The organism is Streptomyces sp. NPDC048192 (assembly GCF_043202415.1).
GTDB lineage: Bacteria > Actinomycetota > Actinomycetes > Streptomycetales > Streptomycetaceae > Streptomyces.
In genome coordinates this window covers 1-54,261 of the sequence record NZ_JBIDAL010000003.1, presented here as the reverse complement: position 1 = coordinate 54,261, position 54,261 = coordinate 1, and the positions used below count along the sequence as shown (strand labels likewise).

Genomic DNA, 54,261 nt, shown 5'->3' with positions numbered 1-54,261 from the left:
ACGCCCGCGCGGTCGTCCACACCCACGCCGTGCACGCGACGGCGGTCTCCACGCTCGTGCCCGAGCTGCCCCTGGTCCACTACATGGCCGCGGCCCTCGGCGGCCCCGTCCGCGTCGCCCCCTACGCCACGTACGGCACCGACGAACTGGCCGAGAACGTGCTGCACGCGCTGGCCGGCCGCTCCGGCTGCCTGCTGCAGAACCACGGCACGCTCACCTACGGCGACACTCTCGACCAGGCCTACGACCGCACCGCCCAGCTGGAGTGGATGTGCCGCCTGTGGCTGACGGCGTCCTCGGTGCCCGGACTGACCCCGTCCCTGCTGACGGAGGCACAACTCGCCGAGACCGGGGAACGGTTGAGGGGGTACGGCCAACGGAGGTGACACCTTGCCGCACAGCACCCCGCTCCGACGCCTCGTCGACCGCCTCACCCGTCGCCGGCGCTCCTCACCCGCCCCCGCCCTTCCACTGGCCGGTGACGGCAACCGCCGGGACACTGGACGCGTGCGCCCCGTCAAAGCGACCGCCCTCACCACGGCCGTGGCCGCCGGCATGGCCGTGGCGTCCGTCGCCGCCGGCCGCCTCGCCAGCGGCGCCGCCCTGAAGGCGCCCGCCGGGCGCCCGCTGCCCACCGAGCCCCGCCTCACCGTGCACGGCACCGCCGCCGGCCAGATCACCCTCACCCGGGACCTGGCCTCGCTGCGCCCCGGCACCTACGGCCTCGCCGGCGACGGCTCCCACGCGGTCGTCGGACCCGTCCTGGACAGCGCCCGGCACACCGCCGACACCGTCGTGCGCCGCCTGGAGCGCGTCACGCACGGCACCCTCTCCTCCGGCGACGCGGTGTGGCTCACCCCGAACCTGTACGTCGGCGATCCGTCCGCCGCCCTCGGCCTCGACCACGCCGACGTCGGGGTCCCCGGCGAAGTCGGCGAGCTGCCCGCCTGGTTCGTGCCCGGCGCCCGGGACACCTGGGTGATCGCCGTGCACGGCCTCGGCACCACCCGGGAACAGGCCATGAACCTGATGCCCGCCCTGCACGCCCGCCGGATGCCGGTCCTCGCGCTCGCCTACCGCGGCGACCCCGGCGCCCCGCGCTCGCCGGACGGCCTGAACCACCTCGGCGAGACCGAGTGGCGCGACCTGGACGCGGCGATCCGCCACGCCGTGCGCAGCGGCGCCCGCCGGGTCGTCCTGCTCGGCTGGTCCACCGGCGCCACGATGGCCCTGCGCGCCGCCGAGCACTCCGCGCTGCGCGAGCACATCTCCGGACTGGTCCTCGACTCGCCGGTGCTCAGCTGGGAGGCCACGCTGCGCGCCCTGGCCCGCGCCCGCCACACCCCGCCGCCGCTGCTGCCGCTCGCCGTGCGCGCCGCCCAGGGCCGCACCGGCCTGTACGCCGACCGGGTCCCCGAGATCACCGACCCCGGCCGGCTCACCGTGCCGACCCTGGTCTTCCACGGCCCCGACGACCGGGTGGCGCCCTGGGAGTTCTCCCGCAGGCTCGCCCGCCGCCGCCCCGACCTGGTCGCCCTGCACACCGTGCGGGAGGCCCCGCACGCGGCGATGTGGAACGCCGACCCGGAGGAGTACCAGGAACGGCTGCGCCGCTTCCTCACCCCGCTGGTGTGACGGCGCCGGGCCCCGGCCCCGGCCGCCCGGCGGCGAGGATTCCGTTTACGGCCGTACGACTGGCCTGATCCCCCCTCCTCGCCGCATCCCGGACCCCGTGCTCTGGCCCGCCCCGTCGCCCGCCGTGACATTCCGTTTGGGTTTTCGGACCGTCAACCGGAAGACTGCACCCGTGACGTCCCGTATCCCGCGCGACTCCAGGCTCCGACTCGTCCGACCGCGACCCCTGGCCGCCGCCCCCAGAGCTGTGAACCAGCGGCGCCCACGCCGCCCCGCACCCCGGCCGCCGGAGGGCACCCCGGCCCCCGCGGAACTGGCCGGAATGGCCCGCGCCCAACTCGCCGGCCCGGTCCGCGTGGCCCGCTGGGCCGACGCCGCGCTCGGCCCCGGCAGCGACGGCGCCACCGCCGACGGCAAGGCCACCCTCTCCGACGCCACCGCCCGGCGCGCCGCCGCCGACCTCGCTCTGAGCGTCGCCCAGGTGCGGGCCGACTGGGACACCGCGCGCCTCGCCGGACTCGTCGAGGTGCACGGCGACCGCGCGCGCCCCGGCTGGCGGCTGCGCGCCTGGAACCGCGATGACAGCGCCGTGCTGCGCGGCTGGGTCGCCCTCTTCGACGCCTGGTCGCTCGCCTCCCCGGAACCCGAGGAGTTCGAGCCGGCAGCCGTCGCCGAGGTCGTCTCGGCCATGCCCCAGGTGCTCTCCTTCCTCCAGCTGTCCGCCGGGCCCGTCCCGGTCGAGCAGCTGCTCGACCTGCTCCAGCAGCGGGTCACCGAACTGCGCACCGAGCGCTGCGAGGTCCCCCTCGACCCCGGCACCGGCCGGCCCGCCGGCCCCGGCACCGGCCGGCCCGCGGTGCCGGGAGCCCGGCAGCCCGCCGGCTCCGCGGCCGCCCGCCCGGCCGTCGCGGCGGCCGGCGACCTCGCCGTGGCCGCACCGGAAGCCCCCGCCTCCACCGGCGACGCCGCGCTCGCGCCGCTGCTCGACTGGGCGCTGCGGGCCCTCGCCGCCGTCGGCGCGCTCACCTACGGCGACGGCCAGGCCACCCTCACCCCGCTGGGCAGCTGGGCGGTGTGGGTCAAGCTGGAGCAGATCTGCGTGGCCGCGCAGAGCCCGGCCGGCAACATCGAGCAGTCCGCCGAGGACATGCTCCGCGGCTGCGCCCAGCTCCGCCCCAACGCCGCCCGCGCCGAGTACCGCGCCTGGCTCGCCGCCCGCACCGTCGGCGACGCCGTCACCGAACTGATCGACGCCGCACGCGGCGAGGACGCCCTGCTGCGCGGGCTGGCCTTCGAGGCGCTGCGCGTCGTGGGCGCCCCCGCCGAGCCCGACGTACGCGCCGTCGTGGAGGAGCCGGCCCTCAGGCCCTACGCCCTGCTGTGGCTCGCCGAGCACGACGGGATCGACCCGGAGGACGCCCACGAGGTCCTCACCCGTCAGGAGGCGACCTGGCTGTGGGTGGACACCGCCGCGGCCGTCGCCGACCACGGGGAGGCCTCGATGCTGGTCCGGCATCTGGAGGCCGCGGTGCAGCCCACCGTCCCGCAGCTGCTCGACGAGGTCCGCGCCGTCGGGCACCCGCGCACCGTGCAGGTCCTGGTGGCGCTCGCCGCCGCGCATCCCGACCCGGCCCTGGCCAAGGCCGTGCGCCGGGCCGCCTTCCAGGTGCACACCGGAGGCTGAACCGGCCGGGAGGTCAGCCGGTGATCTCCGGGGCGTACGTCCCGAAGCTCCACACGTTGCCCTCGACGTCGCGGGCCATGTAGTCCCGCGAGCCGTAGTCCTGGTCGGTCGGGGGCATCAGGATCTCCACGCCGTGCTCCACGGCCCGCTGGTGGTGGGCGTCCACGTCGTCCACGACGACGTACACCCCCGCGGGCCCCGCGTCCTTCATCACCGTGTCGAACAGGCCGCCGCGGCCCTTGGAGCCGATCATCACCGCGCCGTTGCCCTGGACCAGCTCGGCGTGCATCACCGTGCCGTCCTCCGTCTCGTACAGCGACAGCTCGGTGAAGCCGAGCGCCTCCGTCAGCTGCCTGATCGCCGCTTTCGCGTCCGCGTACAGCAGCGTGGGGCACAGGCCCGGCCGTCCGCCGCTCGTGCCTGCCATGCCGATCACTCCTTCGTGCCTCGGATGTGGGGCGTCGCGTTCAGTGTCGCAGCGGCCACCGACAACGCCCGGTGCGCGGCGCCCGCCTCGCCGCACGCCGCACGGACGGCCGCGCGCGCCCGCGACGATCTCCCCGGCCCGCACCGAACGCGCGGACGTAGAAAAACCGCTTGCACGGCCCCGTTAGACTTCATCCCATGGCCATTCTCCTCGCGCATTAGACGGCGGAACGTCCTCAGCCGCCCACCCGCCAATCCCTGTACGCCCTGGAGTCTGTCCGTGATCTCCGCCTCCGGTATCGAGCTGCGCGCCGGTGCGCGCGTCCTCATCGAGAACGCCACCTTCCGTGTCGCCAAGGGCGACCGCATCGGCCTCGTCGGCCGCAACGGCGCCGGGAAGACCACCCTCACCAAGTGCCTGGCCGGCGAGGGCATCCCCGCCGCCGGCACCATCACCCGCTCCGGCGAGGTCGGCTACCTCCCGCAGGACCCGCGCACCGGCGACCTGGACGTGCTCGCCCGGGACCGGATCCTGTCCGCGCGCGGCCTCGACGTCCTGATCCGCAAGATGCGCGAGAACGAACAGCGCATCGCCAACGGCCAGGGCGCCACCCGCGAGAAGGCCCTCAGGCAGTACGAGCGCCAGGAGACGGAGTTCCTCACCAAGGGCGGGTACGCCGCCGAGGCCGAGGCCGCCACCATCGCCGCCGCGCTCAACCTGCCCGACCGCGTGCTCGGCCAGCCGCTGCACACCCTCTCCGGCGGTCAGCGGCGCCGTATCGAGCTGGCCCGGATCCTGTTCTCCGACGCGGACACCCTCCTGCTGGACGAGCCGACCAACCACCTCGACGCGGACTCGATCATCTGGCTGCGGGACTACCTGAAGACCTACCGCGGTGGCTTCATCGTCATCTCCCACGACGTCGACCTGGTCGAGACGGTCGTCAACAAGGTGTTCTACCTGGACGCCAACCGGTCCGTGATCGACATCTACAACATGGGCTGGAAGCTCTACCAGCAGCAGCGCGAGGCCGACGAGAAGCGCCGCAAGCGGGAGCGCGCCAACGCCGAGAAGAAGGCCGCCGCGCTCAACGCCCAGGCCGACAAGATGCGCGCCAAGGCCACCAAGACGGTCGCCGCGCAGAACATGGCCCGCCGGGCCGAGAAGCTGCTCGCCGGCCTCGAAGAGGTCCGCATGTCCGACAAGGTGGCCAAGCTCCGCTTCCCGGAGCCCTCGCCCTGCGGCAAGACCCCGCTGATGGCCGAGGGCCTGTCGAAGTCGTACGGCTCGCTGGAGATCTTCACCGACGTCGACCTGGCCATCGACAAGGGCTCGCGGGTCGTCATCCTCGGCCTCAACGGCGCGGGCAAGACCACCCTGCTGCGGCTCCTCGCGGGCGTCGAGCAGCCGGACACCGGCGCGGTCGTCCCCGGCCACGGCCTCAAGCTCGGCTACTACGCCCAGGAGCACGAGACCCTGGACCCCGACCGCACGGTCCTGGAGAACATGCGCTCCGCCGCCCCCGACATGGACCTGGTCGAGGTGCGCAAGGTGCTCGGCTCGTTCCTGTTCTCCGGCGACGACGTCGACAAGCCCGCCGGGGTGCTCTCGGGCGGCGAGAAGACCCGCCTCGCGCTCGCCACCCTGGTCGTCTCCTCGGCGAACGTGCTCCTGCTCGACGAGCCGACCAACAACCTCGACCCGGCCAGCCGCGAGGAGATCCTCGGCGCCCTGCGCACCTACAAGGGCGCGGTCGTCCTCGTCACCCACGACGAGGGCGCCGTCGAGGCGCTGCAGCCGGAGCGGATCATTCTGCTGCCGGACGGCGTCGAGGACCTGTGGGGCTCCGACTACGCGGACCTCGTCGCCCTGGCGTGATCCACTGCGTATGGATCATTCGGCTCATCCGTGATCCATCATCTGTGTGAGATCTCCTCGTATCGGGGTGTGTCCTACACGGATTTTCCGGCCGATCCCTTGCGCGCCAAGGGGTCGGCCGTTTCGCGTCCCTGACCTGGCACTTCGCGAATCCACCCGTTCGGCCCCAACGACACCACCCTTTGGAATCCTTGATTCCGCTTGTGGGGATCCACTCCTGTCGTCACAACGATGTCTCACGGACCTTGCCGAATGGGTGGCCATCAGGCCCGGGAGGGGTGATCATGAGGAGACCAGAGCGCACTTCCCATGAGGAGGCACGGGTGGCCGAGACTCTGAAGAAGGGCAGCCGGGTGACCGGCGCCGCGCGCGACAAGCTCGCGGCAGACCTGAAGAAGAAGTACGACTCCGGTGCGAGCATCCGAGCACTGGCCGAGGAGACCGGCCGCTCGTATGGCTTCGTACACCGGATGCTCAGTGAGTCGGGCGTCACGCTTCGTGGGCGTGGCGGAGCGACCCGGGGCAAGAAGGCCGCATCGTCCTGACCCCCGGGCGGCCCATCGGCTTCGATGGTGGCCATCCGGCCGGCCTCGCCCCGGACCTGTGAGGGGCCCGGGGACACGCCGGACCGGCCGGGTGGTTACTGTGCAGTCACTTAGCATGCCGTCACGGCACTGCGTGATGACCGCACCCATCGGAGGCGCCCCATGGCTTCGCTCGACAAGGACCTCGCTCCTGTACTCGACAAGGACGGCGTACGGCTCACCGTCGACGACGCGCTCGCCACGGTGACGCTGACCAACCCGGCCAAGCGCAACGCGCAGAGCCCCGCTCTGTGGCGGGCGCTGACCGAGGCCGGCCGGCTGCTGCCGGGCTCCGTCCGCGTCGTCGTGCTGCGCGGCGAGGGCACGTCCTTCTCCGCCGGGCTGGACCGGCAGATGTTCACCCCGGAGGGGATCCCGGGCGAGCCGACCTTCATGGAGCTCGCGCGCCGCGACGACGCCGGGCTCGACGCGACCATCGCCGAATACCAGGAGGCGTTCACCTGGTGGCGGCGCAGCGACATCGTGTCCATCGCCGCCGTCCAGGGGCACGCCATCGGGGCCGGCTTCCAGCTCGCGCTCGCCTGCGATCTTCGCGTCGTCGCGGACGACGTGCAGTTCGCCATGCGCGAGACCAGCCTCGGCCTCGTGCCCGACCTGACCGGCACGCACCCGCTGGTCGGTCTCGTCGGGTATGCCCGCGCGCTGGAGATCTGCGCGACCGGACGGTTCGTCGGCGCCGAGGAGTCCGTGGCGTCCGGACTGGCCAACGTCGCCGTGCCCGCGGACCAACTCGACGACGCCGTACGCGACTTGGCGGCCGCGCTGCTGGCCGCGCCGCGCGACGCCGTGGTGGAGACCAAGGCCCTCCTGCGCGGCGCCCAGGACCGCGACTTCGAGACCCAGCGCGCCGCCGAGCGCGCCGCCCAGTCCCGCCGCCTCAGGGACCTGGCAGGCCTCGGCGACTGAGCCCCGCCCCCACGAACGACCTGATCTCACCGCTGGGCCTGGCTCACCGCCGTCACCAGTACCGTCACCGTCGGTCTGTCCTCCAGCGCGTCCCGTACGGCTGAGCGGACCTGCCGGGTCACGTCGAGGGTCCGGTGGTGCGCGCTCGTGGTCAGTTCCACGCGTGCGTGGCGGTGCGGCAGTCCGGGCGGTGCGGTGCCGGTCGTGCGCTGCTCCAGGTGCACCGCCCGGCCGAGTCCGCCGAGGGAGCCCGTCAGAGCGGTCACCCCGGGCACGGACAGCGCGGCGGCGGCCACCCGGGCCTCGTCGGGGTGCGCGGGCTCCCGCGCGGGCGCCGGCTGCGGTGGGCGCACGTCCGCCGCCGGCGCCCCCGCCTCCAGGAGGTCGGTGACCCGCAGGTCCACCTCCGTCACCGCGAGCCCGAGCCGCTCCACCGCGGCCGTCGCCAGCGCCCGCCGCAGCCGGGACGCCACCGCGGGCAGCGGCTCGGCGGCCGTCGCGGCGAAGTCCGCCGTCAGCCGCAGCGCACCCGGCGGCAGCGCGCTCGGGGGCGCCGGTACGACGGACTCCGGCGCCTCCTCCGGATCGGCCGGGCCCAGCCGCAGCCCGCCCAGCCGCACCCCGGGCATCCCCCGCACCGCCCGCCGCAGCACCGCCGCGGCCGCGGCCTCCGCGATCCACGCCCCGTCACGCGGCCCGCCGAGCGGCAGCAGCCTGCCCAGCCCCACCTGGTGCCGCACCGCCTGTACCCACTCCTGCGCCGTCATTCCTCCAGCCTGCCGTATCGCGGGCGCGCCGCCGGGGAAGCCTGCATACGGTGGACGGAGGACCTCGAAGGGGACGACCACCGAAGGGACGTGCGGCGATGACCGACCTGACGACCACCCCCGAGGGCGAGCCCGGGACACAGGTGACGACCTCGACCCGCAAGACCACCCGGCGCGGCGGCGGCGATCCGGCCACCCGCGGCCGGACCACCATCGCCGACGGCGTCGTGGAGAAGATCGCCGGTCTCGCGGCCCGGGACGTCGTCGGCGTGCACGCCATGGGCGGCGGCCTGGCCCGCACCTTCGGCGCCGTGCGCGACCGGGTGCCGGGCGGCTCCAAGTCGGTGGCCCGGGGCGTGAAGGCCGAGGTCGGCGAGGTGCAGACCGCGCTCGACCTGGAGATCGTCGTCGACTACGGCGTCGCGATCGCCGACGTCGCCCGCGCCGTACGGGAGAACGTGATCGCGGCGGTGGAACGCATGACCGGACTCGAGGTCGTCGAGGTCAACATCGCCGTCAGCGACGTCAAACTGCCCGAGGAGGAGGAAGAGGAGCCCGAACCCCGGATCCAGTGACCCCCGCCCGCACACCACCCGATGAGCTGAGGAGCGCTGCATGAGCATGGCCGTGACCGGCATGATCGCCGGAATGGCGCTGGGCTTCGCCGGGTACTTCGGCGGTTTCGGCGCGTTTTTGCTGGTGGCGGCGCTCGGCGCGGTCGGTTTCGTCGTAGGCCGGTTCGCGGACGGCGACCTGGAACCGGGTGACTTCTTCCGCACCCGCGACACCCGGCGCGACCGGGGGCGGTGAGACGACGATGACCGCCGAGACCGGCGCGGTGAGCCCGCCGGCGGACCTCGTGCCGCCCGGTGAGCGCGGCGCCCTGCGGATCGCCGACCGGGTGGTGGCGAAGATCGCCGCGCAGGCCGCCCGCGAGGCCCTGCCCCCGCCGCCCGCCGGCGCGGCCGCCCCGCACGCCACGGTCGTCGTCCACCGCGACACGGCCCGCGTCCGCGTCCGCCTCGAACTCGGCTACCCCTGCGACGTCGGTGCCCGCTGCGCCGCCGTGCGTCATCAAGTCGCCGAGCGGGTAAGCGCGTTGACGGAGATGGAGGTGCCCGAGGTCGCCGTCCGGGTCGAACGGCTCCACCTGGCACCGCACGGGAGGGCGTGATGAGCGAGCCACAGCCGACCGCACCGACCCTCGAGAAGGACCCCGGCAGCGCCCCGCCCGCCCCCGCCGAGGGCAGCGGCCGCTTCTGGTCGCCGCGCCGCGTCCCGGCCGCCGTCGTCGCGGTGCTGCTGCTGGGCGGCGCCGGCCTGCTGCTGTACGACATCGCCGCCGTGCGCGCCCACCGCCCCGCCATGCGCTGGCGCCGCGCACTGGCCCGGCAGCTGGCCGAACGGCCGCTGGACGACGTCTGGGTGCTGACCGGCGCCGCCGTCGCCGCCGCGCTCGGCCTGTGGCTGATCGTCCTCGCCGTCACGCCCGGTCTGCGCGGCCTGCTGCCCATGCGGCGCCCGCACCCCGACGTCCGGGCCGCGCTGACACGGGACGCGGCGGCGCTCGTGCTGCGCGACCGCGCCATGGACGTGTCCGGCGTCCGGTCGGTCCGGGTGCGGATGCGCCGCGGCAAGGCCGACGTGCGCGCCCTCGCGCACTTCCGCGACCTGGACGAGGTGGGCGCCGACCTCTACACCGTGCTCACGGAAGCCCTCCAGGGGCTCGGCCTGCCCCGGCCGCCCACGCTGTCCGTGCAGGTGGCCCGGCCCGGACGCAAGGGGTGACGGCGATGCGCAGTGGCGTGGCGAACCGCGTGCTGCTGGCCCTCGCCGGCCTGGTCCTGCTCGCGGCCGGCGGTGGGGTCCTGGCCGTCGGCCTGGGCGCGCTGCCGCCGACCTGGTGGATCCACACCGGCCCGCACGACGTGCTGCTGACCAGGTCCGAGCGCACCCACTGGCGGGGCGCCGGCTGGTGGTGGCCGGCCGTCATCGCCGTACTGGCCCTGGTGCTCCTGTGCGCCCTGTGGTGGCTCACGACGGCCGTGCGCCGGCGCCGGCTGACCGAGGTCGTGGTGGACACCGGTGACGGCGCGTCCGCCCTGCTGCGCGGCCGGGCCGTGGAGTCGGCGCTGGCCGAGGAGGCCGTACGGCAGGACGGGGTGGCGCACGCCGAGATCCTGCTGCACGGCAGCCGTACGGCGCCCAGGGCGCGGGTGTGGCTCCAGCTGGAGCCGCATGTCGACCCGGCGAAGGCGCTGCACGAGTTCACCGCCCAGGCCCTGGCGCACGCACGCGAGTCGGCGGGCCTGGCCGCGCTTCCGGCCCAGGTGCGCCTGCGCACGGTCCGGCACCGCGCGGAGCGGGTCGTGTGACGCGCTGCCGCACGGGCCGTTGGATGGGGTGCGGCTCATGGGTCGGTGCCGCGGTGCCGCTCGGCGCGGTGCGGCCGTGGCTCGCGGCGGCCGGCCGGCCTGCCCGAAGGGGCGCGTCGGGCGTCGGCCGGCCCGCCCGTGAGGGGCGCCGCTCAGAACCCGTGCCGCATGCCCCCGTCCACCGGGAGCATGATCCCGCTCAGATAGGAGGCGGCCGGTGACAGCAGGAACGCCGCGACGCGGCCGAACTCCTGCGGTGTGCCGTACCTGCGCAGCGGGATGCGTGACTCGTTGGCGGCGCGGGTGGCCTCGGGGTCGGCGGACAGCCCGTCCAGCTCGCGCACGCGGTCGGTGTCGATCCGCGTCGGCAGCAGGCCCACCACCCGGATGCCGCGCGGCCCGAGTTCGTCGGCGAGCGACTTGGCGAAGCCGGCGAGCCCCGGCCGCAGCCCGTTGGAGATGGTCAGCCCCGGGATCGGCTCGTGCACCGACCCGGAGAGCACGAAGCCGATGACCCCGCCCTCCGCCAGCTCGGCCGCCGCCGCACGGGCGAGCCGCACCGCCCCGAGGAACACCGACTCGAACGCGTTCCGCCACTGCTCGTCGGTGTTGTCGGCCACGAACCCCGGCGCCGGCCCGCCCACGCTCACCAGCACGCCGTGGAACGCGCCGAACGCGTCCCGGGCGGCCGCGATCAGCCGCTCCGGCGCCCCGGGGTCGGCGTTGTCCGCGGCCACGCCGACCGCGTTCGGCCCCAGCTCCGCGGCGGCCTCGGCCACCCGCTTCTCGTCCCGGCCGCTGATCACGACCTTCGCCCCGTCGGCGACGAGTTCCCGCGCGGCGGCGTTGCCCAGCCCGCGGGTCGCCCCGGTGACGACGTACACCCGGTCCTTCAGTCCAAGATCCATGGCCCCTATCCTGCCTGCTCGTCCCCGTAGAGCGTGAGGGCGGTGTTCACCAGGCCGATGTGGCTGAAGGCCTGCGGGAAGTTGCCCAGCTGGCAGCTGTCGACCGGGTCGTACTCCTCGGCCAACAGGCCCACGTCGTTGCACAGGCCCACCAGCCGGTCGAACAGGTCCCTCGCCTCCTTGGTCCGGCCGGTCATGTGCAGCGCGTCGGCCAGCCAGAACGAGCAGGCCAGGAAGGCGCCCTCGCCGCCCGGCAGCCCGTCGATCACCGAGTCCTCGGTGTCGTAGCGGCGCAGGAAGCCGCCGTGCCCGAGGTCCTCGCGGATCGCGTCGACCGTGCCGACGACCCGCGGGTCGTCGGGCGGCAGGAAACCGACGCGCGGAATGAGCAGCAGCGCCGCGTCGAGTTCCCGGGAGCCGTAGTACTGGGTGAAGGTGTTGCGCTCGGGATCGAACCCCTTCTCGCACACCTCCCGGTGGACCTCCTCGCGCAGCCTGCGCCAGCCCTCCAGGTCGCCGTCGAGGTCCCGGTACCGCTCCAGCGTCCGCACGGCCCGGTCGGCGGCCACCCACACCATCACCTTGGAGTGCACGAACTGCTGCCGGCCGCCGCGCACTTCCCACAGCCCCTCGTCCGGCTGCCGCCACGCCGTCTCGAGGAACCCCATCAGGGAGCGCTGCATGGCCCACATGTGCGGGCGCGGGGACAGCCCCGCGCTGCGGGCCAGCGCGAGCGAGTCCATCACCTCGCCGTACACGTCGAGCTGGAGCTGGTCCACGGCGCCGTTGCCGATGCGCACCGGGGCCGAGCCGGCGAAGCCGGGCAGCCAGTCCACTTCGGTCTCCGGCAGCCGCCGTTCGCCGGCGACGCCGTACATGATCTGCAGGTCGGCCGGGTCGCCCGCGACCGCGCGCAGCAGCCAGTCGCGCCAGGCGGACGCCTCCTCGTGGTAGCCGGCGCTGAGCAGCGCGCCGAGGGTGAGGGTGGAGTCGCGCAGCCAGCAGTACCGGTAGTCCCAGTTGCGCACGCCGCCCGGCTTCTCCGGCAGGGAGGTGGTCGCGGCGGCGACGATCCCGCCGGTCGGGGCGTAGGTGAGGGCCTTGAGGGTGATCAGGGAGCGGACGACCGCGTCCCGGTGCGGGCCGTCGTAGCGGCACCGCCGGGCCCAGCGCCGCCAGTCGGTGACGCTGCTCTCCAGGGCCTCGTAGGGGTCGATGAGCGGCGGGCGGCGCTCGTGCGAGGGGTGCCAGGTGAGCACGAACGCCACCCGCTCGCCCTCGGCGAGGGTGAACTCGGAGTGGGTGCCGAAGCCCTCGCCCCAGGTGTGCACGGCCGGCTCGGAGCGCAGCCACGCCGAGTCGGGTCCCGCGACCGCCACCCGGTGCCCGTCCGAGCGGCGCACCCAGGGCGTGATGGAGCCGTAGTCGAAGCGCAGCCGCAGGGTGCTGCGGACGGTGACCCGGCCGCCGGTCCCCTCGACGATGCGTACGACGTCGGGGGCCCGGTCGCGCTGCGGCATCAGGTCGGTGACGCGGACGGAGCCGTCGGGGGTCTCCCACTCGGTGTCGAGGACGAGGGTGTCGGGCCGGTAGGCGCGCCGGGTGCAGGTGCCGGCCCCCTTCGGGGCGATCCGCCAGTGGCCGTGGTCCTCGTCGCCCAGCAGCCGGGCGAAGCAGGCGCCGGAGTCGAAGCGGGGCAGGCAGAGCCAGTCGATCGAGCCGTCCCTGCCGACCAGCGCGGCCGTCTGCTCGTCACCGATGAGGGCGTAGTCCTCGATGCGCGCGTTCACGGGATGCGGTTTCCCGGCGGACCGGAGGGCCAATCAAGGGTGCGCCGGGGGAGTGAGGGGCGTCCGGCGGCGCCGGGTCATACGGCGGCCGGTGCGCTCTCCTCCGGCTTCGCCTCCGCTTCGGCCTCCTCGCGCTCGCGGATCTCCCGGCGGACCAGGAACCACCAGCCGACCGGGACGCCCGCGGCGAACAGCCACCACTGGATCATGTACGCGTAGTTCAGCGGGGCGTCCTCGGTGCCGGGATCGGAGATCTGCTCCGGGCCGCCCTTGGGCGTGGGCGCGGTCTGCTCGACATAGCCGCCGAGCACCTGCGCGCCGAGCCGGTGCGCCTCCTGCTCGCTGTTGATCAGCATGATCTGCCGGTCGGGCAGGCCCTTGACGTTCTTGATGCCGCTCGCCGCGGTCGTCTCGTCGGCCATCAGCCGCCCGGTGATGGTGGTCCGGCCGGACGGCGGGGCGGGGATCTTCGGGAACGCGGTCTGCGCGCCGTCCGCGGGGATCCAGCCCCGGTTGACGAGCAGCACCCTGCCGTCGGTGAGGACGAACGGGGTGAGCACGTGGAAGCCGACCTCGCCGTCGGAGTTGGTCCGGCGCCGGACCACTTCCTGCCGGGCGGTGTCGAAGGTGCCGGTCGCGGTGACCGTGCGGTACCGCTCGGTGCGGGTCACGGCGTGCCCGGGGGAGGACAGCCGCTCCACCGGGACCGGCTTGGCGTGCAGCGCGGCGGAGACCAGGTCGTTGCGGGCGGTGCGTTCCTCGTACCGGTGCTTCTGCCAGAAACCCAGCCTGATCATCGTCGGGATCAGCGCGATCGCGACGAGCGTGAGGATCACCCACTGGCGGGACAACAGGAAGCGGTAGCGGTGCACCCCACGACGGTACCTCCGGGCCGTGGGGTGCATTCAGGCGGGTACCGGGTCACACCCGGTCGACGATCCCCACCTTGCCCTCGGCGCGGGCGCAGTGCGCCCCGCAGTAGAACTTGCCGTCGGCCTCCACGCCCTGCCCGATGATCTGCACCCGGCAGTGCTCGCAGATCGGGGCCATCCGGTGGATCGCGCAGGAGAAGCAGTCGAAGACGTGCACCGCGCCCTGTGCGTGGACCTCGAAGGCCATGCCGTAGTCATTGCCGCAAACTTCACATTTCGCCATGCGCCACAGGGTGAGCCGTCCCCGGCGCACGGGCGAGCGGGCGCCGGGTGAGTCGTCCGGCAACCACCCGTTCGTACGATGACCGTCCTTCGGCGCCGGGCGGTGCCGTCATCCGTCGGCCGGCTCGACGTCCCGCAGCAGCTGCCCGAAGGCCGCCTCGTCCACGATCGGGGTGCCGAACTGCCGGGCCTTGACCACCTTGGACGTGCCCGACTCGGGGTCGTTGGTCACCAGCAGGCTGGTCAGCCGGGAGATGCTGGACGCCACGTGCAGGCCCGCCTCGGTGGCCCGGTCCTCCAGCAGCTCGCGGTCGACGGAGGTGTCCCCGGAGAACGCCACCCGCATGCCCTGTTTGAGGGGTTTGCCGTCTTCGTAGCGGCCCGGGTTGGGGTAAGGGCACGCCGGCCGTTTGCGGGCCGGGCGCCAACCGCCCGTCCGGTAGCCGCCGTAGCCGGCGGAGGCCTGCCGGGGCACCGGACGGTCCGACCACTCCGTCAGCGGCCGGCACTCCAGCAGCGGCAGCCGTACGTTGCCCGCCGCCGCGGCCCGCAGACTGGGCCGGAACGCCTCCGCGAGCACGCGCGCGTCGTCCAGTGCGTGGTGCGCCCGCTGCTGGACGACGCCGTAGTGCGCCGCCAGGGACTCCAGTTTGAAGTTGGGCAGCGGCAGCCCCAGCTCCTTCGACAGCGCGATGGTGCACAGCCGCTGACGCACCGGCGCCTCGCGCTCCGCGCGCGCGTACTCCCGGGCGATCATCTGCCAGTCGAAGACCGCGTTGTGCGCGACCAGCACCCGGCCGTCCAGCCGCGCCGCGAACTCCTCGGCGATGTCCGCGAAGAGCGGGGCCCCTTCGAGCACCTCGCTCGTCAGACCGTGTATCCACACCGGTCCCGGATCGCGCTCCGGGTTGACCAGCGTGTACCAGTGGTCCTCCACCTCGCCGCGCTCGTCCAGCCGGTACACGGCCGCCGAGATGATGCGGTCGTCCCGGGCCAGGCCGGTGGTCTCCACGTCAACGACCGCGTATCCCTTGGGATACGCGGCCGGCCACCGGGTGGGGGAGGACACTGCGGTCGCACGGTCTTCGAGCATGGTCACTGAGGATACGGGCCACGACTGACAGCGCGGTCCCTGAGGTGCCGATGGGGCCGCCGGCACCGCACGCGCGTTCGCGCGCCGGAACAGTGACGCAGCTTCACCGCCGCTCCGGCGCCCGCGGATACGACCGCCCGCTCCGGCGGAGCCCCGCGGCGGACCCCGGCGAAGGGCGTCGGTGCGGTGCGGGCGGCCCCGACGTGGGATCCTCGCCGGTGTGACCGAACCCACCCACGAAGAAGCCCACGGCGGCGCGCTCGGCTCGCGGCTGAACTGGCTGCGGGCCGCCGTCCTGGGCGCGAACGACGGCATCGTCTCCACCGCGGGCATCGTCGTCGGCGTGGCCGGCGCCACGCAGAGCCGGTCCGCGCTGCTCACCGCCGGACTGGCCGGCCTGCTCGCCGGCTCGATGTCCATGGCGGCCGGCGAGTACGTCTCCGTCTCCACCCAGCGCGACTCCGAGATGGCCGCGCTGGCCGTGGAGAGACGTGAGCTGCGCGAGCAGCCGGAGGCCGAGCTGCGGGAGCTGACGACGCTGCTGGAACAGCGGGGACTGTCCCACGAGGTGGCCCGGGAGGCCGCCGTACAGCTCACCGAGCGGGACCCGCTGCGGGCGCACGCGCGCGTGGAGCTGGGCATCGACCCGGAGGAGCTGACCAACCCCTGGCACGCGGCCTGGGCGAGCTTCCTCGCCTTCACGGTGGGCGCGCTGCTGCCGCTGCTGGCCATCGTCCTGCCCCCGGCCGGCTGGCGGCTGGGCGTCACGGTCGGCTCCGTGCTGGCCGCGCTCGTCCTCACCGGCTGGGCCAGCGCCCGGCTCGGCGCGGCGCACCCGAGACGGGCGGTGCTGCGCAACGTCGTCGGCGGCGCCCTGGCGATGGGGGTCACCTACGCGGCGGGCCGCCTGCTGGGCGCGGCCGGCGTCTGACCCGCCGCTCCCGGTGTCGCCGCCCTGAGGGCACCGGTCACCGGCGGCCGGTCCAGGTCCAGCGGATCGGCAGCGGCAGCACTGGTCCAGGACCGTGCCCGGCGGCATACGGCGCAGCGAACTGCACACGCCCGTCGCGGTGATGGCCATCAGCAGGACGGCCGCCGCGCGCGTAGCGGCCGAGCAGCACCGCGCCTGCCGGACTCCCGCGCCACTCCAGCAGAGCCGGCCTGCCGTCCCGTGAGCCGTACAGGCCGCGATGCCGATGTCGCAGCGCGGCGACGAAACCGCAGGAAGCGGCCAACGGCGCCCAGCTGCGCGGCCGTTCGGGCGGGGCGCCGGGCAGCCGCCGGGCGAGCAGGTGCACGAACAGCTCGCCGAGAGGCAGCCTCAGGGCGGCGAGTTTCCGGCCGGCTGCCCGCTCACCACCAGCGGGCGCCGTCCGAGCCCCACGGCACCGGGGGCCGGGCCCAGTTCGCGGGGCCGCCGGCGAAGGACACCGGTGGCAGGGCGTGCCGCAGCCGGCCCAGCGGGCCGTCCGTCTCGGTCAGCCAGGGGTCCGGCCCGTCGTACGGCACGCCCGTGGCCGTGTCCGGCCGGATCCCGTCCGTCAGCCAGTGCGCGGTCCGGGCCAGCGCCAGCCGCACGAACCGGCCGCCTCCGTCGTACGACTGCTCGGTCAGCGCCCGCAGGACGGCCGCCGCCAGCAGATAGCCGGTGCCGTGGTCCAGCGCCTGCGCGGGCAGCGCGCCGGGCTCCGCAGCCGAGCCCTCGGTGACGGCGATGCCGGTCGCGGCCTGCACCAGGCTGTCGAAGCCGCGCCGGCCGCCCCACGGGCCGTACGCGCCCCACGCCGAGATCTGCGCCACCACCAGGCCGGGGCGGCGCGCGGCCAGCGCCCGCGGCGAGAGCCCGAACCGGTCAAGGGCGCCCGGGCGGTAGCCGGTGACGACGACGTCGGCCGAGGCCAGCAGCGCCTCGAAGGCGTCGCGGTCGGCGGCGAGGCCGACGGCCGCCGAGCGCTTCCCGAACCCCGTGTCGGCGTGCAGGTCGGGGAGTTCGGGCAGCCACGGCGCGTCCACGCGCAGCACCTCCGCGCCGAGCAGGGCGAGGGTGCGGGTGGCGACGGGGCCGGCGAGGACCCGGGTCAGGTCCAGCACACGCAGCCCGGCGGCGGGCAGCAGGGGGGAGGTGGCCGGATCGAGGGGGGTGAGCGCGCGCGGCGGCGCGGAGCCCAGGCGCTCGCGCTCGACGAGCGGCCGTGCGGCCAGTTCGGCGGCCTGCCCGGCGGCCGCCCACTCCCCGGACGTGCGCAGGGCCACGGCGAGGCCGCCGGCGTCGAGGACCGCCTCCTCGACGCCCAGGGCCGGCCGTTCGGCGAGGCGGGCGGCCACCGACTCCACGGAGGCGTCCGCCGGCAGCCCCAGACCGGTGAGCAACCGGGCGCGGTGGTGCGGGTAGTTGGCGTGGGTGCGCACCCAGCCGTCGGCCGTCCGCCAGAACCGTGACAGCGGTGCGAAGACGGCCGGGACGCGCCCGTCGACGCGCAGCAGCCGCTCGCTGTGGAAGGCGGCGGCCACGGCCCCGTCGTCCACCCGCACCTCGGGCACCTCGCCGAGCCCCGCGCGCCGCGCCGCCAGTTCGGCGGCGGCCAGCGCGCAGGCGCCGACACACGCGCGTGCCAGCTCGCGCACCGGCAGCCGCGCGGGAAGAGCAGCCGGTCGAGCGACCGTGGTCACCCGGGAGACGAGGGCGGGGTCGCCGCCCAGTGAAGCCCATGCCACCTCGATGTCAGCAGTCATGGATTCACTATGCATTATTGACTGATCAATATTGATTGAATCAATCTCCGGAGGGAGTGCGATCAGGAGCGGGATGGGGCCAGTACAGGTTGACTTCCCTGCGGACGTCGGACGGCCGGAGCTGCCAGCCCTGTGCCAGCGCCCGGTCGGCGACGTACCGGGCCCCGGCGCTCCGGTAGTCGCGCAGGGGTATCCGCCACTCGCGGGGCACCGTCGGCCGCGGCCCGGAGACCTGCGCGGTGCGGCGGCCGACCGCCGTGTCGACCAGCGTCCGGTAGTAGCCGGCGTCCCCTTCGTGCTTCAGCTCCCGCAGACCGACGCACCAGCCGGGCAGCGCCGCCCGGGCCGTCACCCGGTCGAGGAACCTGCCGGCACCCTCCTCGGCCCGGCTGCTGAACGTCGTGACGATTTCCGCGAGCGACGCGAAACCCAGGGCGAAAACCCAGATGAGCAGGGCCAGCAGCCAGTGCACCGGACGGTAGGCGACGCTTGCCGCGAAGCGGCGTACGAGCCGTGCGCGCGGCCGGGCCGGCAGCGGCTCCCAGGCCCCGGGATCTTCATGGTACGGCATGACCGGATCATGCCGTACGGGCGGGCGGCCGGGGACGCCCCGCCACCCGCCCGCGGCCGGGCCCTACCTGGTCACCGCGGCCAGCGCGTCCGCGGTCCCGAACCCGTAGAAGCCGTTGTGGTTCCTCGGCCCCTCGCACACGGCGTCGACCTTGCCGTCACCATTGATGTCGTACGGGTCCGTGCACGGCGTGGCATCGGCCTCCGCGTACAGCAGCGCCTTGACGGCAGCGGCCGGGGCGTGCGGATGGGTTGACTTGATCAATGCGGCCACACCCACGACGTGCGGCGTCGCCATCGACGTACCCGCCATGTAGCCCCACTTGCCGCCCGGCAGCGGGCCCAGGATGAGACCGCTCGTCGCCGGGGGCTCCGGCTTCTGGTAGGCGGTCGAGTCGCCGCCGGGCGCGGCGATGTCGATCACACCGAGGCCGTAGTTGGAGAAGGACGACTTCAGGCCCTTCGCGCCGGTCGCGCTCACCGTCACCACACCCGGCAGCTGGGTCGGTATGTCGTAGCAGGTGTGCGGGTCGATCACACGGTCCGACGGGGTGCCGTCGTTGGGGGAGACCGGGTCGGTGATCGAGTCGGACGCGAGGTCGTAGTTCTCGTTGCCGGCCGCGGCGACGTTGACCGTGCCCTTCCGCTCCGCGTACCGCGAGGCCCGGGTGATGGCGTCGACCAGGGCCCTCTGGTCCGGGTCGGTGGTGCAGTTGAAGTACCACGGGTCGGTGTAATAGCTGTTGTTGGTCACGTCCACGTGGTGCTCGGCCGCCCACATGAAGCCGCAGACCACGGCCTCGGTGTAGAAGTACCCGTCCGGGTTGGCGACCTTGATGCCGGCCACCTTCACGCCCGGCGCCACACCCGTGATGCCGACGCCGTTCTTCGCGCCCGCTATCTCACCGGCCACGTGCGTGCCGTGCGGGCTCTCCGACGCGCTCGGCCGCCAGGCGCCGTCCGTCGTGTCGGCCTTGCCCGAGACGCAGTTGGCGGAGGCCGCGCGGTCGAAGTTGGGCGCGATGTCCGGGTGGGTGTCGTCCACGCCGGTGTCGATGACCGCGACCGTGACGTCCGGGCTGCCCAGCGTCTTCTCGTGCGCCTTGTCCGCCTTGATGGCCGGCAGGTCCCACTGCAGCGGCTCCAGCGGGTCCTGCCCCGCCGACGCCCGCGCGCCGGCCTCGGCGGCCTCCTGGGCGCCGAGCACCTTCGGCGTACCCACGTCGGTGGTGGACTGGGCGGGCAGCGGCGCGTTGCGCGTGGCACCGGCCGAGTCCACCCCGCGCACCGCGCGCATCCGCGCGGCGAAGTCCGGGGCGGCGGAGTGGGCGACGATCACGCCGATCGTGTCGTAACTGGTCACCACCGAGCCGCCGTTACGGGAGATCTCCCGCCGCACGGACTCGATCGTGCGGCGGTCCGTACGCGTGTTGACCACGTACGAGAGGTTCGGGCCGGCGTCCGCCGCCCGCACCGCGCCGGCCGTGGCGGGCGCCGCCGAGGCCGCCGCCGGCAGGAAGCCGAGCGAGGCGGTCAGGGACAGCACGACGGGCACGGCGAGCGCGAGCCGGCGTCTGGAGCGCAGATGAGCCATGGGATCTCCACATCATCCGGGTACAGAACAGCCCGAGACACGATGGCGCTCGGGCAGGTACATGACGGTGGTGCAGGCAGAAGCTATCCCACGGCCCACCGGGCGGCAATGACTTGGCAATGGCTCGACAAGTCCGCTTGCGGAAACAACTCATAGGACTTGAACCGCTCCTCGCGTGGCGCCGTGGACCTTGGACGGGGACCGCCAGCACCATCGAGCCCCCGTCCGAGATCGCTTCCGCAACGCGAGGAGACTCCGTGGCCACCGAGACACCGCCCCCCGCCACGCCGGGGGCCCCACTTCCCTCCACCGAGGAGTTCACCGAGGTGCAGCAGAGCGCGGAGTTCGGTGAACTGCGCCGCGCCCACCGCTCGTTCGCCTTCCCGCTCACCCTCGCCTTCACCGCCTGGTACCTGCTGTACGTGCTGCTCTCCAACTACGCGGGCGGCTTCATGGGTACCAAGGTGGCCGGCAACGTCAACGTGGCCCTCGTGCTGGGCCTCGCCCAGTTCCTCACCACCTTCCTCATCGCCTGGTGGTACGCCCGGCACGCCGCCGCCAAGCTCGACCCCAAGGCGCAGGCCATCAAGTCCCGGATGGAGGGCGGCGCATGAGCCCCGCGATCACCCTGGCCGCCGGTGAGGCGAGCCAGCACCGGCCGCTGATCATCACCCTGTTCGCGGTGTTCGTCGCCGCGACCCTCGTCATCACCGTCTGGGCGGGCCGCCAGACCAAGGACGCCGCCGACTTCTACGCCGGCGGACGGCAGTTCACCGGCTTCCAGAACGGCCTCGCCGTCTCCGGCGACTACATGTCCGCCGCGTCCTTCCTCGGCATCGCGGGCGCCATCGCGCTGTTCGGCTACGACGGCTTCCTGTACTCCATCGGCTTCCTCGTCGCCTGGCTCGTCGCCCTGCTCCTGGTCGCCGAGCCGCTGCGCAACTCCGGCCGCTACACCATGGGCGACGTGCTGGCCTACCGGATGCGCCAGCGCCCGGTCCGCACCGCCGCCGGCGTCTCCACGATCGTGGTCTCGATCTTCTACCTGCTCGCCCAGATGGCCGGCGCCGGCGTCCTCGTCTCGCTGCTGCTCGGCATCACCAGCGACGCCGGCAAGATCGGCATCGTCGCCCTGGTCGGCGTCCTGATGATCGTGTACGTCACCATCGGCGGCATGAAGGGCACCACCTGGGTCCAGATGGTCAAGGCGGTGCTGCTAATCGCGGGCGCCGTGCTGCTGACCTTCCTGGTCCTGCTGAAGTTCCACTTCAACGTCTCCGACCTGCTCGGCAAGGCCGCCGACAACAGCGGCAAGGGCGGGGCGTTCCTGGAGCCCGGCCTGAAGTACGGCGCCACCGGCACGACCAAGCTGGACTTCATCTCGCTCGGCATCGCCCTGGTCCTCGGCACCGCGGGCCTGCCGCACATCCTGATCCGCTTCTACACGGTGCCCTCGGCCAAGGCCGCCCGTAAGTCCGTGATCTGGGCGATCGGCCTGATCGGCGTCTTCTACCTGATGACCCTGGCCCTCGGCTTCGGCGCCGCCGCGCTGATCAAACCGGACGAGATCATCACCTCCAACAAGGCCGGCAACACCGCCGCGCCCCTGCTCGCCCTCCACCTCGGCGGGGTGGACTCCAACTGGGGCGCGATCCTGCTCGCCACCATCTCGGCCGTCGCCTTCGCCACCATCCTCGCCGTCGTCGCCGGTCTCACCCTGGCCTCCTCCTCGTCCTTCGCGCACGACATCTACGCGAACGTCATCAAGAAGGGGCAGGCCACCGAGAAACAGGAGATCGGCGCCGCCCGCTGGGCGACCGTCGGCATCGGCGCCGTCTCGATCCTCCTCGGCGCCCTGGCCCGCGACCTGAACGTGGCCGGCCTGGTCGCCCTCGCCTTCGCCGTCGCCGCCTCCGCCAACCTGCCGACCATCCTCTACAGCCTGTTCTGGAAGCGGTTCACCACCGCGGGTGCCCTGTGGTCGATCTACGGCGGCCTGGTCACCGCGGTCGGCCTGGTGCTGTTCTCCCCGGTGGTCTCCGGCAGCCCGGCCTCGATGTTCCCCGACGTCGACTTCCACTGGTTCCCGCTGGAGAACCCCGGCATCATCTCCATCCCGGTCGGCTTCCTGCTCGGCGTCCTGGGCACCCTCCTCTCCAAGGAGGTCCCGGACACCGGCAAGTACGCCGAGCTGGAGGTGCGGTCCCTGACCGGCACCGGGGCACACTGACGTTCCCACGGCGGCCGCGTCGGCACGGGACTGTACGGTCCTACGACGCGGCCGCGCCGCACCTCGTCGGATCGGGCCGCTGTGGTTGTCGGTGGCGTCACGTAGGCTCACAGGTGACGGAAGACGATGGCAGGGACTTCAGGGAGGGGGCCTGCGTGCTCATCGACACCTACGGCCGGGTGGCCACCGACCTGAGGGTCTCGCTGACCGACCGGTGCAACCTGCGGTGCACGTACTGCATGCCCGAGGAGGGCCTGCAGTGGCTCGCCAAGCCCGACCTGCTCACCGACGACGAGATCGTCCGCCTCGTCGACATCGCGGTGCGCACGCTCGGCATCGAGGAGGTCCGCTTCACCGGCGGCGAGCCCCTGCTGCGGCCGGGTCTGGTCGGGATCGTCGAGCGCGTGGCGGCGCTGGCCCCGCGCCCCCAGATGTCCCTCACCACCAACGGCATCGGCCTCAGGCGCACCGCGTCCGCGCTGAAGGCCGCCGGCCTGGACCGGGTCAACGTCTCCCTGGACACCCTGCGCACGGACGTCTTCAAGACCCTGACCCGCCGCGACCGCCACAAGGACGTCCTGGAAGGACTCGAGGCCGCCCGCGACGCCGGTCTGACCCCCGTCAAGGTCAACTCGGTCCTGATGCCGGGCCTGAACGACGACGAGGCGCCCGACCTGCTCGCCTGGGCCGTGGAGCACGACTACGAACTGCGGTTCATCGAGCAGATGCCGCTCGACGCCCAGCACGGCTGGAAACGCGAGGGCATGGTCACCGCCGGGGACATCCTCGCCTCCCTGCGCACCCGCTTCGACCTCACCCCCGAGGGCGCCGAGGCACGCGGCTCGGCCCCGGCGGAGCGCTGGCTGGTGAACGGCGGCCCGCACCGGGTCGGCGTCATCGCCTCGGTCACCCGCCCCTTCTGCGCGGCCTGCGACCGCACCCGGCTCACGGCCGACGGCCAGATACGCACGTGCCTGTTCGCCACCGAGGAGACAGATCTGCGCGCGGCCCTGCGCTCCGGCGCCCCGGACGAGGAGATCGCCCGCATCTGGAAGCTGGCCATGTGGGGGAAGAAGGCGGGGGCGGGCCTGGACGACCCGTCGTTCGTGCAGCCGGACCGGCCGATGTCCGCGATCGGCGGCTAGCCCCTGGGGCTCAGGCCCCTTCGGGTTCCTGCCAGTCCGCGAACTTCACCACGTCCTTCAGGAAGCCCCTGACCCCGAGGAACTGCGAGAGATGCTCGCGGTGTTCCTCGCACGCGAGCCATGTCTTGCGCCGCTCCGGAGTGTGGATCTTCGGGTTGTTCCACGCCAGCACCCACACGGCGTCGGCACGGCAGCCCTTGGCGGAGCAGATCGGGGTCTCGTCACTCACGGTTCGTCTCGGTCTGTCGTCTCGGTCTGTTGGCGTGCTCTGTGTACGGAACAGGGCTCAAACAAGGCGACGCCGAGCAGCCACGGGGGGAGCTGCCCGGCGTCGGTCCGTCGCTCCGACGGGGGATGCGGAGCGCGTATGCAGTATGTCACGGCAACCCCGTCGCCCGGCACTGGAACGGCACATCGATCTGAGCATTTCTTGAGCTTGCCGGGCGATGACGTTCCGCTTCCGCCGCATCCGCCGTGCTCACGCGGGGTCGCTCCGCTCACCCGCCCCCGTGGGGTGGGCTGCCGTGTCACCGTGGACGGACTCCGCCCGCGCCTCCTCCGCCCGCGCCTCCTCCGCCCGCGGCGGCGTGATCATCGGCCGCATCGGCGTGGCGATGAACGTCGAGGGAAGGGACGGCGGCCGCTCCCGGCCGGCGTTCGCGATCACCACGGCGACATAGGGCAGCAGCGCCCCGGCGACGAGCGCCACGATGGCGACGTACCGCTCGACATTCCACAAGGAGACCGCGAGGATCACCGACACCGTACGGATCGTCATCGAGATGACGTACCGCCGCTGCCGGCCCCGCACGTCCTCGGCGAGACCCGTCCGGGCTCCGGTGATCCGGAACACCTGGACGCCGCCGTGCTGTTTCCGCATCACAGTCCACCATCCGCCCGCATCGGAATCTCCCCGACCCTCCAACGTTACGCCGCGCCCGCCCCGCTCACGAGACCGGGTCACCCGCTGCCTGCGGTGATGCGTCGGCCGACGCCCGCACGGGGGACCACGACATGCGCCGTACGGGCGGCCGACCCACACTGGCCGTAATGCTCACGTCGAGCCGTACAAGGAGGCAGCCATGGGCTGGTTGTGGGCGATCATCGTGGGATTCGTGCTGGGCGTCATAGCCAAGGCCGTCATCCCGGGCAAGCAGCACAGTCCCCTGTGGCTGACCACCATCTGCGGCATGCTCGGCGCCATCGTGGGCAACGCGGTGGCCCGCGCCGTCGGCGTCGCCTCCACCCGCGGCATCGACTGGAGCCGGCACATCTTCCAGCTGGTGGCCGCCATCATCATCGTCGCGGCCGTGGACGCGCTCTACATGGCCACGCTCGGCAGGCGGAAGCAGGAGCGCGTCCGAGCCTGAGGACGCCGTGCCCCCTACGGCGCTCAGGCGCCCCCGTGACCGGGGGCGCCCGACGCTCAGGCACCCACGACTCAGGCGCCCACGACCTCCACCGCGGCGAGGTTCTTCTTCCCGCGGCGCAGCACCAGCCACCGCCCGTCCAGCAGGTCCTCGGACGAGGGCACCGCGTCCTCGGAGGCGACCTTCACGTTGTTCACGTAGGCCCCGCCCTCCTTGACGGTCCGCCGCGCGGCCGACTTGCTGGCGACGAGCCCGACCTCGGCGAACAGGTCCACGACCGCACCCAGCTCGGGAACCCGGATGTGCGGCACCTCGGACAGCGCCGCCGCCAGCGTCCGCCCGTCCAGCTCCGCCAGCTCGCCCTGCCCGAACAGGGCGCGCGAGGCGGCGATCACCTTGGCCGTCTGGTCGGCGCCGTGCACCAGCGTCGTCAGCTCCTCCGCCAGCGCCCGCTGCGCGGCCCGCGCCTGCGGCCGCTCCTCGGTCTGCCGCTCCAGCTCCTCGAGCTCCTCACGGGAGCGGAAGGACAGGATGCGCAGGTAGCGGGAGATGTCCCGGTCGTCCACGTTCAGCCAGAACTGGTAGAACGCGTACGGCGTCGTCATCTCCGGGTCGAGCCAGACCGCGCCGCCCTCGGTCTTGCCGAACTTGGTGCCGTCCGCCTTCGTCATCAGCGGCGTCGCCAGGGCGTGCACGTTCGCGTCGGGCTCCAGGCGGTGGATCAGGTCCAGGCCGGCCGTGAGGTTGCCCCACTGGTCGCTGCCGCCCTGCTGGAGGGTGCAGCCGTAGCGCCGGTAGAGCTGCAGGAAGTCCATGCCCTGCAGGATCTGGTAGCTGAACTCCGTGTAGCTGATGCCCTGGTCGGACTCCAGCCGCCGGGCCACCGAGTCCTTCGTCAGCATCTTGTTGACACGGAAGTGCTTGCCGATGTCCCGCAGGAACTCGATCGCCGACAGGTTCGCCGTCCAGTCGAGGTTGTTGACCATCACGGCCGCGTTCTCACCCTCGAAGGACAGGAACGGCTCGATCTGGCGGCGCAGCTTCTCCACCCAGCCGGCCACCGTCTCCGGGTCGTTCAGCGTGCGCTCCGCGGTCGGGCGCGGGTCGCCGATCAGCCCGGTGGCGCCGCCGACCAGCGCCAGCGGCCGGTGACCGGCCTGCTGGAGCCGGCGCACGGTGAGCACCTGCACCAGATGTCCCACATGGAGCGACGGCGCCGTGGGGTCGAAGCCGCAATAGAACGTGACGGGACCGTCCGCGAGCGCCTTGCGCAAAGCGTCCTCGTCAGTGGACAGGGCGAACAGCCCCCGCCACTTCAGCTCGTCGACGATGTCCGTCACGGTTCTCGTGTCTCCTCGATGATCTTCGGGCAGCCGGGTGACACCCGACCACGAACGCCTACGAGGTTATACGCCCTGACTGACAGAGCTCATGTTGAAATCGGGGATGCGCAGCGGCGGCATCGCGGCCCGGGTGAACCAGTCGCTCCACTCGCGCGGCAGGGTCCGCTCGGTGCGGCCCGCCTCGGTGGCCCGCCGCAGCAGGTCCACCGGCGACTCGTTGAACCGGAAGTTGTTCACCTGCCCGGTCACCTCGCCGTTCTCCACGAGGTACACGCCGTCCCGGGTCAGGCCGGTGAGCAGCAGCGTCGCCGGGTCGACCTCGCGGATGTACCACAGGCAGGTCAGCAGCAGCCCCCGCTCGGTGGCCGCGACCATCTCCTGAAGCGAGCGGTCCTCCCCGCCGTCCAGGACGAGGTTCCCGAGGGCCGGAGCCACCGGCAGCCCGGTCAGGGCCGCGCTGTGCCGGGTGGTCGTCAGATGCGTGAGGACCCCCTCGGAGATCCACTCCGTGGCACGGGCCGGCAGCCCGTTGTCGAACACGGACTGGTCGCCGCCGGAGGAGTGGGCGACCACGAAGGGCGGGCATTCCAGGCCCGGCTCGTTCGGGTCGCTGCGCAGGGTCAGCGGCAGCTCGCACAGCTTCTCGCCCACGCGAGTGCCGCCGCCCGGCTTGGAGAACACCGTCCGGCCCTCGGCCGCGTCCCGGCCCGACGCCGACCACAGCTGGTAGATCAGCAGGTCGGCGACGGCCGTGGGCGGCAGCAGGGTCTCGTAGCGGCCGGCGGGCAGCTCCACGCGCCGCTCCGCCCAGCCGAGCCGCACCGCCAGCTCGGCGTCGAGCGCGCCCGGGTCGATGTCCTTGAAGTCCCGGGTGGAGCGGCCCGCCCAGGCCGAGCGCGTGCGGTCGGGCGACTTGGCGTTCAGCTCGAGCGTGCCGGTGGGCTGGTCGTGGCGCAGCCGCAGCCCGGTGGACGTGCCCAGGTACGTCGACACCAGCTCGTGGTTGGCGAAGCCGTACAGCTCCCGGCCGCCGGCACGCGCGCGTGCGAACGCCTCGCCCAGCGCCGGCGCGAAGTCGGCGAAGACGGCGGAGGAGGTCTCGGCCGGAGCGTCCGTGAAGTCCGGCGACGCGGGCACGCCGGCGACCAGCGGCTGCGCGTCCTCGGCCGGCCCGGCGCCGCGCGCGGCGGCCTCCGCGGCCCGCACCAGCGGCTCCAGCTCCTCGGCGGTGACCGCGGACCGGGACACCACGCCGGAGGCGGTGCCCTGCGCGCCGTCCACGGTCGCGATCACGGTGAGCGTACGGCCGCGGGTCACGCCGTTCGTGGTCAGCGCGTTGCCCGCCCAGCGCAGGTTGGCGGTGGAGTGCTCGTCGGCGATGACGACGCAGCCGTCGGCCCGGGACAGCGCCAGCGCCTGCTCGACGGTCTCGTGCGGCTTGTTCGTACGGGCGCTCATCGGCCGGCCTCCTGCGTGGTGTTCAGAATGGTGACGCCCCGGAAGAGGGCGGACGGGCAGCCGTGCGACACGGCGGCCACCTGCCCCGGCTGGGCCTTGCCGCAGTTGAAGGCGCCGCCGAGGACGTAGGTCTGCGGGCCGCCCACCGCGGTCATCGAGCCCCAGAAGTCCGTCGTGGTCGCCTGGTAGGCCACGTCCTTCAGCTGCCCGGTGATCCGCCCGTTCTCGATCTTGAAGAACCGCTGCCCGGTGAACTGGAAGTTGTACCGCTGCATGTCGATCGACCAGGACCGGTCGCCGACCACGTAGATGCCCCGCTCGACGCCCCCGATCAGGTCCTCGGTGGACATCCCGGCCGGATCGGGCCGCAGCGAGACGTTGGCCATGCGCTGCACCGGCACGTGCGCGGGGGAGTCGGCGTACGCGCACCCGTTGGACCGCTCGAACCCGGTCAGCCGGGCGATCCTGCGGTCCAGCTGGTAGCCGACCAGCGTGCCGTCCTTCACCAGGTCCCAGGACTGCGCCTCGACGCCCTCGTCGTCGTACCCGATGGTCGCCAGGCCGTGCTCGGCGGTGCGGTCACCGGTGACGTTCATCAGCTCGGAGCCGTACTTCAGCTTGCCCAGCTGGTCGAAGGTGGCGAAGGAGGTGCCGGCGTAGGCGGCCTCGTAGCCGAGGGCGCGGTCCAGCTCGGTGGCGTGGCCGATCGACTCGTGGATGGTCAGCCACAGGTTGGACGGGTCGACGACCAGGTCGTACAGGCCCGGCTCCACGCTCGGCGCGCGCATCTTCTCGGCCAGCAGCTCCGGGATCCGCTCCAGCTCGCCGTCCCAGTCCCAGCCGGTACCGGTCAGGTACTCCCACCCGCGCCCCACGGGCGGCGCGAGGGTCCGCATGGAGTCGAACTCTCCGCTGGACTCGTCCACCGACACCGCCGTCAGCTGCGGATGCAGCCGCACCCGCTGCTGGGTCGTCGCGGTCCCGGCGGTGTCGGCGTAGAACTTGTTCTCGTGCACGGTGAGCAGCGAGGCGTCCACATGGTCGACGCCCTTCGCGGCCAGCAGCCGCGCGCTCCACTCCGTGAGCAGCGCGACCTTCTCCTCGTCGGGCACGGAGAACGGATCGATCTCGTACGAGGACACCCACGTCTTGTCGGCATGCACCGGCTCGTCGGCCAGCTCCACCCTCTCGTCCGCCCCCGCGGCCCTGATGACCTGCGCGGACAGCTTGGCCATGGCCACCGCCTGCGCGGCCACCCGGGCGGCCGCGTCCATGGTCAGGTCCACACCGGAGGCGAAACCCCACGTACCGCCGTGCACGACCCGCACCGCGTACCCGAGGTCGGTGGTGTCCGACGACCCGGACGGCCTCGCGTCCCGCAGCCGCCAGTCCGCGCTGCGCACCCGCTCGAAACGGAAGTCCGCGTGCTCGGCCCCGAGCGCACGCGCGCGCGCGAGTGCCGCGTCGGCCAGGGACCTGAGCGGAAGCGCCGTGAAGGCTTCGTCGATGGAATGAGGCACGGAGGTCTCCCTGCTGTCGTGGCCTGTCGGCTCCGATCATGTCGTGGCAGGCGCCGGCGGACCACACGTTTCACGCCCTGACCGGGAACGTTCTGTAGGGATCCGACAGGGACTGTCCTCCGCCACTGTCGGTGCCCGATTGCCCACGGGCCCGGCCGGACCGATAGGTTTTCGATGAAGCCGCCTGTCATCCAGGTGTCCGGGCGGGTTGTCCGGTATCTGCAGACCGCTATCGAAAGGGTGATCCGTTGAGCCGCTCGGTTCTCGTCACCGGAGGAAACCGGGGCATCGGCCTCGCCATCGCCCGCGCGTTCGCCGACGCTGGCGACAAGGTCGCGATCACATACCGCTCGGGTGAGCCGCCGGCCGGCTTCCTGGCGGTCAGGTGCGACATCACCGACCCGGAGCAGGTGGAGCAGGCCTACAAGGAGATCGAGGACCAGCACGGCCCGGTCGAGGTCCTGATCGCCAACGCCGGCGTGACCAAGGACCAGCTCCTGATGCGCATGTCCGAGGAGGACTTCACCTCGGTCATCGACACCAACCTCACCGGCACCTTCCGCGTCGTCAAGCGCGCCAACCGCGGCATGCTGCGCGCCAAGAAGGGCCGCGTCGTCCTGATCTCCTCCGTGGTGGGCCTGCTCGGCTCCGCCGGCCAGGCGAACTACGCCGCCTCCAAGGCCGCCCTCGTCGGCTTCGCGCGCTCCCTCGCCCGTGAACTGGGCTCGCGCAACATCACCTTCAACGTCGTCGCGCCCGGTTTCGTCGACACCGACATGACCAAGGTGCTCAGCGACGAGCAGCGCCAGAACATCGTCTCGCAGGTGCCGCTCGGCCGTTACGCGCAGCCGGAGGAGATCGCCGCGACGGTGCGGTTCCTCGCCTCGGACGACGCCTCGTACATCACTGGAGCCGTCATCCCCGTTGACGGCGGACTGGGAATGGGTCACTGATCACCATGAGCGGAATCCTCGAGGGCAAGCGCGTCCTGATCACCGGCGTGCTGATGGAGTCCTCCATCGCCTTCCACGCGGCCAAGCTGGCGCAGGAGCAGGGCGCGGAGATCATCCTGACCGCGTTCCCGCGGCCCACGCTGACCGAGCGCATCGCCAAGAAGCTGCCCAAGCCCACCAAGGTCATCGAGCTGGACGTCACCAACGACGAGCACCTCGGCCGGCTGGCCGACCTCGTCGGCGAGGAGCTGGGCGGCCTCGACGGCGTCGTGCACTCCATCGGCTTCGCGCCGCAGGACGCGCTCGGCGGCAACTTCCTCAACACGCCGTTCGAGTCCGTGGCCACCGCCATGCACGTCTCGGCGTTCTCCCTGAAGTCGCTGACCATGGCCTGCCTGCCGCTGATGCAGAACGGCGGCTCGGTCGTCGGCCTCACCTTCGACGCCCAGTACGCCTGGCCGCAGTACGACTGGATGGGCCCGGCCAAGGCCGCTCTCGAGGCCACCAACCGCTACATGGCGCGCGACCTGGGCAAGCAGAACATCCGCTGCAACCTCATCTCCGCGGGCCCGATCGGCTCCATGGCCGCCAAGTCCATCCCGGGCTTCGGCGAGCTGGCCTCCGTCTGGGACACCCGTTCCCCGCTCGAGTGGGACCTGAAGGACCCGGAGCCGGCCGGCCGCGGCATCGTCGCCCTGCTCAGCGACTGGTTCCCGAAGACCACCGGCGAGATCATCCACGTCGACGGCGGTCTGCACGCCATCGGCGCCTGACCGCCGCCGGGACCGGACCGGCAGCCGGGGCTCGCACTCCTTCGGGGGTGCGGGCCTTCGCCGTGCACGAGGACGGCTGGACGGGCCGCGTCACCCGTTCGGCCCACCCGCCGGGCGCCCACCGCCCCGCGCGGCACACCCTGGAGCTGCGCGTCCATCCGCGCGTCCCTCCCCAGCCCGGCCGAGGAGGTCCCCCTTGTGCGCCTGTCCCGCAGCCTCGCCCCGGTGACCGTGGCCCTCGCCCTCGCGCTGTCGCTGCCGTACGACGCGATGCCCCACGCGCGCGTGGGGGACGCGAAGCACTCCGCGCCGGACCTCTTCGGAGCCGCCTGCCGTACGACCGTCCAGGGCTCCCATGTGGTGGTCTACTGCCACAACCCCTATGTGGACACCGATCGCGTGCGTCTGCACATCGAGTGCGCCCGCTGGTGGGACATCGACACGGACAGCGCACCCGTGGACGCCGCGCCGGCCGTGACCGTACGGCTCACCGGCCGGTGCTGGAAGGAGGTCCGCTCGGTGTGGATCAGTCACCAGAAGGTGCGCTGAACCGGCCCGGGCGGCACAGGAACGGATAGCTCGCGGCCTCGGCCGCCGCCACCTCGCCGTCCTGGGCGCGGATGGCGTCCAGCAGACGCGCGTGGTCCATGTGGGTCTCCGGCGTCAGCTCCGCGCCCACGTCCGCACGCAGCCAGTCCCGCAGCACCTCGCCCAGATCGGCGTACATCGCCGTCATCACGTCGTTGTGCGAGGCGGCCACGACGGCCAGGTGGAAGGTGGCGTCGGCGGTCACGAAGGCCTCCGTCTCGCCGGCCTCCCAGGCTGTCTCCCGCCGCTCCAGCAGCGCGTCCAGCTGTTTGAGGTCCTTCTCGGTGCGCCGCTCGGCGGCCAGCTTCGCCGCGGCCGACTCCAGCGCGGCCCGCAGCTCCGCGATGTGCCGGGGATCGGCACCGGCGAACCTGCGGTGCATCACACCGGCCAGCTCGCTCGTGGCCACCACATAGGTGCCGGACCCCTGCCGGATGTCCAGCAGGCCGTTGTGGGCCAGCGCGCGGACGGCCTCACGGACGGTGTTGCGGGCGACGCCGAGCTGCTCGACCAGTTCCGGCTCCGTCGGAATGCGCGAGCCGACCGGCCACTCGCCGGACGTGATCTGGTTGCGCAGCTCGGCGATGACCTGCTCGGACAACGCCGAACGGCGCGGGTGGCTCAGGGGCATGGCACACCTTCGCACGCGAGGCCCGGGCGAGGACGCCACGGGGATGGACAACCAATCATCCCATGATTCTATGATGGCTCGCATGGCACGTGAGGAAACCCGGACAGCGGAGACCCGTACGGCGATGACACCGACCGAACGCGGTACGGCCACCGCGACGAGCCCCCCCGAGACGACCGCCGGAGCCGGGCGCACGCGCGCGTGGGCGACGCGGCTGGTCGTCGCCGGCATCGTGCTGTCCGCGCTGAACCTCCGCCCGGCCATCACAAGCCTCGGCGCACTCCTGGAGGAGGTGCGCGACGGCCTCGGCATGAGCGGCAGCGTGGCCGGCCTGCTCACGTCCGTGCCGCCGCTGTGCTTCGCGGTCTTCGGCGTCACCGCGCCCCGGCTGGCCCGCCGCTTCGGCCCGGCCGCCGTGGTGTGCGCCGGCATGGCCGCCATCACCGCGGGCCTGCTGATACGCCCGTACGTCGGCAGCACGGCCGGCTTCCTGGCCGCCAGCGCGCTCGCCCTGATGGGCATCGCCGTCAGCAATGTGCTCATGCCGGTCATCGTCAAGCGCTGGTTCCCCGACCGGGTCGGCTCCATGACCGGCCTGTACTCCATGGCCCTCGCCCTCGGCACCTCCGCGGCCGCCGCGGTGACCGTGCCCGTCGCGCACGCCCTGGGCGGCTGGCAGCCCGGTCTGACCGTGTGGGCCGCCCTCGCGGGCGCCGCCGTCCTGCCCTGGCTGCCGCTCGTCCGCGACCGCGACCGCGGTACGGCGCCCGCGCGGCCGGGGGAGGGGGACCGTACGGCGGACCCGACGCGCGGCACGGAGCGAGCCGCCGGGGCGCAGCGAGAAGCGGGGGCGCAGGGAGACGCCGTGGCGCAGCGAGAAGCCGTGGCGCAGCGAGAAGCGGGGGCCGAGCGGCCTGCGTCCCTGCGTATCGCCCGCAGCCGCACCGCCTGGGCACTCGCCGTCTTCTTCGGCCTGCAGGCCACCGCCGCCTACATCACCATGGGCTGGATGCCGCAGATCTTCCGGGACGCCGGCGTCCCGGCCGGCACCGCGGGCGTGCTGCTCGCCGTCACCATGGTGATGGGCGTGCCGCTGGCCTTCGTCATCCCCAGGGTCGCCGCCCGGCTGCCCCACCAGGGCCCGATCGTGCTGGTCCTGGGCGCGTGCGGCCTCGCCGGGTACGCCGGCCTGTACCTCGCCCCGGCCGCCGGCGCCTGGGCCTGGGCGCTGCTGCTCGGCGTCTCCAACTGCGCCTTCCCGCTGGCCCTGACGATGGTCGGCATGCGGGCCCGCAGCGGCCCGGGCGTGGCCCAGCTGTCCGCGTTCGCGCAGAGCACCGGGTACCTGATCTCCATCCCCGGCCCGCTGCTGGTCGGCGTCCTCTACCAGCACAGCGGCGGCTGGGGCCTGCCGATCGCCCTGATGACGGGCCTGATGCTGCCCCAGATGGCGGTCGGCTTCCTGGCGGGCCGCGACCGCACGGTGGAGGACGAAGCGAACCGGTGACGGGGGCGGCGGGCGGCGGGCCGGTGGACCACGGCCCCGACAGGCCTGCGGTTCCCGGTCCGCCCTCCGGGACACGCGCCCAGGCGGAACCGCGCCCCGGCCGAACCCCGCGAAGCGGAGGGTGCGAGACTGGGCGCATGCAGCCTGTGCTCGACCCGAATCCGCAGAACGGCCAGAAGAAGATGCTGCTCGTCTTCGGCGCGTTCTTCGCCATCTTCGCCGTCATCGCCGTCATCGCGACCCTCGCCTCCCCCTGACGGCGCCCTCTCGGTGACGGGCGCCCTCCGGGCGCCGGCTCCCGGCGATGGTGGGGCTGGCCCCACCATCCCCTAGGGGGTAAGGGTCAGGGTCAACTGGGTGGAACACCGGATGGGTTGGCGGCCCCGGATTCCGTAGCTTCGAGATGTGACCGCGGCACACGGTCACGGACCCGCTCGAAGACCCACGGAGGAGATCATGTCGGCCCGCACCCACTCCCGGCCCCACCCGGCGACCACGGGCGGCGTGGACATCCGGCTGCCCTGGTGGGCCCTCGCCCTGCCCGCGCTCGCCTTCGTCGCCCTGCTGACGCTGATACTCAATCCGTCGGACGCCCACGCGGCGAGCGGCGACCCGGCGATCACCCACCTCCTCACCCGCGCCCAGCAGCTCCTCATACGCTGATCCGGAGCCCGCGGCGAGGGTGGATCCGGAGCCCGCGCAGGGGCGAATCCGCATGTCAACTCCCCGCGCCCGCTTGGCCTGTTTCATGCGAAGCTGGAACGCATGAGCGCCGCAGACCTTCGCAGCATCGTCCTCCTCCGGCATGCGAAAGCCGACTGGCCCCAGGTGTCCGACCATGAGCGCCCGCTCGCCGAGCGGGGCCGTATGGACGCCGCGGTCGCCGGACGCAAGCTGGCCGACACCGGCATCACCTTCGACCTGGCCCTGTGCTCCACCGCCGTCCGGACCCGCGAGACCTGGAAGCTCGCCGTCCACGAACTGACGCACCGGCCGAAGACCGTCTACGAGGAGCGGGTCTACGAGGCCTCGCCCGGTGAGCTGATCGCCGTGCTGAACGAGATTCCGGACGACGTGCGGAACGTGATCCTGATCGGCCACAACCCCGGGGTCCACGGTCTCGCCGACATCCTGTCGGGCAGTGCCGAGGGGGACGCCCGCGCGCGGATGAACCGCCGCGGCTTCCCTGCCGCCGCCTTCGCGCTGCTGTCCTTCGAAGGCCCCTGGAAGAGCCTGGAGCCGGCCGCGGCCACGCTCACGGACTACTGGGCCCCCGCCTAGTGACCCGACCCCGGCCGAGGGGCCCGGCGCCGCTCGGCGCCGGGCCCCTCGCGTGTCCGGGCCCGCTCAGCCCTCGTCGTGCGTGTCGGCCGCCTCGACCTCTTCGCGGGTGACGCCCAGCAGATACAGGACCGTGTCGAGGAAGGGGAAGTTCACCGCCGTGTGCGCGGCCTCGCGGACCACCGGCTTGGCGTTGAAGGCGACGCCCAGACCGGCCGCGTTCAGCATGTCGAGGTCGTTGGCGCCGTCGCCGATCGCCACCGTCTGCGACAGCGGCACCCCGGCCTCCGCGGCGAACCGGCGCAGCAGCCGCGCCTTGCCCGCGCGGTCCACGATCTCGCCGGTGACCCGGCCGGTGAGCTTGCCGTCGACGATCTCCAGCGTGTTGGCCTGCGCGAAGTCCAGGCCCAACCGTTCCTTCAGGTCGTCGGTGACCTGGGTGAAGCCACCGGAGACGACGCCGACCTGATAGCCGAGCCGCTTCAGCGTGCGGATCAGGGTGCGGGCGCCCGGCGTCAGCCGGACCTCGTTGCGGACCTTCTCCACGACGGAGGCGTCCAGCCCCTTCAGCAGCGCCACGCGCGCGTGCAGCGACTGCTCGAAGTCCAGCTCCCCGCGCATCGCCGCCGCCGTCACCTCGGCGACCTTGTCCTCGCAGCCCGCGTGCGCCGCGAACAGCTCGATGACCTCGTCCTGGATCAGCGTGGAGTCCACGTCCATGACCACCAGGCGCTGAGCCCGCCGGTGCAGGCCCGCCGCGACGACCGCGACATCGACACCGAGTGCCGCCGCGTCCGTGACCAGGGCCGTGCGCAGCGGCTCGGTCTCGACACCGGAGACCGCGAACTCCACCGCCGTCACCGGGTACTTCGCGAGCCGGAAGATACGGTCGATGTTGCCGCCGGCCTTCGCGATCCGGTCGGCGATGGCGGCCGTCGACTCGGCGGTCAGCGGATGACCGAGGACGGTCACCAGCGAGCGCCCGAGACCGCGCGGGCGGTTGTCGCCGTGCCCGGAGATGATCTCCGCCTGCATCTTCATCGACTCGGCCCAGCTGTGCACGGTGGCCCTCAGGTCGCCCTCCAGGCCGGCCGGCGGCTGCGTCACCAGGGCGCACAGCACCAGGCGCCCCCGGGTGACGACCTGCTCGATGTCGACCACGTCGACGCAGTAGGCGGCGAGGGTGTCGAAGAGGCCCGCCGTGATGCCCGGCCTGTCCTTGCCGAAGATCTTGACGAGGAGAGTGGGAGCCTCGGGGTTCTGTGCGGCGGAGGTCTGCGAAGCGCTCATGGTGTCACCACCGTATCCGGCACCCAGTGCCGTCCGCCGCCGAGGTCCGACTGACGGACACCGAACAATGGATGGCGCGTCGGTGTCAGGGATCTTGCCACCGGGAGACGCCGACCCGCCGGCGCACGGCGGCCCGCGGCCCCTTCTCGACTGTCCCACGGGATGCCCCGACGGGCAGGGCCGGGGCAAGGAGCGGTCCTGGGACGGACGGTGCTTCCGGCACCGGTACGGCGGGCGCAGGGCGGGCGGGGTATGTGCTCGTGACCTGCGTCGGGCAGCCGTACGCGCTGGTGGTGCGCTGTTCGGGGCGCGCACGGCTCGGTGAGGCCGCCGGCTCTCCGTGAGGGCGCGCGATGGCGCGAACGCCCCGGTCTCAGCCGCGGGGCTTCCGCTTCCCCGGTGGCGCCGGGGGCGGCGGAGGCGGGGGCGGAGGTGGCCATTCGGTGCCGTCCCTGCCCCGGGAGCGGTCACCGCGCCGTGCCGTGCCGTGGCGCCGCGGAGGGGGAGCGCCGTCGAGGGGTCCCGCGATGGTCGGGGCGCCGTAGACGTCGTCCGGGACGCCCGCGGGCCCGGGTTCCGGGGGCTCCCCGCGCGCGTACTCCGGTGCCCGGGAGGCCTCGGGCACCCGGAGATAGGGGTTCGTGTCCGGGTTTGGCGGCCGGTACGGCGTCCCCGGCGTGTACGGCCCGGCACCGCCGCCGTCCCCGTACGCCGAGTCCCCGCGGTCCCCGCCCACGGCGGCCTCGTCCGCCACGCCTCGATCGCCGCCCGCCCCGGCACCCGCCGGCTCCGCCGCCGCGCCTCGCTCCACCCGGCCGGTGCCCGCCGCGAGCCGTGCCGCCGGCGCCGCTCGTGTCCCCGCCGCGCCCGTCGCCCAGGCCGCGAGGGCGCCGAGGGCCCCGGCGGCCGCGCCCCAGGCCGCGCCCAGAAGGAGGGCCGGGCCGAGGCGGCCGTGCAGGTCGACGCCCGCGTCGAAGGCGTCGAAGCCGAGGACGGACAGGGAGGAGGACACGGACACGCCCGTCAGCCGGACGAGCAGGGGCAGGGCGAGCGCGGTGCTGAGACCGAGCCGCAGGCCGCAGCGGGCGGCGAAGCCGAGGGCACCGCGAGCCCGCCGCCCCGCCACCGGCCGCCCCACCGGTGTCCGCACCGCCGTCAGGATGCCCGCCAGCAGCATGGCCAGGGCCGCGGCGACGGCCAGCAGCCGTACCCGGCCGTCCAGGTCGGCCAGCCGGCCGAGTGTCACGGGCCGGTCGGCGTGCGCGGTGAGGAGCCGGTCCAGCGGGTGCGGGAGGAACGTGGCGAGGGCGCCGGTGGCGTGGCCGTCCCAGGGGACGAGGAGACCGAGGGGGAGGCCGAGCCAGACCCCGTTCGGGGCGCCGAGCAGGGCCGCTCCGGCGATCCGCGCCGGGTGGTCGTCGCCGGCGGCCGCGTACGCCGCCGCCGCGAGCCCCGCCGCGACGGCCACCAGCAGCACGGTGGCGAGCGCCGACACCGCCGGCCGCACCGCCCGGTGCACGGCGGACCAGCCCGGCGGCAGGGGAGCACGCCGGGAGGCGAGCAGCGCGATCAGCAGGACACCGGCGCACCACAGCGCGCCGCCGAGCAGCGTGGCCGCCGTGTCCACGGTGAAGCCGACCGCCGCCTTGGCGTGGACGAGGTCGCCGAGCCGGTCCGGCAGCAGTCCGCCGACGTCGCCGATGCCGGGGATGCTCGGCCCGCCGCCCTCGCCGCCCGTGCCCGGCAGCCGGTCAAGGCCGAGCGAGCCGCCGTCGAGGGTGACGACGTCATGACCGGCCCAGGCCAGACCGCCCAGCACCGCCACGAAGAGGACGACCACCGAGCCCGCGCGGGCGAGGAGTTCGGCGGGCGCGACGACAACTCCCGCCCTGCGCAGGGACCGCAGGAAGAACCAGGACAGCAGCAGGGCGCCGGCAAGGCTGACCCCGAGTGGCGTGATCTCGACGGCGCTGTGGGCCTCGGCACCCTTCAGGCCGAAGGCGGAGACGTTGCCCGACGGCGACACCGAACCACCCGCTGCGAGTGCCACAACTGCCGCCGTCATGGGGCCCAGTGACGCGGTGGAGTCCGCCTGGAGCAGGTGCAGGCCGAGCGCGGCCGTGCCCGCCATTCCGGCCAACGCCCAGCTCACCGCGGCGATCGCGGACAGCAGGACGTCCTTCCAGGGCACCGCCGCGGGGCGTCGCCCGGTCCCGGCGGCGGTCCCGGTGTTCGTGGCTGACCTCATGGCAGACCCCCCGATCAGACCCCGCCGTGGCAGACCCGCGGCAGGGCGGCCCCCGACCCGCGGTGCGGCACGAGGCCGCCTCTGTCCCCCCTCGTCGGGATTACCACTCTCCGGCCCGGTTTCAACCCCGTCAACGGGGGCGAGTTGAAGCGCGCGCGGGCGCCCGTGACAAGGCCCGGGTTTCGGTCAGAGGACCGAGCCTGAAATAGTTCCCCCCGATGTTCGACATCCCTAGACTCCCTGTGACGGGGGTAACTCGGGGGACAACTCAGTGGGGCATGGAGTGCCGGAACTCGTACTGGAATCAAACGGACGGACCTGGACGCTGGACCCGTCCAGGCCCTACACCCTCGGACGCGATCCGCAGGGTGACATCGTCTTCGAGGACGCCAGGGTTTCCTGGCGGCACGCCACGGTCAGCTTCAACGGCCGCAGTTGGGTCATCGAGGACCATGGCAGCACCAACGGCACGTTCGTGCAGGGCCGGCGGATCCAGCAGATGGAGATCGGGCCGGGCGCCTCGCTGCACCTCGGCAACGCGACCGACGGACCGCGGCTGGATCTGACCGGGGCCGCGGCCGGCCACCCGCAGCCGGCGCCGTACGCCGCGCAGGGGGCCGCGGGCCAGGTGGCCGGCGCACCGGGCTGGGCCCAGCAGGCCGCCGCACCGCAGCATGCGCCGGCGCCCCAGCAGGCCGTACCGCACCAGGCGCCCGCGCAGCCGCAGGCGCCCGCGTTCCCGCAGCAGGCGGGCCCCGGCGACCAGTACGCGCAGAAGGCGGCCGGTGGTGGCGCGGGGGCGCCGCCGGTCTACGGCGACCGCAGCCCGACCACCTTCCACCAGTTCTCCATCGGCCGCGTGATGCGCATCGGCCGCGCCCTGGAGAACGACCTGGTCGTCTCCGACCTGCAGGTCTCGCGGCACCACGCCGAGTTCCACGCCACGCCAGACGGCCGGCTGGAGATCCGCGACCTCGGCTCGCACAACGGCACCTACGTCAACGGCCAGCCGATCCCCAAGGGCGGCTCGGTGCAGCTGGGCCCGGCCGACATCGTCGGCGTCGGCCACTCCGCCTTCCGGATCGTCGGCGACCGGCTCGAGGAGTTCGTCGACACCGGTGAGGTCTCCTTCTCCGCGCGCCATCTGACCGTCACGGTCGACGGCGGCAAGCAGATCCTGAAGGACGTCTCCTTCGGCGTCCCGGAGAAGTCCCTGATCGCGGTCATCGGCCCGTCCGGCTCCGGCAAGTCCACCCTGCTGAAGGCGCTCACCGGCTACCGGCCCGCCAACCAGGGCGAGGTGCTGTACGACAACCGCAACCTGTACAAGCAGTTCGCCGAGCTGCGCCAGCGCATCGGACTGGTCCCGCAGGACGACATCCTGCACAAGGAGCTGACGGTCAAGAAGGCCCTGAAGTACGCGGCCAAGCTGCGCTTCCCGGCCGACACCACCGCCGCCGAGCGCGACGCCCGCATCGACGAGGTGCTGCGCGAGCTCAAGCTGGACATCCACAAGGACAAGAAGGTCACCTCCCTGTCCGGCGGCCAGCGCAAGCGCGTCTCGGTGGCCCTGGAGCTGCTCACCAAGCCGTCGCTGATCTTCCTGGACGAGCCGACCTCGGGTCTCGACCCGGGCATGGACCGCGATGTCATGCAGCTGCTGCGCGGCCTCGCCGACGACGGCCGTACGGTGCTCGTGGTCACCCACTCGGTGGCCGAGCTGGCGCTGTGCGACAAGCTGCTGGTGATGGCGCCGGGCGGGGCCGTCGCCTACTTCGGCCCGCCGGAGGAGGCGCTGAACTTCTTCGGCTACGACAGCTGGGCCGACGTCTTCTCCGCCTTCGAGAACTACCGCGACTACGACTGGGCGGGCCGCTGGAAGGGCTCGCAGCACTACCAGATGTACGCCGCGGACGTGGACTCGGTGGCGCCGCAGTCCGTACCCATGCCTCCGCCGCAGGCCATGAAGCCGCCCAAGCCGCAGGGCTGGGGTTCGCAGCTGATGACCCTGATCCGGCGCTACGTGTCGGTCATCGTCTCCGACAAGGGCTTCCTGGCGCTGACCGTGATCCTTCCGGCGGTGCTCGGCGCGGTCAGCCTGCTGATCGACCACAACCGCGGCCTGCTGGTCAACGAGGCGATCAATCCCAGGACCGGCCAGCACATCCCCAACGGCACGGCCACCACCGTGCTGCTGATCCTCGCCGTCGGCGCGTGCTTCGCGGGCGCCGCGAACTCGGTCCGCGAGCTGATCAAGGAACGGGTGATCTACGAGCGGGAGCGGGCGACCGGCCTGTCCCGGTCGGCGTACCTGATGTCCAAGGTGGTCGTGCTCGGCGCCGTCACGGTGCTGCAGGGCCTGATGGTCGGCGTGATCGGCTTCTCGTCCCGCGAGATCCCGGACCAGGGGCTCGTCCTCGGCGGCAACACCCTCCTCGAGCTGTGCCTGCCGATCATGGCGCTCGGCTTCACCTCGATGATGGTCGGCCTGGTGATCTCCTCGCTGGTGAAGACCGCCGAGAAGACCATGCCGCTGCTGGTGATGTTCGCGATCATCCAGGTGGTCTTCACCGGCTGCCTGTTCACCCTGCACGGCACGCTCGGGGTCAACGAGTTCTCGTACCTGATGCCGTCGCGCTGGGCGGTGGCCGCCGCCGGCGCCACGCTGGACTTCAACGACATCGCCCCGAACACCGACGACCCGGGCAACACCGATCCGCTGTGGAACCACACGGCCGGGGCCTGGGGCCTGGACATGGTCGCGCTGATCGCGCTCGGCGTGGTCTGCGGCTTCCTCGTGGCCCGCTTCCTGCGGCGTCACGAGCCGGAGGTCATGCGCAAGTAGCCGGGCGTCGACGACCAGAAGGGCGGCACCCCGTGCTGGGGTGCCGCCCTTCGGCGTCACGTGTCAGAGGTCCGCGCCGGCCCTCAGTACGCGCTGTTGACGTTGTCCATGGAGCCGTAGCGGTGCGCCGCGTAGTTGCAGGCGGCCGTGATGTTGGCGACCGGGTCGTAGATGTTCCAGGAGGTGCCGGCCACGTGGTAGGCCCGGAAAGTCGGGTCGATGACCTGCAGCAGACCCTTGGACGGAATGCCGTTCTGGGCGTTGATGTCCCAGTTGTTGATGGCGCTGGGGTTGCCCGAGGACTCGCGCATCACGTTCCGGTAGATGCCGTTGTAGCTGCCGGGGATGCCCTGGGCGCGCATGATGTCCAGCGAGTGCCGGATCCAGCCGTCGAGGTTGTTCGCGTACGTCTTGGCGGACACCAGCTCCATCTGCGGGCGCTCGGCGGAGCGGCTCGCGGCCTCCTTGGCGGCGCGGTCCTGCGCGGCCTTCTTGGCGGCGGCGTCGGCGGCGGCCTTCTTCGCGGCGGCCTCGGCGCGCTGCTTGGCGGCGGCCGCGTCGGCGGCCTTCTTCTGCGCGGCGAAGGCGTCGAGCTTGACCGTCTGGGGAGCGAGCTGGTCGGTGACCGTGCCCTTGACGTTCTTCAGCTGTGCGTCGGCGGCGACCTGGGTGGCGTCGGCGGCGGAGGCACCGGTGGTGACGGTGCCGGAGTTGCCGGGGACGGCCGCGAGGGCGATGGCGGCGGTGCCGAGCGCGGCGACACCGGCGACGGCGACCTGGCGCTGCTTGGTCAGGACCAGACTATGAGCACGGTTGAGGATGTTCTTGGGCATGGCTGATGGACCTCTTCGTTGACGCGGAGGTCGCTCCTGCGTCCGCCGGGGGAATCGGCTCCTCCCACACGAACGCCGCGGGCCGGTGACCCACGGCGTTGAGCGACGGGAGCAATTCTTAGCTGGCGCAAAAAGTCCAGGCAAAGGTGTGACCTACGACCCGGCATAGTGGAGCCGGGAAGGGCAAAACGGGACAGACGCGACCGTCTGTCCCGTTCATCCGGGGCCGGTTTATCTCCTATGCCTGTTCGTACGTGATGTGGACCCTATGCGCGGGCTCACATCCCGGAGGTAATGAACTCACCAAGCGTTGCCCTCGCAATGCTCTGGGTGAGGCTGCTCCTCCGGCAGGATGAGATGCACGTCGCCGAACTCGTGCCACAGATAGCGCCCCCGGACGGCCTCCTCGTACGCGCGCTCGACCCCGGGCCGCCCCGCGACCGCCTCCAGCATCAGCAGGTGCGAGGCCTCCGGCTCGTGCAGCCCGGTCAGCAGCCCGTCCACCACCCCTACCCCGCGCTCCGGAGTGACGACCAGATCCGTCCACCCCGCGGCGCCCCGCACCACCCCGTCTTCCCCGGCCGCCGACTCCACCGCGCGCACGGCCGTCGTACCGACCGCGATCACCCGGCCGCCCGCCCGCCGCCCGGGACGCGCCGCGCGCCCCGACCGCTCCGCCTTCACCGCGTTGATCAGCCGCGCGGACGCCTCCGGCACCGCGAACCGCTCCGGATACGGCGGCTCGTGCGCCTCCGCCGACGCCACGCCCGTGTGCAGGGTGACCGGCGCGAACCCCACCCCCCGGCTCACCAGTTCCGTCACCAGACGCGGGGTGAAGGGCCGCGCCGCGCTCGGCATCTCCGCACTGCCCGGCCCGTCCGCCGACGGCAGCGCGAACACCGTCTGGTACGCCGACAGCGGCTGGTCCCGCTCCGTGTACGCGTAGCGGATGGGCCGCCCGTGCGCGCGCAGCAGCCCGAGGACGTCACCGTCCGGCCGGGCCCACCACAGCCGCTCCCCGCGCGGGCTCACGGGCTCCTCCAGCACCAGCCGCCCGGCCCCGGGCAGCACCACCTCCGTACCCGTACGCGCGCCCGTACGCGCGCGCGTAGTACCGCGTCCGTCGGGTTCCCGCAGCTCGACCGCCCAACGGCCGTCGTCACCGAGGGTGGAGAAATGCACCACCACGCGCGCGTGCCCGAGCCGCCCGTCCACCGCCGCGGCCAGCGTGGGCGAGGTGTTCACCACCAGCAGGTCCCCGGCCCGCAGCAGCCGCGGCAGCTCACCGAACGCGTGATGCGTCACCTCCTCACCGCGCGACACCAGCAGCCGTACGGCGTCCCGGTCCAGGCCCGGACCCCGCTGCTCGGCGGGCACGCGCGCGGACAGCTCCTCCGGCACCTTCCCCCATGTCCGCTTCCGCGTGAGCGGAGGGACCCCCGTGTCCGTGCTCACCGCTCCTCCAGCAGCGCCGGCGCCGTGTACCGCCCGCTGGCCGGCCGCTCGTCCAGCAGCCGCAGGAAGGCCGGCACGACCATGGCGGGCGCCGGACGCGGATCGTCGTCACCGGGCACGGCCGCCGTATACAGCTCCGTGGCCATGTCACCGGGATCCACCGCCCACACCCGCAGGCCGGGCTCCTCCACGCCCAGCACCGCCGCGAGCTGGTCCAGGGCCGCCTTCGAGGCGCCGTAGCCGCCCCACGTCGCGTACGCCTCGGCCGCCGCGTCCGAGCTGACGGCGATCACCGTCCCGGCCGGCGACTCCCGCAGCAGTGGCAGCGCCTCACGGACCAGGCCCAGCGCGGCCACCACGTTCACCTCCAGCGCCCGCCGCAGCCCCTCCACCGGCAGCTCCGCCAGCCGTACCAGCGGCTCGGCGCCCAGCGCGCTCGCGTTGCTGACCAGCAGATCGGCACCGCCCAGCTCGCGCGCTGCCGCCACCAGCGCGGCCCGGTGCCCGGCGTCCGTCACGTCCCCCGCCAGCGCCTCCACGCGCGTGCTGTGCCCCGCCACGCCGTGCGCCGCCTCCTTGAGGGCACCGGCGCCCCGCGCGTCCAGCACCAGATCCCAGCCGCGCGCGGCCAGCGCCTCGGCGAGCGCCCGCCCCAGGCCCTTCGAAGCCCCCGTGATGATCCCTACCGGCATGACCACCGTCCCCTCGTCGCGCACCGCCCCCACCGGGCGATGGGCACAACCTAGGAACGGTGCCGCACCCGCCGCCTCGGACGCGGGCCGCAAACCGCGGGGGCCCTTCGGCGTACACCGCACGCCCGGGGCCCCGGGCCCTACACCCGCCGCCCTAGGACCAGCGGCCCTGGTCCCGCGGCCAGTGGTCCGATCCGCGGTGTCACACCCCGCCGGTACCGTGAGGACATGAGTCAAGGCCCCCGGTCCGGCCTCGCAGCGGTCAGTGCCGCGCTGCTGGCCATGAGCAGGCATCTGGAGGTGCGCGACGTCCTCAAGACGATCGTCGCCTCCGCCCGCGAGCTGCTCGACGCCCAGTACGCCGCCCTCGGCGTCCCCGACGACCACGGCGGCTTCGCCCAGTTCGTCGTGGACGGCGTCAGCGACGAGCAGTGGCGCGCCATCGGACCGCTCCCGCGCCAGCACGGCATCCTCGCCGCGATGCTGCGCGAGGCGAAGGCCGAGCGCCTCGCCGACGTGCGCAAGGACCCCCGCTTCGAGGGCTGGCCGGGCGCCCATCCCGAACTGGCCGACTTCCTGGGCCTGCCGATCAAGGACGGCGAGGAGGTCATCGGGGCGCTGTTCCTCGCGAACAAGCGCTGCGCCAAACCGGAGGGGAGCTGCGGCTTCACCGAGGAGGACGAGGAACTGCTCGCCATCCTCGCCCAGCACGCCGCCATCGCCCTGACCAACGCCCGGCTCTACGAACGCAGCCGGGAACTGACCATCGCCGAGGAACGCTCCCGCCTCGCGCACGAACTGCACGACGCCGTCAGCCAGAAGCTGTTCTCCCTGCGTCTGACCGCCCAGGCCGCCGCGGCCCTCGTCGACCGCGACCCCGCCCGGGCCAAGGGCGAGCTGCACCAGGTCGCCGCGCTCGCCGCCGAGGCCGCCGACGAACTGCGCGCCGCTGTCGTGGAGTTGCGCCCCGCCGCCCTGGACGAGGACGGCCTGGTCGCCACCCTGCGCACCCAGACCCAGGTCCTCGACCGCGCCCACAGCGCGCGCGTGACCTTCACCAGCAGCGGCTTCCGCGCCCTGCCCGCCGCCCAGGAGGAGGCCCTGCTCAGGGTCGCCCAGGAAGCCCTGCACAACGCACTGCGCCACTCCGGCGCCGCACACGTCGACGTGAGCGTCGGGCGGCGCGGCTGCGGAGCCGTGCTGCGCGTCACCGACGACGGCAGCGGCTTCGACCCGAGCGCGGTCCGCCGCGCCGGACGGCATCTGGGCCTGGTCTCGATGCGGGACCGCGCGAGCGGGGTCGGCGGCACGCTGACCGTGGAATCGGCGCCCGGCAAGGGCACCACGATCGAGATGGAGGTGCCCGGTGGCTGACGCGATCAGAGTGCTGCTCGTCGACGACCACCAGGTCGTCCGGCGGGGCCTGCGCACCTTTCTGGAGGTGCAGGACGACATAGAGGTCGTCGGCGAGGCCGCCGACGGCGCCGAGGGCGTGGACCGCGCCGAGGAGCTGCGGCCGGACGTCGTCCTGATGGACGTGAAGATGCCCGGCATGGACGGCATCGAGGCCCTGCGCCGGCTGCGCGAGCTCGACCACCCCGCGCGCGTGCTCATCGTCACCAGCTTCACCGAGCAGCGCACCGTCGTACCGGCCCTGCGCGCGGGCGCCGCCGGGTACGTCTACAAGGACGTGGACCCCGACGCCCTCGCCGGAGCCATCCGCTCCGTGCACGCCGGCCACATCCTGCTCCAGCCCGAGGTCGCCGGCGCCCTGCTCTCCCAGGAGGAGGCCAACTCGGGCCAGAGCAGAGCCGGTTCGCTCACCGACCGGGAGCGCGAGGTGCTCGGCCTGATCGCGGACGGCCGCTCCAACCGCGAGATCGCCCGCGCCCTCGTGCTCTCCGAGAAGACCGTCAAGACGCACGTCTCCAACATCCTCATGAAACTCGACCTCGCCGACCGCACCCAGGCCGCCCTGTGGGCCGTACGCCACGGCGTGACCGGCTGAAACGCGCCGTGCGCGCCGGTGCGACCGGCAATACGGAGGGTTCCGCTCCGGACTGAGATTCATACCGTCGTGGGAATGTCACCCGGATGGCGCATCCTCCGGCGATCTCCGCCGTTCTCCAGTGCGTGCCGCGGCGAACCGCCGCGGTGACCGCTAGGAGGGGTTGGAAAGTGAAGAACCTGAAGAAGGCAGCCGCCGTGACGATGGTGGCCGGTGGCCTCGTGGCCGCCGGAGCGGGCCTGGCCTCCGCCACGACCGGCAGCTGGGCCGGCGGCGAGGCCCACGGCTCCCCGGGCGTCGGCTCGGGCAACGTCGTCCAGGTCCCGGTCCACGTCCCGGTGAACGCGGTCGGCAACAGCGTGAGCGTCATCGGCGTGCTGAACCCGGCCTTCGGCAACCTCGGCCTCAACCACTGAGTCCGGGCCGGCACCGGCCCCAGGCCTCCCGGCACCGCCCGGGAGGCCTGCCCACGCAGGGGTGCGGCCCGCACCCCGCCCAGGCCCGCACCACCCGCACCGCGGGAGCATTCCGGAGCATTGCCACGGACACCGCGCGGGCGGCCCGGCCGGTCACCGCACCCCGCGCTCCCGCTCCTCTACGATCGAGTTGTACGCCGCCACCTGCGCCCGGCGGGCCGTCCGCTCCACGGGCCGCAGGGCTTCCGTCCGCGCGGCCATCTCCGAGGAGCTGACCGCACCCCCGTGCCCGCGGCCGTACGCCAGCGAGACCAGCAGCGCCACCCGCTGCGCCAGCTCCAGCACCCGCGCCGCACGCGGCGGATACCCCGGCGCCAGCACCTCACGCCCCTGCGCGGCCCGCGCCCGGTACGCGTCGATCGCCGCCTCCGCCACCGGGCCCGACGCCGCGACGTCCAGTTTCGCCAGTACCTCCGTCGCCTCGCGCAGCGCCTCCGCCAGCTCCCGCTCGGCCTCGCCGAGCGACGGCACATCGGCGGGCGGCGCCTCCCGGACCGGCAGCACACGCCAGACGACCTCGGCGTGCACATCACCCTCCGGCCCGGCCTCGTACACCTCCGGCACCAGCCCGAACGCGGCGCCGAAGCAGACCACCGCCTCCTCGGCGTCCAGGGCCCGCGCATTGAACTCGGGCGGGCCGCTCAGCCCCAGCGGATGCCCCGGCGCCGGCAGCGCCACCCGCAGTCCGGTCGCTCCCAGCGCCCGCAGCCGCCCCAGCGCCAGCGTGAGTCCGACCTGCGCGGACTCCCCGGGCAGCCCCTCCACTCGGTGGACCGTGTCCTCGCCCACAATGGCGAGCGCGGCGTCATCCGGGGAGACGAGTCCGGCCAAAAGGGCATTTCCCCACGCGGCAAGGCGTCCTGAACGCGGTTCCGAGAGCATGCTCCCACCCTAAGGACCGGACCGAAGGAATGGAGCGGCGCGCGCGTGGCGTAGATTTCATAAGGGCTGCGCCCACAGGCGCGGCGGACCGAGCCACAGGCGTACGCGACCAGCCGAGACCGGCACACTGCAAGGGGAGACAACGCGCTCATGAGCGATGTTCTGGAGCTTCAGGACGTATCCGTGGTCCGCGAGGGCCGGGCTCTCGTGGACCAGGTCTCCTGGTCGGTGAAGGAGGGCGAGCGCTGGGTCATCCTCGGACCCAACGGCGCCGGCAAGACCACCCTCCTGAACGTCGCCTCCAGCTACCTCTTCCCCAGCAAGGGCACCGCCACCATCCTCGGCGACACCCTCGGCAAGGTCGACGTCTTCGACCTGCGCCCCCGCATCGGCATGGCCGGCATCGCCCTGGCCGAGAAGCTCCCCAAGCGCCAGACGGTCCTGGAGACGGTCCTCACGGCCGCGTACGGCATGACGGCCCACTGGCAGGAGGAGTACGACGAGGTCGACGAGCAGCGCGCCCGCGCCTTCCTCGACCGCCTCGGCATGAGCGACTTCCTCGACCGCCGCTTCGGCACCCTCTCGGAGGGCGAGCGCAAGCGCACCCTGATCGCCCGCGCCCTGATGACCGACCCCGAGCTGCTCCTGCTCGACGAGCCCGCCGCCGGCCTCGACCTCGGCGGCCGCGAGGACCTGGTCCGCCGCCTCGGCCGGCTCGCCCGCGACCCCATCGCCCCCTCGATGATCATGGTCACGCACCACGTCGAGGAGATCGCCCCCGGCTTCACCCACGTCCTGATGATCCGCCAGGGCAAGGTCCTCGCCGCCGGTCCCATCGAGCTCGAACTGACCTCCCGCAACCTCTCCCGCTGCTTCGGCCTGCCGCTCGTCGTCGAGCAGGTCGGCGACCGCTGGACCGCCCAGGGCCTGCCCCTGTCCTGACCCCCTGTGCGCTTCCCCTTCGCGCCCTGTCCGCCGCCCGACCCCGGCCCTACCATGACCATGTGAACGACATCGACGCATGGGTGTGGTGGCTCGTCGGCGCGGCGGCACTCGGAATCCCGCTCGTCGTCACCGCCATGCCGGAGTTCGGCATGTTCGCGGTCGGAGCCGTCGCGGCCGCCGTCGCCGCCGCACTCGGCTTCGACGCCGTGCTCCAGGTCCTCGTGTTCGTCGTCGTCTCGGTCGCACTCATCGCCGTGGTCCGCCCCATCGCGGCCCGGCACAGCAGGCAGCGCCCCCAACTCGCCACCGGCATCGAGGCGCTGAAGGGCAGGCAGGCCGTCGTCCTGGAACGCGTCGACGGATCCGGCGGCCGTATCAAGCTCGCCGGAGAGGTCTGGTCGGCCCGCGCGCTCGACACCGGCCGCGCCTACGAAGTGGGCCAGGAGGTGGACGTCGTGGACATCGAAGGGGCCACCGCCATCGTCATCTGAGGCAACGGGCCCACGAGTTGGGCGAAGTCTGTCAGACTCGACCAGCAAGATCTTCTACAGGCACGGGATCTGCCGAAGGCGCCGAGGCGGAGAGGGGTACGGGGAACACGATGGAACCGGTCATCATCGTCCTGGTCATTCTGGTGGTGTTGGTCTTCATCGCCCTGATCAAGACCATCCAGGTCATCCCACAGGCCAGCGCGGCCATCGTCGAGCGCTTCGGCCGCTACACACGCACCCTGAACGCGGGCCTGAACATCGTGGTCCCGTTCATCGACACGATCCGCAACCGCATCGACCTGCGCGAACAGGTCGTGCCCTTCCCGCCGCAGCCGGTCATCACCCAGGACAACCTGGTCGTCAACATCGACACCGTCATCTACTACCAGGTGACCGACGCCCGCGCGGCCACGTACGAAGTGGCCAGCTACATCCAGGCCATCGAGCAGCTGACCGTCACCACGCTCCGCAACATCATCGGCGGCATGGACCTCGAACGCACCCTGACCTCCCGCGAGGAGATCAACGCCGCGCTGCGCGGCGTCCTCGACGAGGCCACGGGCAAGTGGGGCATCCGCGTCAACCGCGTGGAGCTGAAGGCCATCGAACCGCCCACCTCCATCCAGGACTCGATGGAGAAGCAGATGCGCGCCGACCGTGACAAGCGCGCCGCCATCCTCACCGCCGAGGGCACGCGCCAGGCCGCGATCCTCACCGCCGAGGGCGAGAAGCAGTCCCAGATCCTGCGCGCCGAAGGTGAGGCCAAGGCCGCCGCCCTGCGCGCCGAGGGCGAGGCCCAGGCGGTCCGTACGGTCTTCGAGGCCATCCACGCCGGCGACCCCGACCAGAAGCTCCTGTCCTACCAGTACCTCCAGATGCTCCCGAAGATCGCCGAGGGCGACGCCAACAAGCTCTGGATCGTCCCCAGCGAGATCGGCGACGCCCTCAAGGGCCTCTCCGGCGCCATGGGCAACTTCGGCCCCCTGGGCGGCGGCAACCAGGGCAACGGCGGAGCCAACGTGCCCGCCCAGAACAACGGCCCGAGCACAGAGCGCCGCGAGAAGCCGCACATCGACTGACGGCACCCGCACACGAGACGGCCCGCCTCCTCGTCGTGGACGAGGAGGCGGGCCGCCGCACTCACCGCGGACCGCTCCGCTCACGTCCGAGCCGCGTGGTCGGCGCGCCCCGGACGGGCGGTCACTTCAGGGTCGGCAGGTACTTGTAGCAGTACTTGTCGCCGCCGATGGAGGCCAGCAGCTTCGTGCCGGTCTTCTTCCCCACGACGCCGTCCGCGTTCCGGCCGGTCAGCCCGTGGTGCTCCTGGAAGTACTTCACCCACGCCTTGGTGTAGGTGCCGTACTTGGCGTCCTCCTGCAGCGCACCCGGGTAGTTGCGGTTGATGATGCGCTGGACGCACCACACACCGTGCCCGGACGAGCCGTACGACAGGACGGGCGCGTGCGTGTTGGCCAGGGCCGCTCCGGCGGTCATCCCGGAGAACCCGAGCGTCGCCGCCGCGACGGCGGTGGCCGACAGGGCGGCGCGGGTACGCAGGCTGAGCTTGGTCATGACGTGGTCGTCCCTTCCGCACTCCGCGGGCCGGGTCCCCCCGTCGGGTCCCCCGATCGGCCCGCGATGCTGTGCACGAAGCTACGGCCGCCACCACCGGCCGGTCGTCCCGCACCGGGTTGACCCTGACCGGCACCATCGGCCGTACGCCCGCGGTTCCTGCAACTTCCGCGGTACATCACGAGTTGACGACCCCTGCTCCACGCCCTACGCGGCGGACCTCCCCAGCCACAGTGGCAGCGCGTCGAACTCCTCCTGCCCCAGCGCCAGCAGCATCGCGTCGGCCGGAGAGGGCTCGAACGGCTCCCGCAGCAGGGCCATGCCCGCCTCCTGAGGAGTCCGGTCGGCCTTCCGGTGGTTGTCCTCCGCGCACGCGGCCACCGTGTTCAGCCACGTGTCCTGCCCGCCCTGTGCCCGCGGCACCACATGGTCCACCGTCGTGGCCCTGCGCCCGCAGTACGCGCACCGGTGCCGGTCCCGGACCAGCACACCCCGCCTCGACCAAGGGGCTTGTCTTCGGAACGGCACCCGTACGTACCTGCACAACCGGATCACCCGGGGCACGGGTATGTCCACGTCGGCGCCACGCATGCGCAGTTCGGGGTGGGCCTGCTCGACGACGGCCTTGTCCTGCAGCACCAGAACGACGGCTCGATTCAACGTCACCGTCGACAGCGGCTCGAAGCTCGCGTTCAGCACCAGCGTGTCCCGCATCCAGCCCACCTCCCGTGTGCACCTGCCCACCCCCCGGCGGGCTTGGATCAACTCTGGACGGGCGCGCCGAGATGGACAACGCAATAAAAAATGCCCGCCTCCGATCACTTCCAAGACCGGAGGCGGGCAAACGTTCCGTGAACGCTCGGCTGAATCGCGGCGCCGCGCTCAGCCCTGCGCGGGGTTCTCGTACTCCCCGATGAGCTGTGCGCGTGCGAGGGTGTGGAACCGCAGGTTGAAGCCGACGACGGCCGGAGAGGCGTCCGCGTCCGGACCGAGCTTGTCCTGGTCGACCGCGTACACCGTGAAGACGTACCGGTGCGGCCCGTCCCCGGGCGGCGGCGCGGCGCCGCCGAAGTCCCTCGTCCCGTAGTCGTTGCGCGCGTGTACGGCGCCCTCGGGCAGCCCCTCGAACTTGCCGCTGCCCGCACCGGCCGGCAGCTCCGTCACGGACGCCGGGATGTCGAACAGCACCCAGTGCCAGAACCCGCTGCCGGTCGGCGCGTCGGGGTCGTAGCAGGTCACGGCGAAGCTCTTGGTCTGAGGCGGGAAGCCCTCCCAGCGCAGGTGCGGCGAGGTGTTGCCCTCGGCGTGGACCTGGGCGCTCTTGAGCGTCGCACCCTCCTGGACGTCGTCACTCGTCACCGTGAACGACGGCACGGGCGGATGGAAGTCGTGGGGGAGCGGCCGCCGCTTGAGCTCGGTCACCTCGGTACCTCCTGATCGATGATCTGGAACCAGCAGTTCCCGAGCCTAGAACCAGTTGCGCCTGCTGCCGACCTCGGACAGCCACTGGTTCAGGTAAGCCGCCCAGTCGGTCCCCATCCAGTCGTTCATCCCCACCTGGAACGACCGGTAGGTGTCCGAGCCCTCGCTGAACAGGCCCGGCTTCTTGTCCATCTCCAGCACGACGTCCATCGCGTGCTCGTCGGCCACGAAGCTCAGCTCGACCTGGTTCAGCCCCCGGTACTGCGACGGCGGGTAGAACTCGATCTCCTGGTAGAACGGCAGCGTCTGCCGCGTCCCGCGGATGTGGCCGCGCTCCATGTCCGCGTTCTTGAAACGGAAGCCGAGCTGGATGAACGCGTCCAGGATCGCCTTCTGCGCCGGCAGCGGATGCACGTTGATCGGGTCGAGATCCGTGGAGTCGACGGCTCGCGCGATCGCCAGCTCGGTCGTCACCCCGATGTGCATCCCGCGCAGCGCCTGCCCGTCGATCATCGTGACCGGCGTCTCCCAGGGCACCTCCAGACCGAACGGCACCGCGTGCACCGCACCCGCCTGCAGCTCGAAGGCCCCGCCGAGCCGCACCTTGGTGAACTCGATGTCCTGCTTGTACTCCTGGTCGCCGCTCTCCACCTCGACCTTGGCCTGCAGACCGACGGACAGCCCCTCGACGTCCTGGTTCACGGACCCGCCCTGGATCCGCACCTCGCCCTGGACGACACCGCCGGGCACGACATTGACCTCGGTCAGCACGGTCTCCACGGACGCCCCACCGGCACCGAGGCTCGCGAGCAGCTTCTTGAACGCCATTGACTCTCCCTTTACGAAGGCCCTCGACCCCTACAAACGCGATCCACCCCCCGACCGGTTCCGCCGGAGCGGTGCCGCGCCTGCACTACCCTCGGAGGGCATGATCGCGCCCCCGGACCGTACGCCACTGCCCCGAGAGTTCTTCGACCGCCCGGTCCTGGAGGTCGCCCCGGACCTGCTCGGCCGCATCCTGGTGCGTACGACACCGGACGGCCCGATCGCCGTACGCCTCACCGAGGTGGAGGCGTACGACGGCCCGAACGACCCCGGTTCCCACGCCTACCGCGGCCGCACCGCCCGCAACGCCGTGATGTTCGGCGAGCCCGGACACGTGTACGTCTACTTCACCTACGGCATGTGGCACTGCATGAACCTCGTCTGCGGTCCCGAGGGCCGGGCGAGCGCCGTCCTGCTCCGCGCCGGCGAGGTCGTCGAGGGCGTCGAACTGGCCCGCAAGCGGCGAGTTTCGGCCCGGAACGACAACGAACTGGCCAAGGGCCCGGCCCGGCTGGCGACGGCCCTGGAGGTGGACCGGGCCCTGGACGGCACGGACGCGTGCGCCTCCGGCGAGACCCCGCTGCGCATACTGACCGGCACACCGGTAGCCCCTGACCAGGTACGCAACGGCCCCCGCACCGGAGTCGCCGGCGAGGGCGGCAACGGCGACGTCCACCCCTGGCGTTACTGGGTGGCGGGGGACCCCACGGTGAGCCCCTATCGGGCCCACGTGCCGAGGCGCCGCCGAAGTTGACGCGCCTGGCGAAGGTGCGTAATGTATCCCGAGCCGCTGAACCGGGTACGGCGATCGCCTGCAGCCGGAGCGGCCAACCCACTACCTAGCTACCACCCTTCGACGGGGTCGATTTTGGCGCGCTCGCGTGCCCGAATTCGACTCGCCGGACTCGATTATGAGTCGCCGGGGGAAATGAGCTAACGTAGTGAATGTCGAAAGGGCGGACGGCGAAAGCCGAAAACCCCGCAGACAGCCCGCCGACCGGGAATCGGACGCCGAAAGGATCTGATAGAGTCGGAAACACCGAAGGGAAGCGCCCGGAGGAAAGCCCGAGAGGGTGAGTACGAAGGAAGCGACCGTTCCTTGAGAACTCAACAGCGTGCCAAAAGTCAACGCCAGATATGTTGATACCCCGTCTACCGGACCTGTTCCGGTGGCGAGGTTCCTTTGAAAAAACACAGCGAGGACGCTGTGAACGGTCGGGCTTATTCCGCCTGACTGTTCCGCTCTCGTGGTGTCGCCCCGATTACGGGGAAGCATTCACGGAGAGTTTGATCCTGGCTCAGGACGAACGCTGGCGGCGTGCTTAACACATGCAAGTCGAACGATGAACCTCCTTCGGG

Annotated in this window: 57 protein-coding genes, 1 rRNA gene and 1 pseudogene (1 of these 59 only partly in view); 32 read left to right on the top strand and 27 right to left on the bottom strand. The window is 72.7% G+C overall.

The genetic code is table 11. The features are described from left to right. From ACGFZN_RS05865 to ACGFZN_RS05855, 3 genes are all read left to right on the top strand, one after another. On the top strand, positions 1–386 hold the 3' portion of the coding sequence (locus tag ACGFZN_RS05865) for a class II aldolase/adducin family protein (protein ID WP_393857245.1). Its footprint begins 277 nt before the window's first position; 386 of the gene's 663 nt are visible here — the last part of the coding sequence; its start codon lies off the left edge, out of view; its stop codon occupies positions 384–386. A gap of 121 nt (positions 387–507) precedes the next feature. Next, positions 508–1,635, top strand: a complete 1,128-nt coding sequence (locus tag ACGFZN_RS05860) for an alpha/beta hydrolase (RefSeq protein ID WP_393857244.1) — start codon at positions 508–510, stop codon at positions 1,633–1,635. A gap of 172 nt (positions 1,636–1,807) precedes the next feature. After that, positions 1,808–3,319 carry a hypothetical protein gene (locus ACGFZN_RS05855; RefSeq protein ID WP_393857243.1) on the top strand — a complete coding sequence of 504 codons (1,512 nt, stop codon included), beginning with the start codon at positions 1,808–1,810 and terminating at the stop codon, positions 3,317–3,319. A 13-nt stretch (positions 3,320–3,332) separates the two neighbouring features. On the opposite strand, the gene ACGFZN_RS05850 is transcribed toward ACGFZN_RS05855, so the two are convergent. Then, a complete protein-coding gene (locus tag ACGFZN_RS05850) occupies positions 3,333–3,746 on the bottom strand; it encodes a VOC family protein (RefSeq protein ID WP_393857242.1) in 414 nt (137 codons plus the stop codon). A 279-nt stretch (positions 3,747–4,025) separates the two neighbouring features. Here ACGFZN_RS05850 and abc-f point away from each other — a divergent pair, with 279 nt between their 5' ends. The 3 genes from abc-f (at position 4,026) to ACGFZN_RS05835 (ending at position 7,135) form a co-directional block, all read left to right on the top strand. After that, on the top strand, positions 4,026–5,624 hold the full coding sequence (abc-f, locus tag ACGFZN_RS05845) for a ribosomal protection-like ABC-F family protein (protein WP_393857241.1): 1,599 nt from the start codon (positions 4,026–4,028) through the stop codon (positions 5,622–5,624). A 323-nt stretch (positions 5,625–5,947) separates the two neighbouring features. After that, the gene (locus ACGFZN_RS05840; RefSeq protein WP_004002281.1) at positions 5,948–6,169 is read left to right on the top strand and encodes a helix-turn-helix domain-containing protein; all 222 of its coding nucleotides are present in this window, start codon (positions 5,948–5,950) and stop codon (positions 6,167–6,169) included. Positions 6,170–6,331: 162 nt separating this feature from the next. Beyond that, the gene (locus tag ACGFZN_RS05835) at positions 6,332–7,135 is read left to right on the top strand and encodes an enoyl-CoA hydratase/isomerase family protein (RefSeq protein ID WP_393857240.1); all 804 of its coding nucleotides are present in this window, start codon (positions 6,332–6,334) and stop codon (positions 7,133–7,135) included. A gap of 26 nt (positions 7,136–7,161) precedes the next feature. Here the strand turns inward: ACGFZN_RS05835 and ACGFZN_RS05830 are convergent, their stop codons facing one another. Then, complete coding sequence (locus ACGFZN_RS05830) at positions 7,162–7,902, bottom strand: nucleopolyhedrovirus P10 family protein (protein WP_393857239.1); 741 nt, start codon at positions 7,900–7,902, stop codon at positions 7,162–7,164. A gap of 98 nt (positions 7,903–8,000) precedes the next feature. On the opposite strand from ACGFZN_RS05830, the gene ACGFZN_RS05825 reads away from it, so the two are divergent. From ACGFZN_RS05825 to amaP, 5 genes are read left to right on the top strand one after another with little or no spacing between them, the layout of a single operon-like run. Beyond that, positions 8,001–8,477, top strand: coding sequence for an Asp23/Gls24 family envelope stress response protein (locus tag ACGFZN_RS05825; protein ID WP_393857238.1), 477 nt, complete (start codon positions 8,001–8,003; stop codon positions 8,475–8,477). Between the two features lie 40 nt (positions 8,478–8,517). After that, entirely contained in the window at positions 8,518–8,712 is a 195-nt protein-coding gene (locus ACGFZN_RS05820; protein ID WP_393857237.1) for a hypothetical protein, read from the top strand. Between the two features lie 7 nt (positions 8,713–8,719). Then, a complete protein-coding gene (locus tag ACGFZN_RS05815) occupies positions 8,720–9,076 on the top strand; it encodes a hypothetical protein (protein WP_393857236.1) in 357 nt (118 codons plus the stop codon). Beyond that, on the top strand, positions 9,076–9,690 hold the full coding sequence (locus tag ACGFZN_RS05810; protein ID WP_393857235.1) for a DUF6286 domain-containing protein: 615 nt from the start codon (positions 9,076–9,078) through the stop codon (positions 9,688–9,690). The genes ACGFZN_RS05815 and ACGFZN_RS05810 overlap by 1 nt, the downstream gene beginning before the upstream one ends. A gap of 5 nt (positions 9,691–9,695) precedes the next feature. Continuing rightward, positions 9,696–10,277, top strand: coding sequence for an alkaline shock response membrane anchor protein AmaP (gene amaP, locus ACGFZN_RS05805; RefSeq protein ID WP_393857234.1), 582 nt, complete (start codon positions 9,696–9,698; stop codon positions 10,275–10,277). Positions 10,278–10,429: 152 nt separating this feature from the next. Here the strand turns inward: amaP and ACGFZN_RS05800 are convergent, their stop codons facing one another. From ACGFZN_RS05800 to ACGFZN_RS05780, 5 genes are all read right to left on the bottom strand, one after another. Continuing rightward, positions 10,430–11,185 (bottom strand): SDR family oxidoreductase, encoded by a 756-nt coding sequence (locus ACGFZN_RS05800; RefSeq protein ID WP_393857233.1) that lies wholly within the window; start codon positions 11,183–11,185, stop codon positions 10,430–10,432. Positions 11,186–11,190: 5 nt separating this feature from the next. Next, entirely contained in the window at positions 11,191–12,975 is a 1,785-nt protein-coding gene (locus ACGFZN_RS05795) for a glycoside hydrolase family 15 protein (protein WP_393857232.1), read from the bottom strand. Positions 12,976–13,052: 77 nt separating this feature from the next. After that, positions 13,053–13,880: an SURF1 family protein gene (locus ACGFZN_RS05790; RefSeq protein WP_393857231.1), complete on the bottom strand. Its 828-nt coding sequence runs from the start codon at positions 13,878–13,880 to the stop codon at positions 13,053–13,055. Between the two features lie 16 nt (positions 13,881–13,896). Next, positions 13,897–14,130, bottom strand: a complete 234-nt coding sequence (locus ACGFZN_RS05785) for a hypothetical protein (protein WP_330340843.1) — start codon at positions 14,128–14,130, stop codon at positions 13,897–13,899. A gap of 108 nt (positions 14,131–14,238) precedes the next feature. Beyond that, complete coding sequence (locus ACGFZN_RS05780; RefSeq protein ID WP_393857230.1) at positions 14,239–15,222, bottom strand: DEDDh family exonuclease; 984 nt, start codon at positions 15,220–15,222, stop codon at positions 14,239–14,241. A 220-nt stretch (positions 15,223–15,442) separates the two neighbouring features. On the opposite strand from ACGFZN_RS05780, the gene ACGFZN_RS05775 reads away from it, so the two are divergent. Further along, positions 15,443–16,153, top strand: a complete 711-nt coding sequence (locus tag ACGFZN_RS05775) for a VIT family protein (protein ID WP_393857229.1) — start codon at positions 15,443–15,445, stop codon at positions 16,151–16,153. A gap of 81 nt (positions 16,154–16,234) precedes the next feature. On the opposite strand, the pseudogene ACGFZN_RS05770 reads toward ACGFZN_RS05775, so the two are convergent. The 4 genes and pseudogenes from ACGFZN_RS05770 to ACGFZN_RS05755 all read right to left on the bottom strand — a co-directional run. After that, positions 16,235–16,634: pseudogene (locus ACGFZN_RS05770) on the bottom strand (hypothetical protein); the annotation flags it as partial. Then, complete coding sequence (locus tag ACGFZN_RS05765) at positions 16,576–17,955, bottom strand: CoA transferase (RefSeq protein WP_393857228.1); 1,380 nt, start codon at positions 17,953–17,955, stop codon at positions 16,576–16,578. The pseudogene ACGFZN_RS05770 and the gene ACGFZN_RS05765, both read right to left, overlap by 59 nt. A 40-nt stretch (positions 17,956–17,995) precedes the next feature. After that, complete coding sequence (locus ACGFZN_RS05760) at positions 17,996–18,526, bottom strand: hypothetical protein (RefSeq protein WP_393857227.1); 531 nt, start codon at positions 18,524–18,526, stop codon at positions 17,996–17,998. A 63-nt stretch (positions 18,527–18,589) separates the two neighbouring features. Then, on the bottom strand, positions 18,590–20,119 hold the full coding sequence (locus tag ACGFZN_RS05755) for a S8 family serine peptidase (RefSeq protein WP_393857226.1): 1,530 nt from the start codon (positions 20,117–20,119) through the stop codon (positions 18,590–18,592). 257 nt (positions 20,120–20,376) lie between these two features. On the opposite strand from ACGFZN_RS05755, the gene ACGFZN_RS05750 reads away from it, so the two are divergent. The 3 genes from ACGFZN_RS05750 (at position 20,377) to moaA (ending at position 23,494) form a co-directional block, all read left to right on the top strand. Beyond that, on the top strand, positions 20,377–20,733 hold the full coding sequence (locus ACGFZN_RS05750; protein WP_393857225.1) for a DUF485 domain-containing protein: 357 nt from the start codon (positions 20,377–20,379) through the stop codon (positions 20,731–20,733). Next, positions 20,730–22,349: a cation acetate symporter gene (locus ACGFZN_RS05745; protein WP_393857224.1), complete on the top strand. Its 1,620-nt coding sequence runs from the start codon at positions 20,730–20,732 to the stop codon at positions 22,347–22,349. The genes ACGFZN_RS05750 and ACGFZN_RS05745 overlap by 4 nt, the downstream gene beginning before the upstream one ends. Before the next feature lie 155 nt (positions 22,350–22,504). After that, positions 22,505–23,494, top strand: a complete 990-nt coding sequence (gene moaA, locus ACGFZN_RS05740; protein ID WP_393857223.1) for a GTP 3',8-cyclase MoaA — start codon at positions 22,505–22,507, stop codon at positions 23,492–23,494. Between the two features lie 10 nt (positions 23,495–23,504). Here the strand turns inward: moaA and ACGFZN_RS05735 are convergent, their stop codons facing one another. After that, the gene (locus ACGFZN_RS05735) at positions 23,505–23,723 is read right to left on the bottom strand and encodes a hypothetical protein (protein WP_360150868.1); all 219 of its coding nucleotides are present in this window, start codon (positions 23,721–23,723) and stop codon (positions 23,505–23,507) included. A 249-nt stretch (positions 23,724–23,972) separates the two neighbouring features. Further along, a complete protein-coding gene (locus ACGFZN_RS05730; RefSeq protein ID WP_393857222.1) occupies positions 23,973–24,374 on the bottom strand; it encodes a DUF3099 domain-containing protein in 402 nt (133 codons plus the stop codon). Between the two features lie 202 nt (positions 24,375–24,576). On the opposite strand from ACGFZN_RS05730, the gene ACGFZN_RS05725 reads away from it, so the two are divergent. Beyond that, positions 24,577–24,864: a GlsB/YeaQ/YmgE family stress response membrane protein gene (locus ACGFZN_RS05725; RefSeq protein ID WP_393857221.1), complete on the top strand. Its 288-nt coding sequence runs from the start codon at positions 24,577–24,579 to the stop codon at positions 24,862–24,864. Positions 24,865–24,935: 71 nt separating this feature from the next. Here the strand turns inward: ACGFZN_RS05725 and tyrS are convergent, their stop codons facing one another. From tyrS to ACGFZN_RS05710, 3 genes are all read right to left on the bottom strand, one after another. After that, a complete protein-coding gene (gene tyrS, locus ACGFZN_RS05720) occupies positions 24,936–26,204 on the bottom strand; it encodes a tyrosine--tRNA ligase (protein WP_393857220.1) in 1,269 nt (422 codons plus the stop codon). A gap of 66 nt (positions 26,205–26,270) precedes the next feature. Then, on the bottom strand, positions 26,271–27,665 hold the full coding sequence (locus ACGFZN_RS05715; protein ID WP_393857219.1) for a metallopeptidase TldD-related protein: 1,395 nt from the start codon (positions 27,663–27,665) through the stop codon (positions 26,271–26,273). Further along, the gene (locus ACGFZN_RS05710) at positions 27,662–29,185 is read right to left on the bottom strand and encodes a TldD/PmbA family protein (protein WP_393857218.1); all 1,524 of its coding nucleotides are present in this window, start codon (positions 29,183–29,185) and stop codon (positions 27,662–27,664) included. Before ACGFZN_RS05710 ends, ACGFZN_RS05715 begins: the two co-directional genes overlap by 4 nt. Positions 29,186–29,433: 248 nt before the next feature. Here ACGFZN_RS05710 and fabG point away from each other — a divergent pair, with 248 nt between their 5' ends. The 3 genes from fabG (at position 29,434) to ACGFZN_RS05695 (ending at position 31,460) form a co-directional block, all read left to right on the top strand. After that, a complete protein-coding gene (gene fabG / locus ACGFZN_RS05705) occupies positions 29,434–30,138 on the top strand; it encodes a 3-oxoacyl-[acyl-carrier-protein] reductase (RefSeq protein WP_393857217.1) in 705 nt (234 codons plus the stop codon). A 5-nt stretch (positions 30,139–30,143) separates the two neighbouring features. Continuing rightward, positions 30,144–30,911, top strand: coding sequence for an enoyl-ACP reductase FabI (gene fabI / locus ACGFZN_RS05700; RefSeq protein ID WP_393857216.1), 768 nt, complete (start codon positions 30,144–30,146; stop codon positions 30,909–30,911). 198 nt (positions 30,912–31,109) lie between these two features. Beyond that, positions 31,110–31,460 (top strand): hypothetical protein, encoded by a 351-nt coding sequence (locus ACGFZN_RS05695; RefSeq protein WP_393857215.1) that lies wholly within the window; start codon positions 31,110–31,112, stop codon positions 31,458–31,460. On the opposite strand, the gene ACGFZN_RS05690 is transcribed toward ACGFZN_RS05695, so the two are convergent. Beyond that, on the bottom strand, positions 31,438–32,130 hold the full coding sequence (locus ACGFZN_RS05690; RefSeq protein ID WP_393857214.1) for a FadR/GntR family transcriptional regulator: 693 nt from the start codon (positions 32,128–32,130) through the stop codon (positions 31,438–31,440). The two genes, ACGFZN_RS05695 and ACGFZN_RS05690, sit on opposite strands and share 23 nt — an antisense overlap. Positions 32,131–32,203: 73 nt before the next feature. On the opposite strand from ACGFZN_RS05690, the gene ACGFZN_RS05685 reads away from it, so the two are divergent. The 4 genes from ACGFZN_RS05685 (at position 32,204) to ACGFZN_RS05670 (ending at position 34,918) form a co-directional block, all read left to right on the top strand. Next, on the top strand, positions 32,204–33,637 hold the full coding sequence (locus tag ACGFZN_RS05685; RefSeq protein WP_393857213.1) for a CynX/NimT family MFS transporter: 1,434 nt from the start codon (positions 32,204–32,206) through the stop codon (positions 33,635–33,637). A 137-nt stretch (positions 33,638–33,774) separates the two neighbouring features. Next, positions 33,775–33,894, top strand: coding sequence for an SGM_5486 family transporter-associated protein (locus tag ACGFZN_RS05680; protein WP_330340862.1), 120 nt, complete (start codon positions 33,775–33,777; stop codon positions 33,892–33,894). Between the two features lie 199 nt (positions 33,895–34,093). Continuing rightward, on the top strand, positions 34,094–34,300 hold the full coding sequence (locus ACGFZN_RS05675; RefSeq protein WP_393857212.1) for a hypothetical protein: 207 nt from the start codon (positions 34,094–34,096) through the stop codon (positions 34,298–34,300). Between the two features lie 102 nt (positions 34,301–34,402). Further along, entirely contained in the window at positions 34,403–34,918 is a 516-nt protein-coding gene (locus ACGFZN_RS05670; protein ID WP_393857211.1) for a SixA phosphatase family protein, read from the top strand. A gap of 66 nt (positions 34,919–34,984) precedes the next feature. On the opposite strand, the gene serB is transcribed toward ACGFZN_RS05670, so the two are convergent. Both serB and ACGFZN_RS05660 read right to left on the bottom strand, forming a co-directional pair. Then, the gene (serB, locus tag ACGFZN_RS05665) at positions 34,985–36,208 is read right to left on the bottom strand and encodes a phosphoserine phosphatase SerB (RefSeq protein ID WP_393857210.1); all 1,224 of its coding nucleotides are present in this window, start codon (positions 36,206–36,208) and stop codon (positions 34,985–34,987) included. Positions 36,209–36,581: 373 nt separating this feature from the next. Then, positions 36,582–38,456, bottom strand: coding sequence for a streptophobe family protein (locus tag ACGFZN_RS05660; RefSeq protein WP_393857209.1), 1,875 nt, complete (start codon positions 38,454–38,456; stop codon positions 36,582–36,584). A 283-nt stretch (positions 38,457–38,739) separates the two neighbouring features. On the opposite strand from ACGFZN_RS05660, the gene ACGFZN_RS05655 reads away from it, so the two are divergent. Beyond that, the gene (locus ACGFZN_RS05655; protein WP_393857208.1) at positions 38,740–41,301 is read left to right on the top strand and encodes an FHA domain-containing protein; all 2,562 of its coding nucleotides are present in this window, start codon (positions 38,740–38,742) and stop codon (positions 41,299–41,301) included. Positions 41,302–41,384: 83 nt separating this feature from the next. Here the strand turns inward: ACGFZN_RS05655 and ACGFZN_RS05650 are convergent, their stop codons facing one another. From ACGFZN_RS05650 to ACGFZN_RS05640, 3 genes are all read right to left on the bottom strand, one after another. Continuing rightward, entirely contained in the window at positions 41,385–42,134 is a 750-nt protein-coding gene (locus ACGFZN_RS05650) for a transglycosylase SLT domain-containing protein (RefSeq protein WP_393857207.1), read from the bottom strand. Between the two features lie 300 nt (positions 42,135–42,434). Next, positions 42,435–43,589 (bottom strand): S-adenosylmethionine:tRNA ribosyltransferase-isomerase, encoded by a 1,155-nt coding sequence (locus ACGFZN_RS05645; RefSeq protein ID WP_393857206.1) that lies wholly within the window; start codon positions 43,587–43,589, stop codon positions 42,435–42,437. After that, a complete protein-coding gene (locus ACGFZN_RS05640) occupies positions 43,586–44,281 on the bottom strand; it encodes an SDR family NAD(P)-dependent oxidoreductase (RefSeq protein ID WP_393857205.1) in 696 nt (231 codons plus the stop codon). The genes ACGFZN_RS05645 and ACGFZN_RS05640 overlap by 4 nt, the downstream gene beginning before the upstream one ends. A gap of 228 nt (positions 44,282–44,509) precedes the next feature. Here ACGFZN_RS05640 and ACGFZN_RS05635 point away from each other — a divergent pair, with 228 nt between their 5' ends. The 3 genes from ACGFZN_RS05635 to ACGFZN_RS05625 all read left to right on the top strand — a co-directional run bounded on the left by ACGFZN_RS05635 (position 44,510) and on the right by ACGFZN_RS05625 (position 46,705). Then, positions 44,510–45,655: a GAF domain-containing sensor histidine kinase gene (locus tag ACGFZN_RS05635; RefSeq protein WP_393857204.1), complete on the top strand. Its 1,146-nt coding sequence runs from the start codon at positions 44,510–44,512 to the stop codon at positions 45,653–45,655. Further along, positions 45,648–46,289, top strand: coding sequence for a response regulator transcription factor (locus tag ACGFZN_RS05630; RefSeq protein WP_360150923.1), 642 nt, complete (start codon positions 45,648–45,650; stop codon positions 46,287–46,289). The genes ACGFZN_RS05635 and ACGFZN_RS05630 overlap by 8 nt, the downstream gene beginning before the upstream one ends. Positions 46,290–46,459: 170 nt before the next feature. Then, positions 46,460–46,705, top strand: a complete 246-nt coding sequence (locus ACGFZN_RS05625) for a chaplin (protein WP_360150926.1) — start codon at positions 46,460–46,462, stop codon at positions 46,703–46,705. A 153-nt stretch (positions 46,706–46,858) separates the two neighbouring features. Here the strand turns inward: ACGFZN_RS05625 and ACGFZN_RS05620 are convergent, their stop codons facing one another. Further along, positions 46,859–47,647, bottom strand: a complete 789-nt coding sequence (locus ACGFZN_RS05620; RefSeq protein ID WP_393857203.1) for a hypothetical protein — start codon at positions 47,645–47,647, stop codon at positions 46,859–46,861. Positions 47,648–47,797: 150 nt separating this feature from the next. Between ACGFZN_RS05620 and ACGFZN_RS05615 the strand changes: the two genes are divergently transcribed. The 3 genes from ACGFZN_RS05615 to ACGFZN_RS05605 all read left to right on the top strand — a co-directional run bounded on the left by ACGFZN_RS05615 (position 47,798) and on the right by ACGFZN_RS05605 (position 50,162). After that, complete coding sequence (locus ACGFZN_RS05615) at positions 47,798–48,589, top strand: ABC transporter ATP-binding protein (RefSeq protein WP_393857202.1); 792 nt, start codon at positions 47,798–47,800, stop codon at positions 48,587–48,589. A gap of 62 nt (positions 48,590–48,651) precedes the next feature. Next, on the top strand, positions 48,652–49,083 hold the full coding sequence (locus tag ACGFZN_RS05610; protein ID WP_393857201.1) for an NfeD family protein: 432 nt from the start codon (positions 48,652–48,654) through the stop codon (positions 49,081–49,083). A gap of 110 nt (positions 49,084–49,193) precedes the next feature. Next, positions 49,194–50,162, top strand: coding sequence for an SPFH domain-containing protein (locus ACGFZN_RS05605; protein WP_393857200.1), 969 nt, complete (start codon positions 49,194–49,196; stop codon positions 50,160–50,162). A gap of 121 nt (positions 50,163–50,283) precedes the next feature. On the opposite strand, the gene ACGFZN_RS05600 is transcribed toward ACGFZN_RS05605, so the two are convergent. The 4 genes from ACGFZN_RS05600 to ACGFZN_RS05585 form a co-directional block, all read right to left on the bottom strand. Next, on the bottom strand, positions 50,284–50,655 hold the full coding sequence (locus ACGFZN_RS05600; RefSeq protein WP_393857199.1) for a peptidoglycan-binding protein: 372 nt from the start codon (positions 50,653–50,655) through the stop codon (positions 50,284–50,286). Positions 50,656–50,862: 207 nt separating this feature from the next. Next, on the bottom strand, positions 50,863–51,369 hold the full coding sequence (locus tag ACGFZN_RS05595) for an HNH endonuclease (protein ID WP_393857198.1): 507 nt from the start codon (positions 51,367–51,369) through the stop codon (positions 50,863–50,865). Between the two features lie 168 nt (positions 51,370–51,537). Then, positions 51,538–52,077: a YbhB/YbcL family Raf kinase inhibitor-like protein gene (locus tag ACGFZN_RS05590; RefSeq protein WP_393857197.1), complete on the bottom strand. Its 540-nt coding sequence runs from the start codon at positions 52,075–52,077 to the stop codon at positions 51,538–51,540. 45 nt (positions 52,078–52,122) lie between these two features. Continuing rightward, positions 52,123–52,905, bottom strand: a complete 783-nt coding sequence (locus ACGFZN_RS05585) for a sporulation protein (protein ID WP_393857196.1) — start codon at positions 52,903–52,905, stop codon at positions 52,123–52,125. A gap of 100 nt (positions 52,906–53,005) precedes the next feature. Between ACGFZN_RS05585 and ACGFZN_RS05580 the strand changes: the two genes are divergently transcribed. Further along, positions 53,006–53,656, top strand: coding sequence for a DNA-3-methyladenine glycosylase (locus tag ACGFZN_RS05580; protein WP_393857195.1), 651 nt, complete (start codon positions 53,006–53,008; stop codon positions 53,654–53,656). 521 nt (positions 53,657–54,177) lie between these two features. Continuing rightward, positions 54,178–54,261, top strand: a 16S ribosomal RNA gene (locus ACGFZN_RS05575); the annotation flags it as partial.

What these genes read in the sequence shown, in the direction of transcription:
- ACGFZN_RS05680 (WP_330340862.1), top strand. Translation starts at nt 33,775, where the DNA reads ATGCAGCCTGTGCTCGACCCGAATCCGCAGAACGGCCAGAAGAAGATG.
- ACGFZN_RS05620 (WP_393857203.1), bottom strand. Translation starts at nt 47,647, where the DNA reads ATGCTCTCGGAACCGCGTTCAGGACGCCTTGCCGCGTGGGGAAATGCC.
- ACGFZN_RS05800 (WP_393857233.1), bottom strand. Translation starts at nt 11,185, where the DNA reads ATGGATCTTGGACTGAAGGACCGGGTGTACGTCGTCACCGGGGCGACC.
- ACGFZN_RS05760 (WP_393857227.1), bottom strand. Translation starts at nt 18,526, where the DNA reads ATGCCGTACCATGAAGATCCCGGGGCCTGGGAGCCGCTGCCGGCCCGG.
- ACGFZN_RS05690 (WP_393857214.1), bottom strand. Translation starts at nt 32,130, where the DNA reads ATGCCCCTGAGCCACCCGCGCCGTTCGGCGTTGTCCGAGCAGGTCATC.
- ACGFZN_RS05675 (WP_393857212.1), top strand. Translation starts at nt 34,094, where the DNA reads ATGTCGGCCCGCACCCACTCCCGGCCCCACCCGGCGACCACGGGCGGC.
- fabI (WP_393857216.1), top strand. Translation starts at nt 30,144, where the DNA reads ATGAGCGGAATCCTCGAGGGCAAGCGCGTCCTGATCACCGGCGTGCTG.
- ACGFZN_RS05660 (WP_393857209.1), bottom strand. Translation starts at nt 38,456, where the DNA reads ATGAGGTCAGCCACGAACACCGGGACCGCCGCCGGGACCGGGCGACGC.
- ACGFZN_RS05790 (WP_393857231.1), bottom strand. Translation starts at nt 13,880, where the DNA reads ATGCACCCCACGGCCCGGAGGTACCGTCGTGGGGTGCACCGCTACCGC.
- ACGFZN_RS05780 (WP_393857230.1), bottom strand. Translation starts at nt 15,222, where the DNA reads ATGCTCGAAGACCGTGCGACCGCAGTGTCCTCCCCCACCCGGTGGCCG.
- ACGFZN_RS05650 (WP_393857207.1), bottom strand. Translation starts at nt 42,134, where the DNA reads ATGCCCAAGAACATCCTCAACCGTGCTCATAGTCTGGTCCTGACCAAG.
- ACGFZN_RS05605 (WP_393857200.1), top strand. Translation starts at nt 49,194, where the DNA reads ATGGAACCGGTCATCATCGTCCTGGTCATTCTGGTGGTGTTGGTCTTC.
- ACGFZN_RS05595 (WP_393857198.1), bottom strand. Translation starts at nt 51,369, where the DNA reads ATGCGGGACACGCTGGTGCTGAACGCGAGCTTCGAGCCGCTGTCGACG.
- ACGFZN_RS05850 (WP_393857242.1), bottom strand. Translation starts at nt 3,746, where the DNA reads ATGGCAGGCACGAGCGGCGGACGGCCGGGCCTGTGCCCCACGCTGCTG.
- serB (WP_393857210.1), bottom strand. Translation starts at nt 36,208, where the DNA reads ATGAGCGCTTCGCAGACCTCCGCCGCACAGAACCCCGAGGCTCCCACT.
- ACGFZN_RS05640 (WP_393857205.1), bottom strand. Translation starts at nt 44,281, where the DNA reads ATGCCGGTAGGGATCATCACGGGGGCTTCGAAGGGCCTGGGGCGGGCG.
- ACGFZN_RS05685 (WP_393857213.1), top strand. Translation starts at nt 32,204, where the DNA reads ATGGCTCGCATGGCACGTGAGGAAACCCGGACAGCGGAGACCCGTACG.
- ACGFZN_RS05670 (WP_393857211.1), top strand. Translation starts at nt 34,403, where the DNA reads ATGAGCGCCGCAGACCTTCGCAGCATCGTCCTCCTCCGGCATGCGAAA.
- ACGFZN_RS05615 (WP_393857202.1), top strand. Translation starts at nt 47,798, where the DNA reads ATGAGCGATGTTCTGGAGCTTCAGGACGTATCCGTGGTCCGCGAGGGC.
- ACGFZN_RS05810 (WP_393857235.1), top strand. Translation starts at nt 9,076, where the DNA reads ATGAGCGAGCCACAGCCGACCGCACCGACCCTCGAGAAGGACCCCGGC.
- ACGFZN_RS05580 (WP_393857195.1), top strand. Translation starts at nt 53,006, where the DNA reads ATGATCGCGCCCCCGGACCGTACGCCACTGCCCCGAGAGTTCTTCGAC.
- ACGFZN_RS05820 (WP_393857237.1), top strand. Translation starts at nt 8,518, where the DNA reads ATGAGCATGGCCGTGACCGGCATGATCGCCGGAATGGCGCTGGGCTTC.
- ACGFZN_RS05730 (WP_393857222.1), bottom strand. Translation starts at nt 24,374, where the DNA reads ATGCGGAAACAGCACGGCGGCGTCCAGGTGTTCCGGATCACCGGAGCC.
- ACGFZN_RS05725 (WP_393857221.1), top strand. Translation starts at nt 24,577, where the DNA reads ATGGGCTGGTTGTGGGCGATCATCGTGGGATTCGTGCTGGGCGTCATA.
- ACGFZN_RS05785 (WP_330340843.1), bottom strand. Translation starts at nt 14,130, where the DNA reads ATGGCGAAATGTGAAGTTTGCGGCAATGACTACGGCATGGCCTTCGAG.
- ACGFZN_RS05825 (WP_393857238.1), top strand. Translation starts at nt 8,001, where the DNA reads ATGACCGACCTGACGACCACCCCCGAGGGCGAGCCCGGGACACAGGTG.
- ACGFZN_RS05715 (WP_393857219.1), bottom strand. Translation starts at nt 27,665, where the DNA reads ATGAGCGCCCGTACGAACAAGCCGCACGAGACCGTCGAGCAGGCGCTG.
- ACGFZN_RS05635 (WP_393857204.1), top strand. Translation starts at nt 44,510, where the DNA reads ATGAGTCAAGGCCCCCGGTCCGGCCTCGCAGCGGTCAGTGCCGCGCTG.
- amaP (WP_393857234.1), top strand. Translation starts at nt 9,696, where the DNA reads ATGCGCAGTGGCGTGGCGAACCGCGTGCTGCTGGCCCTCGCCGGCCTG.
- ACGFZN_RS05755 (WP_393857226.1), bottom strand. Translation starts at nt 20,119, where the DNA reads ATGGCTCATCTGCGCTCCAGACGCCGGCTCGCGCTCGCCGTGCCCGTC.
- ACGFZN_RS05830 (WP_393857239.1), bottom strand. Translation starts at nt 7,902, where the DNA reads ATGACGGCGCAGGAGTGGGTACAGGCGGTGCGGCACCAGGTGGGGCTG.
- ACGFZN_RS05745 (WP_393857224.1), top strand. Translation starts at nt 20,730, where the DNA reads ATGAGCCCCGCGATCACCCTGGCCGCCGGTGAGGCGAGCCAGCACCGG.
- ACGFZN_RS05600 (WP_393857199.1), bottom strand. Translation starts at nt 50,655, where the DNA reads ATGACCAAGCTCAGCCTGCGTACCCGCGCCGCCCTGTCGGCCACCGCC.
- ACGFZN_RS05585 (WP_393857196.1), bottom strand. Translation starts at nt 52,905, where the DNA reads ATGGCGTTCAAGAAGCTGCTCGCGAGCCTCGGTGCCGGTGGGGCGTCC.
- ACGFZN_RS05815 (WP_393857236.1), top strand. Translation starts at nt 8,720, where the DNA reads ATGACCGCCGAGACCGGCGCGGTGAGCCCGCCGGCGGACCTCGTGCCG.
- ACGFZN_RS05765 (WP_393857228.1), bottom strand. Translation starts at nt 17,955, where the DNA reads ATGACTGCTGACATCGAGGTGGCATGGGCTTCACTGGGCGGCGACCCC.
- ACGFZN_RS05835 (WP_393857240.1), top strand. Translation starts at nt 6,332, where the DNA reads ATGGCTTCGCTCGACAAGGACCTCGCTCCTGTACTCGACAAGGACGGC.